This is a genomic window from Streptomyces sp. NPDC059851 (assembly GCF_042732005.1).
Taxonomy (GTDB): Bacteria; Actinomycetota; Actinomycetes; order Streptomycetales; family Streptomycetaceae; genus Streptomyces.
On sequence record NZ_JBHWJJ010000005.1, the window covers coordinates 56693 to 112372 of the forward strand.

The following is a 55680-nucleotide window of genomic DNA, read 5'->3' on the forward strand; positions in this document are numbered from 1 at the left end:
ACGGGAGGGGCGCCCACGGGGCGACGACACCGCGGTCGCGGCCTCGAACGGCTCCTCCTCGGGCGGCGGCGACGTGGAGGAGGCCCGGCCCCGGCCTCCGCCGGCCCCGGCGTCTTCGCCGGCCGAGGTGGCGGCGTGCTTTCCGACGGGGCGCTGGACGTCACCCGGCCGGCCGGTCCCGGTGGGCGGCCGCGTCGGCCTCCGCCGCCACCGACTTCGCCCACCGGTAGTCCGCCTTCCCGCTCGGCGACCGCTGGACCGCCGGGGCGACGACCAGCTGGCGCGGGATCTTGTAGCCTGCCAGCCTGGTCCGGCAGTGGCGCTGGATCTCGTCCAGCGTCGGCTCCGGCGCGCCCGCGCGCAGCTGGACCACCGCCGCGACGTGGCTGCCCCACTGCGCGTCCGGCACCCCGGCGACCAGGGCGTCGTACACGTCCGGGTGGGCCTTGAGCGCCTGTTCGACCTCCTCCGGGTACACCTTCTCGCCGCCCGTGTTGATGCACTGCGAGCCGCGCCCCAGGACGGTGACGATGCCCTCCTCGTCCACGGTGGCCATGTCCCCGAGGAGGACCCACCGCTCGCCGCCCTTCCGGAAGAAGGTCTCGGCGGTCTTCACCGGGTCGTTGTAGTAGCCGAGCGGTACGTGGCCGCGCTGCGCCAGCCGCCCGGGCACGCCCGGCGGCACCGGCTCGTGCGTCGCGGGGTCCACCACCTGGGTACGGTCGTTGACGACGAGCCGGAAGCCCTTCTCCGGGCCCGCGTCGTCGGCGGCCCGGCCGTTGGACCCGGACTCCGAGGAGCCGAAGTTGTTCAGCAGCAGCACGTTCGGGACGAGTCGGAGGAACTCGGCGCGGACCGAGTCCGACATGATCGCCCCGGACGAGGACACGCTGAACAGCGAGGACAGGTCGGTCCCCCGGAGCGGGCCCTTCAACGCGTCGATGAGCGGTCGCAGCATCGCGTCGCCCACCAGGGACACGCTCGACACCTTCTCCTTCTCGATCGTCCGCAGCACTTCCTCGGGGACGTACTTGCGGTGGATGACCACCCGCTGCCCGTAGTTGAAGGCGATGAACGAGGTCAGCGTCGACGTGCCGTGCATCAGTGGCGGAGCGGGGAAGAAGGTGAGCCCGGCGCCGCGCGCCGCGACCCGCTCCGCCAGCTCCTCCGGCCGCCCCACCGGCTCGCCCGACGGCTCCCCGCCGAACAGGCCCGCGAAGAACAGGTCCTCCGCCCGCCACATGACGCCCTTGGGCATGCCGGTGGTGCCGCCCGTGTAGATGACGAACAGGTCGTCGGGGGACCGGGGCGCGAAGCTCCGGGCCGGCGATCCGGCAGCCTCGGCGTCCGCGAACGCGACGGGGGTGACCACCGGCTCCGGCGCGCCGCCGGGCGCCTCCCCGACCCGGATCAGGTGGCGCAGCTTCGGGGTGCGGGGCAGGGCGGCGGCCACCCGGGCCGTGAACTCGCCCTCGAAGACGAGCGCGGCCAGGTCGGCGTCGTTGTAGAGGTAGACCAGTTCCTCCTCCACGTACCGGTAGTTGACGTTCACCGGTACCAGGCGGGCCTTCAGGCAGGCCAGCACCGTCTGGAGGTACTCGACCCCGTTGTAGAGGTGCAGGCCCACGTGCTCGCCGGCCTTCAACCCGCTGTCCTGGAGGTGGTGGGCGATGCGGTTGGCCGCCGCGTCCAGCTGCGCGTACGTGAGGCGGCGCTCGGCACCGGTCCCCGGGTGGTCCACGTACACCAGTGCCTCGCGGTCGGGGACCACGTCCACGACCGATTCGAACAGGTCGGCAAGGTTGTACTCCACCGCTCCTCCTCACCTCCGGAACTGCGTCGGCGGACGACCGGCCGGCCCGCCCGGCGGTCATTAGAGCGCCGCCCACACCAACTGGGAAGGGTGCAGGACAATAAAACTGACTGAGTGTCAGAAAACCCTTGAACTGCTCCCCACGCTCCTGCAACCTGTTCTAGGTCTTGAGAGGGAGGACGGCAATGAGCGGTACCGAACACCTCACCGTCGAACGGCACGGCGCCACGCTCGTGCTCACCATGAACCGACCCGAGGCGAAGAACGCGCTCTCGCTCCCCCTGCTCGTCGGCCTCCACGACGGCTGGCTGGAGGCCGACGCCGACGACACCGTCCGCTCCATCGTCCTGACCGGCGCCGGAGGGGACTTCTGCGCCGGGATGGACCTCAAAGCGCTCGCCGGACAGGGCATGACCGGGGACCGGTACCGCGACCGCCTCAAGGCCGACCCAGACCTGCACTGGAAGGCGATGCTGCGCCACCACCGCCCGCGCAAGCCCGTCATCGCCGCCGTCGAAGGGTACTGCGTGGCCGGCGGCACCGAGATCCTGCAGGGCACCGACATCCGGGTCGCGGGCGCCGGCGCCACCTTCGGCCTCTTCGAGGTCCGGCGGGGCCTGTTCCCGATCGGCGGCTCGACCGTACGGCTGCAGCGCCAGATCCCCCGCACCCACGCCCTGGAAATGCTGCTGACCGGCCGCCCGTACTCCGCCGAGGAGGCCGCGCGGATCGGGCTCGTCGGCCACGTCGTCCCCGCGGGGACGGCCCTGGACAGGGCCCTGCAGATCGCCGAGCAGATCAACGCCTGCGGACCCCTCGCCGTCGAGGCCGTCAAGGCCTCGGTGTACGAGACCGCCGAACTGGACGAGACCGCGGGACTGGCCTCCGAGCTGGCCCGTGGACGACCGGTCTTCGACACGGCCGACGCCAAGGAGGGCGCCCGGGCCTTCGCCGAGAAGCGCACCCCGGTCTACCGCCGCGCCTAGGCCGTCGCGGCCGGGCCGCCGTGGTCGCCCTGCTCGTCCACCAGCGGCCGTGCCGCCGCACCCCCCGCCCGAACCGGAGAACCGGGAGAGCCGCCATGACCGCCGCGTCCCCACCAGAGGTGCTGCGCGCGCCCCTCGTCGTCGAGTTCCCCTTCACCCGGTCCCTCGGACCCGTGCAGAGCGCCTTCCTCACCGGGCTGCGCGAGCGCACCGTCCTCGGAGTGAAGACCTCCGACGGCCGGGTGATGGTCCCGCCCGTCGAGTACGACCCCACCACCGCCGAGGAACTGCGCGAGCTCGTCGAAGTCGCCCCCACGGGCACCGTCACCACCTTCGCCTGGAACGACCGCCCCCGCCCGAACCAGCCCCTCGGCACCCCCTTCGCCTGGGTGCTGGTCCGCCTCGACGGCGCCGACACCGCCCTGCTGCACGCCCTCGACGCACCCGGCCCGGACGCCGTCCGCACCGGCATGCGGGTCCGCGTCCGCTGGGCCGCCGCACGCACCGGAGCCATCACCGACATCGCCTGCTTCGAGCCCTGCCAACCCGCGGACGACCCCGACCCCGGACCCGACCCTGACCCCCGGACCGGCGCCGTGACCGCCGCCCCGCACGACGGGGTCTTCGCCGAGCCCGTCACCGGCATCGTCGCCCCCGCCCGCCTCGACTACACCTACAGCCCCGGCCGCGCCCAGACCGCCTACCTGGGCGCCCTCGCCGAGCACCGCACCGTCGGCGAACGCTGCCCCTCCTGCCGCAAGGTGTACGTCCCGCCCCGCGGCGCCTGCCCCACCTGCGGGATCGCCACCACCGACCGCGTCGAGGTCGGCCCGCGCGGCACGGTCACCACCTTCTGCATCGTCAACATCAAAGCCAAGAACCTCGACATCGAGGTGCCGTACGTCTACGCGCACATCGCCCTCGACGGCGCCGACCTCGCCCTGCACGGCCGGATCGGCGGCATCCCCTACGACCAGGTCCGCATGGGCCTGCGCGTCGAGCCCGTGTGGACCGGAGGCGGCCGTTACCCCGACCACTACCGCCCCACCGGCGAGCCGGACGCGGACTACGGGGCCTACAAGGAGCTGCTTTGAAACCTCCCCTCCTCAAAGGAGGGGATTCCCAGCACCCGTCACTGACAACGAATGAGAGTGCAGGTCAGAGCAGATGCGCAACGGACTCCGCCACTTCACGACCCCGCCCCGAGGCCCCGTTCCTCCCCGGCCCGAAGGCCTGGGCTCCCTGGGAGGAGTCCGGTGACCGACGGGACCCGATACGCGCGCGAGGTCGCCGTCGTCGCCTTCGCGCAGAGCGACCACCGGCGCCGCACCGACGAGCTGAGCGAAGTCGAGATGGTCATGCCGGTCCTGCACGAGGTGCTCCGGCAGACCGGACTGCGCACCGGCGACATCGGGTTCACCTGCTCCGGATCCTCCGACTACCTAGCCGGCCGGGCCTTCTCGTTCACCATGGCCCTCGACGGCGTCGGCGCCTGGCCGCCGGTCTCCGAGTCCCACGTCGAGATGGACGGCGCCTGGGCCCTCTACGAGGCCTGGGTCACGATCCAGACCGGCGCGGCCGACACCGCGCTCGTCTACGCGTACGGCAAGTCCTCCCCGGGCCCGGTGCGCGACGTCCTGACCCGGCAGCTCGACCCCTACTACCTGGCCCCGCTGTGGCCCGACCCGGTGGCCCTGGCCGCCCTCCAGGCCCAGGCGCTGATCGACGCGGGCGAGACCGACGAACCCGCCCTCGCCGCCATCGGCGCCCGTAGCCGGGCCGCTGCCGCGGCCAATCCACACGCACAGCTGCGGGGACCCGTACCGCAGGGCGACTACCAGGTGCGGCCCCTGCGCACGGGCGACTGCCCGCCCATCGGCGACGGCGCGGCCGCGGTCGTGCTGGCCGCCGGCGACACCGCACGGCGGTTGTGCGCCCGCCCGGCCTGGATCACCGGCATCGACCACCGCATCGAGGCCCACGGCCCGGGCCTGCGCGAGCTCACCGAGTCCCCGTCCACCCGGACCGCGGCCCGGCACGCCGGCTTCTTCGACCACCCCGTGGACACCGCCGAACTGCACGCCCCCTTCTCCTCCCAGGAGGTCGTGCTGCGCAAGGCCCTCGGCATCGGCGACGACGGCACCGTCGCCGTCAACCCCTCGGGCGGCGCCCTCGCCGCCAACCCGCTCATGGCCGCCGGCCTGATCCGGATCGGCGAGGCCGCCGCCCGGATCCACCGGGGGGAGTCGCACCGGGCCGTCGCCCACGCCACTTCCGGCCCCTGCCTCCAGCAGAACCTGGTCGCCGTCCTGGAAGGGGACCGCACATGAGCAAGGAGCCCGTGGCCGTCGTCGGCATCGGCCAGACCAAGCACGTCGCCGCCCGCCGCGACGTGTCCCTCGCCGGCCTCGTCCGCGAGGCCGCGGTCCGCGCCCTCGCCGACGCCGAACTGGGCTGGGCGGACGTCGACGCCGTCGTCATCGGCAAGGCACCCGACTTCTTCGAGGGCGTGATGATGCCGGAGTTGTACCTCGCGGACGCCCTCGGCGCCACCGGCAAGCCCATGCTGCGCGTGCACACCGCCGGCTCGGTCGGCGGGTCCACCGCCCTGGTCGCCGCCAACCTGGTCGCCGCCCGCGTCCACCGCACCGTGCTCACCCTCGCCTTCGAGAAGCAGTCCGAATCCAACGCCATGTGGGGCCTGTCGCTGCCCGTCCCCTTCCAGCAACCGCTGCTGGCGGGCGCGGGCGGGTTCTTCGCCCCGCACGTCCGCGCGTACGTGCGGCGCACCGGCGCACCCGACACCGTCGGTTCGCTCGTCGCCTACAAGGACCGCCGCAACGCGCTGAAGAACCCGTACGCACACCTCCACGAGCACGACATCACCCTGGAGAAGGTCCGGGCGTCGCCCATGCTGTGGGACCCGATCCGGTACTCCGAGACCTGCCCGTCCTCGGACGGCGCCTGCGCCATGGTCCTCACCGACCGGGCGGGCGCGGCCCGTTCGCCGCAGCCGCCCGCCTGGCTGCACGGCGGCGCGATGCGCAGCGAGCCGACCCTCTTCGCCGGGAAGGACTTCGTGTCGCCGCAGGCGGGCAAGGACTGTGCGGCCGACGTGTACCGGCAGGCCGGCATCACCGATCCGCGCCGCGAGATCGACGCGGTGGAGATGTACGTGCCGTTCTCCTGGTACGAGCCCATGTGGCTGGAGAACCTGGGCTTCGCCCAGGAGGGCGAGGGCTGGAAGCTCACCGAGGCAGGGGTGACCGAACTCGACGGGGACCTCCCGGTGAACCCCTCCGGAGGCGTCCTGTCCACCAACCCGATCGGCGCCTCCGGCATGATCCGTTTCGCCGAGGCGGCCCTCCAGGTCCGCGGCCGGGCCGGGGAGCACCAGGTCCCAGGGGCCCGGCGGGCGCTGGGACACGCGTACGGCGGTGGGGCGCAGTTCTTCGCGATGTGGCTCGTGGGGTCCGCGGCCCCGGATTCGTGATCGTTCGCCGACCGGACCCGGGGCGGAACGCGCGCCGCGACGTACCGGGCGCATGTGACGCACGGTGGTCTGTGCGACACGCGCCGCGCTGGCTACCCTGGCCCCGGACGACGTACCGGGAGGAGCACGCACGTGGCAGACACCATCACTTCGCAGCCGTCCTCCGGCTGGGGCAAGCCCGACCTGGACCTCAGCCAGGCGGACTGGCAGTCCAGCAGCCGGGGAGCGGGCGACGTCCAGATCGCCTTCGTCGAGGGGTTCATCGCGATGCGCAACAGCGAGCGCCCCGAGAGCCCGTCGCTGATCTTCGCGCCGGACGAATGGCGCAGGTTCGTCCTGGGTGCCCGGGGCGGCGAATTCGACCTGACCTGACCTGGCGCCCGCCCCGCAATCCGCCGACGCCGCCGGACCGCGCAGCCGCAGCGCCGGCGGCTTCGGCGTACCGGGCGGCATGGGGGTGTGCGTTCGTCCCCGGGGGCACACCCGCGCACGGCCGCCTACGCTCCTGGCGGAACCCGGGACGCACGCCCGTCCGGAGGGCAGTGTCACCGCATGGACCACACCGAATGCCTGTCCCACTTCCGCAGCGAGACCCTGGCCTTCGAGAAGGCGATCGGACGTGCCGTCGCCGAAGCAGGCGAAGGTCCCCTGCCACTCGTGCCGTCCTGCCCCGGCTGGTCCCCCTCCGACCTCCTCGGTCATCTGGGCGCCGTCCACCGCTTCGTCGGCCGCATCCTGCGCGACCGCCTCGCCGAAGCCCCCGACCCCACCGACCCCTCCCTCTTCGACCTCCCCGAGGACCCGGCCGCCCGGGCCGCCTGGCCGCTCCCGGAGCAGGCGCCGAACCGCGGGCCGCTACCGCAGGAGGTGACGGACTGGTTCGGTCAGGGCGCGCGTCGGCTGGCCCACCTGTTCCACGAGCTGGGACCCGAGGTGCCCGTGTGGACCTGGTCCGCCGACCGCAGTCAGCACACCAGCGGCTTCTGGCTCCGCATGCAGACCATCGAGCTCGCCATCCACCGCTGGGACGCGGAGGGCGCCGCCGGCACCCCCGGCCCCGTCGACCCGGACGTGGCCGCCGACGCCGTCCCGCAGACCTTCGAGGTCATGGCCCCCTTCCGGCGGGCCGTCGGCGCCGCCCCGCCCGGCGTGGGGGAGCGCTACCGGTTCCGCCGTACGGACGGCCCCGGGTCCTGGACGGTGACGTTCTCCGGGGACCTCGTCCGCGTGGAGCGCGGCACCACCGGCACGGCCCCCGTCCAGGCCGCCGGAACCGCCTCCGACCTGATGCTCTTCCTCTGGCAGCGGATCCCGGCGGACGATTTGGAGGTCACCGGCGACAAGGAGCTCCTCGCGCGCTGGTTCACCCTCGTCCCGCCGCTGTGAGGGCCCGCCACTGCCGGCCCCGGGATCCGGAAACCGCGGCCGGACACGTACCATGGCGGCATGTCCTTCCTCCGCCGCAACCGCGCCGCCACACCCGCCGGCCCGGACTTCGACGTCCTGGCCATGGACCCGGGGGACTGGCCGGGCAATCTCGGGGCCGGGCTGCTGCCCGCGCCCGACGGCAGCTGCCAGGGCGTCTTTCTCCGCTACGACCTGTTCGGCGGACGCGGCCCCGCAATGATCATCGGCAACCTTCCGGAGGGGTCCCCGGCCCGGGACCTCGCCGAAGGCCAGGTCCCCTTCGAGGTGGCCCAGCTCCTCGACGCCCTCGAGAACGACGAGGACGTCCACGTCACCGGAACCGAGGACTGCCCCGTGATGCAGGGCGACAACCTCCTCATCGTCCGGAAGGTCAAGCTCTCCGAGAGCCGGATCAGCTGCGTGCAGTTCGACCGCAGCGACAACGTGCTGGTCACCATCGCCAGCTGGGACCGGCCGATCAGCGACGACCTGTACGCCCTGCTCAAGCCGCTCCCCGCCGAGCTCTTCCAGCAGGGCTGACGGCAGGGCCGGTACGGCGCAGGACCGGAAGGCGCCGCGGACCCGCGGCGCGCCGGCGGTGCCGGTCCCGTCGGCCCACCCCGACCCGCTACGCGTCCGCGATGTCGTTCGCCGCGATGTAGCCGAACGTCATCGCGGGGCCGATCGTCGATCCCGCGCCCGCGTAGCTGTGCCCCATCACCGCCGCGCTCGCATTGCCCGCCGCCCACAGGCCCCGGATCACGGAGCCGTCCGGCCGCAGCGCCCGGGCCCGTGCGTCCGTGACGATGCCGCCCTTCGTCCCGAGGTCGCCCGGGACGATCCGGAAGGCGTAGAAGGGCGGCGCCCACACCGGCGCCAGGCACGAGTTCGGGAACACGGCCGGGTCCGTGTAGTAGTGGTCGTACGCCGTGTCCCCGCGGTGGAAGTCGCTGTCGGAGCCGTTCCACGCCTGCGCGTTGAACCGGTTCAGCGTCGCCCGCAGCGCCCCCGCCGGCACCCCGATCTGCCCGGCGAGCCCGTCCCACGTCCAGGCCTTCCGGACCGCGCCCGCCCCGTACCAGGAGTCGGGGAAGGGAAGCGTCGGCAGGACGTCCTTGAACAAGTACCTCGTGCGGTAATTCTGATCCACGATCAGCCAGGCGGGGATGTGCGAGCCGGGCGCGCCCCGGTCCTTCTCGTACATCACGTGCACCACATCGCTGTACGGGGCCGCCTCGTTGACGAACCGGGTGCCCGCCGCGTTCACGATCAGCCCGCCCGGCAGGGTGCGCTCCGCGAGGCAGAAGTACGGCTCCCCCGGCAGCGGGATCGACGGCCCCCACCAGGCGTCCTCCATCAGTGCCAGGGCCGCGCCGGCCCGCTCGCCGGCCCGGATGCCGTCGCCGGTGTTCTCCTTGGCGCCCACCGACCACTGCGTGCCGATCGGCTGCTGCTGGTACTGCGCCCGCATCTGCGCGTTGTGCTCGAACCCGCCCGAGCCGATCACCACCCCCTTGCGGGCGCGCACCACGCCCCGTACGCCCTCCTTCTCGACCACGACACCCGTGACCGCCCCGCCCTCCTGCACCAGGTCGACCAGCGGGCTGCCCAGCCAGACCGGGACCCCCGCCCGCAGCAGGCCCGCCCGCAGCCCGGCTGCCAGGGCCTGGCCCATGGTCAGCGGCTTCTCCCCGCGCAGCGCCGCCGCCGTACCACGGGCCAGGCATTCGGCGGACACTGCCGTCCCCCTGGCGTTGACCGCGGCGAGGGTCAGCCACTTGTAGTCCTGGCTGAACACCACCATCCCGGCCGGGACCGGCATGTACGCCGGGTTCAGCCGGGCGAGTTCGGCGCCCAAGACGTTGCCGTCGAGCTGGTCGGGCTCGATGGAGCGCCCGTTCGCCAGCCCGCCCGGCAGGTTCGGGTAGTAGTCGCTGTACCCGTCCATGTACCGGAAGCGCAGCGGGCTGTTGGCCATCACGAAGTCCAGCATCCGCGGCCCCTGCGCGAGGAACGCCGCCTGCCGGTCCGCCGGCACCTCCGGCCCCACCACCGCGGCCAGGTACGCCGCCGCCTTCTGCGGGGTGTCGGGCACGCCGGCGCGCAGGATCACCGAGTTGTTCGGCAGCCAGATCCCGGCCCCTGACCGGGCCGCCGAGCCGCCGAAGGTGCGGGCCTTCTCGACCACGAGCACGCTCAGGCCCTGCCGGGCGGCCGTGAGCGCCGCGGTCATCCCGGCGGCTCCCGAGCCGACCACCACGACGTCGTACTCGCCGAGCGGCACCCCCTGGTCCGAGCCCTCGGCCCGTGCCGCGGTGGCCGGCAGCACGGCGGCCGCGACCCCGGCCCCGGCCCCGGCGAGGACCGACCGGCGGGAGGGCCGGGTCCGGGAACCCGGTACGGGGGAGGACGAGGCGCTCGCAGTCATGGGCAGGCTCCAGCGGGGGAAGGGACACGGGGCACGCGATCTGATGCAGTATCAGAAAGCTGTGCGCGGCAGCCCGGGAAGTCAAGCCGTGCGCGAGCCCGGACGCACGAAATCCCGTGGTACGCACACGGGACGTGTGCGCCACGGGATTTTCGTACGGAGTGCGGGACCGCCCGGGGTCAGCGGGTCCCGACCGCCGCGCGTACCGCCCTGCGGGCCATGCCGCAGTCGTCGTGCAGACGGCGCAGCAGCAGCCGCTGCTCCTCGCCGGAGGACAGGGCACCCGCCGGCAGTGGCTGGGCCGGCGTGACCGCCGCCATCGACCGCTGGACCACCGTCTCGGACATCCGGATCTCCCGGGTGAGCACCAGCATCAGGTTCACCAGGAACGCGTCCCGCGCCGCCGGTCCGGCCGCCTGCGCGAGCCGGCTGATCTGGCTGCGCGCCGCCGGGGCGTCGCCCAGGACGGTCCACAGCGTGGCCAGGTCGTACCCGGGCAGGTACCAGCCCGCGTGCTCCCAGTCGAGCAGCACCGGCCCGGCCGGGGACAGCAGCAGGTTCGACAGGAGCGCGTCACCGTGGTTGAACTGCCGCTGCACTCCCGCCAGTTTGAGGCCGTGCAGCAGCTTCTGCAGGTCACCCAGGTCCCGGTCGGTCAACAGCCCCAGCTCGTGGTACCGGGCGATCCGCTGCGGATAGTTCAGCGGGTCCTCGAACAACTCCGTCGGCGGCCGCCACTGGTTCACCCGGCACACCGCTCCCAGCGCAGCCCGTACGTCGGCCCGCGGCGGGGCCTCCACGGGGTGCCGCTGCAATGCCGCGACCCGGCCCGCCATCCGTTCGACCACCAGCGTGCAGTTCTCGGGGTCCGCAGCGATCAGCCGCGGCACCCGGACCGGCGGGCGGTGTCGGACGAACGCCCGGTACGCCGCTATTTCGTGCCGGTACCGCTCACGCCATTCCGGTGAGTGGTCCAGTAAAACCTTCGCCACGGCCGTCGCCCGACCCGTCGTCCCGACCAGCAGGACCGACCGGCCGCTGCGCCGCAGCACCTGCACCGGCGCGAACTCCGGGCAGATCCGCTGCACCGAGGCGAGCGCGGTGCGCAGCTGTGCACCCTGCGGCCCGGACAAGTCGATTCTTCCGCTGAGCGGCTGCGCCAAGGCCCCCGGCGTGCGCCGTGCCCGCAGGGCGCCCGGCACCGGTGCCGCGGGACGGCCGGGATCGATGTAGGGGCCGCCGCCCGCCTGCAGCGTGCGGTGGGGCCGTACCGGGGCGGACACGGAGGACGTTGCTGCGTACATGGCTTGCGGTTCCCTTCGTGCGCCGACGAGTTGCGTACGCCGCCCCGCCCATCCCGTACTTCACCCTGGGGAGTTCCGCCGGTGACCGGGTCGGGGAGGCGCATTCCTACCTGACACCCGACGACGGGTGGCGGACCACGAAGCGAGCCCTGGCGAAGCCTGGCGAATAGTCGTGGGGCACCTGACGGAGGGCTAGTGTCAAATCAGCCGAGAACCTGGGGGCTTGACGTGAGCAAAGGACCGAACACCCGACTGAGCGACCTGTTCGGCCTGGCCGGCTGGTCGAAGGGTGAGCTGGCGAGGATGGTCAACCGGCAGGCGGCGGCCATGGGCCACCACCAGTTGGCCACCGACACCTCGCGGGTACGGCGCTGGATCGACATGGGGGAGACCCCCCGCGAACCGGTACCCACCGTACTGGCGGCCCTGTTCACCGAGCGGCTCGGTCGTGTCGTGACCATCGAGGACCTCGGGTTCGTACGGCAGCGGCGCACCTCCAAACGGCAGGCGGACGGGGCGCAGGAGAACCCCGAAGGCATGCCCTGGGCGCCCGAACGCACAGCCGCGGTCCTCACCGAATTCACGGGAATGGACCTCATGCTCAACCGTCGCGGTCTGATGGGCGCGGGAGTGGCGCTCACCGCCGGCTCCGCCCTCACCAACGCCATGTACGAATGGCTGCACACCGACGTGCGCGCCGTCAAGGACCCACAGCGCCTCAGCGATTCCTTCCAAGCCGATCCGATCGCCTTCGACCGCTACGAGGCCGCCCCCATCGGCTCCGAGGAGATCGAAGCCCTGGAACGCTCCGTGGAGGTCTTCCGCGCCTGGGACGCCGCCAGAGGCGGAGGCCTGCAGCGCAAGGCGGTCGTCGGCCAGTTGAACGAGGTCGGGGGCATGCTGGCTTACCACCACCCGGACCACCTCCAGCGGCGGCTGTGGGGGGTGGCGGCCAACCTGGCGGTCCTGGCGGGTTGGATGTCCCACGACGTCGGCCTCGAACCCACCGCGCAGAAGTACTTCGTCATCGCCGCGCACGCGGCCCGCGAGGGCGGCGACCGGCCGCGCGCCGGGGAGGCGCTGTCCCGCGCCGCCCGGCAGATGGTCCACCTGGGCCGGCCCAACGAGGCCCTGGACCTGATGAAGCTGGCCAAGTCCGGCTCCGGCGAGCAGACCCTGCCGCGCACCCGCGCCATGCTGCACACCATCGAGGCGTGGGCGCAGGCCGCGCTGGGCAAGGGCCAGGCCATGCGCCGTACGCTCGGCGAGGCCGAGGACCTCTTCGTGTCGGACAAGGGTGACGTGCCCCCGCCCTCGTGGATGCAGCACTTCGACGAGGCCGACCTGCACGGCATGCAGGCCCTCGCCTACCGCACCCTCGCCGACCACGACCCCTCCGCGGCCCCGATCGCCCAGCGGCACGCCCGGGATGCGCTGCGGCTGCGGGCCAGCGGACACCAGCGTTCGCAGATCTTCGACTACATCTCGATGGCCTCCGCCTGCTTCATCGCCGACGACCCGGAACAGGCCGACCGCTATGCCCGGCTGGCCCTGGTCTCCATGAACGAGACCTCTTCGCACCGGACGTGGGACCGGCTGCGCGAGATGTACCGGCTCACCGCCCAGTACGCGGGGTACGGGCGGATCGAGGACCTGCGGGCCGAGATCAAGCTCGCACTGCCCAACAGCCCGGCGCAGCAGACCGCCTAGCCCCGTGAGGCGACCCACCGCATCCGCACCCGCATCCCCGTCCGCGCCGACGGCATTACCGGCATCCGCGTCTTCATCCGCGCACGCGCACCGGCGCGCGCACGCGTACGCGTCCGTATCCGCGTCCGCTGCGGCTTTCCCGGGCCCGTCCGCCGGCGCAGGCCCGCGAAGACGGGAAAGGCCGCGCCCTTCGGCGCGGCCGCGACGTCCCCGGGCGTCCACCGCCCGTCAGCCCGCGCGTCCGTCAGTCCGCGATCCGGGCCACGAGGACGCAGGCGTCATCCTCGCGGTCGACCTCTCCGAACTCCTCCACCACCATCCGCAGGCAGTCCTGCGCCGACCGCGCCGTCGCGACCCGCGGTGCCAGGGCCAGCAGCCGCTCGGTGCCGCCCGACCGGACCGTGCCGGCGCTGCGGGCGACGAGCCCGTCCGTGTGCAGGATCAGGACGTCGCCGGCCTCCAGCCGCTCCTCGGCCTGCCCGTACGCGGCCCCGGAGGTCGCGCCCAGGAGTACGCCCTCGGGTGCGATCAGGGCGCGGCCGGCGCCGCCGCGGAACAGGAGCGGGGCCGGGTGTCCGGACTGGGCCCAGGAGAGCGTCCGCCGGGCGGGGTCGTACCGGCAGCACACGGCTGACCCGAGCGCGGGCTGCACGGAGGCCTCCAGCAGCTGGTTGAGCCAGCCCATCAACGGGCCCGGCTCGATGCCCGCCATGGCCATCCCGCGCAGGGCGCCCAGCACCATCGCCATGCCGGACGTGGCCGTCACCCCGTGGCCGGTCAGGTCGCCCACGGTCAACAGCTGGCATCCGTCGGCCAGTTCGAGGGCGTCGTACCAGTCACCGCCGACCAGGGCGCTGCTCGCGGACGGCAGGTAGTGCGCGGCCACGTCGAGCGCGTCGGTACGGGTGTGCGGGAACCGCAGGGAGCCGCGCCACGGGGGCAGCACGGCTTCCTGCAGCTCGACCGCCAGCCGGTGCTCGGTCTGCGCGATCTCGCGCCGGCGCTGCAACGAGTCACGGGACTCGCGGACGGCGCGCTGGCTCCGACGCAGCTCGCTCACGTCCCGGAACACGGCCCACATGGAGGCGGTGCAGCCGTCGGAGTCGAGTACGGGCTCGCCCCGCATGTGCAGGGTGCGGACCCGGCCGTCGGCCCGGACGATGCGGAACTCGCCGTCGATGGGCTTGCCGTCGACCAGACAGGCCGTCAGCATCGCGGTCAGCAGCGGCTGGTCCTCGGAGAACAGGACGGAACCCAGTTCGTCGAGGGGGAGCGGACCCGCCTCGGGGGAGCGGCCGAGGAGCTGGAACAGCTCCTCGGACCAGGTGACCTCGTCGGTCAGCAGGTTCCACTCGGCGCTGCCGACTCGGGCCGGGGGGGTGGTCTCGACGTCAGCCTCCGGATCCGCTTCCGGGAACGCGTCGGGGTCAGGAACGGGCGGCAGGCCCTCCTTCAGCTGGTCCAGGTGCTCGCGCAGGTCGTCGAGGTGGTGGACGGCGAGGTCGCACAGCGCACGCTGCCAGCGGCCCTGGGCGTCGTCCTCGTCCACGAGGGTGTCGCGGCGCACGGCGTCCACGTCGCCGCGCAGCCGCCGGGTCTGCGAGATCAGGGCGTCCACCGACCCGGGCTCGGGCGGCTGCGCGGGACGGTCCGCGAAGAGGTGGGACGGCATGGGGACTCCGATACGGGCGCGACGCGGCCAGGTATGAAGGACGGGGCCTACGACGACTGTGGCACAGGCCGCAAGGACCCGTAAGGCGTTTGGCAACATCCGTAAAGGTCTTGCTTCTGGCATATGCCAAGGGCCTCGCGTTCCCGTCTCCTGCCCGTGCGAACGATTCCGGTCACCCTTCCGGTCGCGGTTCCGGTCGCGCTTCCGGTCGGCGACCGCGGACCGCCCCGTCCCCGGCCCCGCCCGCCTCCTCGGAGGGACCCCGGCCGTCACACGACGAGCGGGACCGGGTGGATCTCGTCGAACGGGTGGCCGCTGCGCTCGTGGATCCGCTGGACCGCCTCCGCCGAGGGCGCCTCGGACAGGCAGTACACCGTTCCCGAGCCCGGGTCGGCCCAGGCGCGCTCGAAGTGCACGCGCTCGTCCTTCTCGATCGCCAGGTCGGCGTTGTGGGCGGCCAGCAGCTGCTCCCGCGTGATGCCCTTCATGTCGTGGTGGACGTCCATGAACTTCGCCATCGCCATGCACCTCCGCTCGGTTGCTCTCCTTCCATCGTCCGCCCATGTCCGGAAACCGTCCTGCGGGGGCGGCGCCGATCGAGCGCACGGTCGACATCCGGCCCGCACGGGTGGCGTGACTCGCACGCGGCGGCCCTGCGGCGCCCCAGCGGGGCAACCCCCGAACGAAGGACCCCCTCCCGCGTGCTCTCCGTGCCGTTCCGCTTCCCAGGCCCCCGCACGGCCGCTACCCTACGTGCCGGTAACCAGCCGAAAGCGGTGGGAGGGGTCCGTGCGAACGGGCCGCAGCATGGGCAGCATGGGGGACAGCGACATGACCGGGCAGGGCCGCCGCTCCTTCCTCACCTACCTCGTCACGGCGCCCACCCTCGCCCTCGTCACCCGCGCCGGGCTCGACGTCCTGGCCCCGCAGCCCGCCCGCGCCGTGGTCCCGACCCTGCCCGCCCCGGCCGATCTGGTGGACCTCGGCGACCTGTTCATCCTGGCCGGCGCACCCACGGCCGCCCTGCTCGTGCTCACCGTCGAGGCCGACGGGACGATCCGCTTCCGGCTGCCCCGCGAGGAGGTGGGCCAGGGGCTGACCACGGCCGTCGCCATGCTCGTCGCGGAGGAGCTCGACGCGCCGTTGGCCTCCGTCCGCGTGGAACTCGACGACGCCCGGCCGGAGCTGCTGTTCAACCAGCTCACCGGCAGTTCCAACTCCATCCGCTCGCTCTACGGGCCGGTCCGCCGCACCGCCGCCACCGCCCGGGCCCGCCTCGTGGCCGCCGCGGCCCGCCGCTGGAACCTCCCCGCTTCCTCGCTGACCACCGCCAACGGCACCGTGCGCGCCCCCGACGGCCGCACCGCCGGCTACGGCAGCCTCTCCGCCGCCGCCGCCGACCCGGGCCTGGCCGTCCTCGGCGCGACCCCGAAGGAGACCGGGCAGCACACCCTCGTCGGCCGGCCCACCGGCCGGATCGACGCCCGCGCCATGGTCACCGGTGCCCAGCGCTACACCCTCGACCTCGACGTGCCCGGCGCCAAGCCCTGCGTGGTGCGGCGCCCGCCGACCCTCGGCGGCACCGTCCGCTCCGTCGCCAACCCCGCCACCGTCCGCGCGATGCCCGGCGTCCTCGACGTGGTCACCATCCCGACCGGGGTCGCCGTCGTCGCCGAGACCTTCGGCCAGGCCCTCGACGCCAAGGCCGCCCTCCAGGTCTCCTGGGGCCCCGGCCCCGCCGACCACCTCTCGGACGCCGACGTACGCGCCGAACTGCGCGCCGCCGTCCCGCCGCTGCTGGTGCCGCCGCTGCTCACCCCGTACGTGGACGCCGAGTTCGACTTCGCCTTCGTCAGCCACGCCCCGATGGAGACCAACTGCGCCGTCGCCGACGTGACGGACGACCGCGCCGAGATCTGGTCCGGGCTCAAGTCCCCGATCGTGGCCCGCCAGACCATCGCCGCCGAGCTCGGCCTGCCGGTGGACGACGTCACCGTCCACGTGGTCCAAGCCGGCGGCTCCTTCGGCCGCCGCCTCTTCTTCGACGCCGCCCTGGAGGCCGCCCGCGTATCGAAGGCCTGCCGCCGGCCCGTTCGACTCATGTGGACCCGTGTCGACGACACCCGGCACGGGCGGATGCGTCCCGCCACCCACCACCGCATCCGCGCCACGTACGCACTCGGCGAGATCCTCAGCTTCGAGCACCGGGTCGCCGCAGCCGAGACCGACTTCCGGCACGGCCTCGGCGAGGTCATCACCGCCACCGCCGCCAGCCTCCCGTCGGGCATCGGCAACGCCACCCTGGCGCAGACCCTCTTCCACACCACCGTGAAGTCCCCCTACCACTTCGGGCTCACCACCCAGGCCCTCACCGAGGTGCCCACCGGCATCCCGACCGGATCCTGGCGCTCGGTGTACTCCGCCAACACCCGCGGCGCAGAAGAGATCGTGGTCGACGAACTCGCGGCACGGACCGGACGGGACCCGTACCGGTTCCGCCGCACCTTCCTCAAGACCGGCGCCCAACGCGCCGTCCTCGACAGGGCGGCGACGGAAGGGCAGTGGGGCCGGCCCATGCCCGCGGGCTGCGCCCAGGGCATCGCCTTCCACGAGGAGTACAAGTCCCGTACGGCGTGCCTGGTCGAGGTCGACGCCCGCGACCCGGAACGCGTCCGCGTCACCAAGGCCGTCATAGCGGTCGACGTGGGCCTGCCCGTCAACCCGCGCGGCCTGGAGGCCCAGATGATCGGCGGGCTCACCGACGCCATTTCGACCACCCTCAGGGCCGGACTCCACCTGGACCGGGGACTCCCGTTGGAGGGCAGCTACAGCCAGTTCCACTGGGCCGTGCAGCGCGACACCCCGCGCGACGTACGGGTCCTCGTGATGCCGGCGACCGGGGACGAGCCCGGCGGCGCCGGAGAGCTCGGGGTGCCCGCCGCGGTGGGCGCCATCGCCAACGCCTGGGCCCGGGCCACCGGGAGGACGCCGCGCAGCTTCCCGCTCGACTTCGACGTCGACTTCACCCCCTACCCCCGCTGACCCGGCAGTTCAGGAGCCCCGCCGTGCCCTTGCACACCTTCACCGTCAACGGGCGGAGCGTCACCGTCGACGCGCCCGACGACCTGCCCCTGCTGTGGGTGCTGCGCGACATGCTCGGCGTCCGCGGCCCCAAGTACGGCTGCGGAGTGGACGTCTGCAAGGCCTGCACCAGCCACCTCGACGGACAGGACGTCCGCCCGTGCGTGGTGCCCGTCTCGGCCTGCGCAGGAAGATCGGTGACCACCATCGAAGGACTGGCGAACGGCGACGAGCTGCACCCCGTGCAGCAGGCCTGGTTCGAACAGGACGTCTCCCAGTGCGGGTTCTGCCAGCCCGGCCAGATCATGGCCGCGGTCGCCCTGCTCCGACGGACCCCCTCGCCCACGGACGAGGACATCGACGCCATCGCCAACATCTGCCGCTGCGGCACCTACTTCCGCATCCGGGAGGCCATCCGCAGCGCCGCGGCCCGGATGTGAGCGAGAAGGCCCCGGCGACACCCCCGTCGTTCCCGGGGCCGTCCGCTCGCGGCCAAATCTAGGCGGGCGGTGGCCGGTTCGCAGGGACCACTGCGCACAGTGACCGGGCGAGACCGGTATCACAGCGCACAGCGTGCGACGGATGGTTGAATGCGGCGGCGCGACCCGCACCGAACGGAGCCAGGAGCCCGGCATTGGCCACCCCGCCCGCCCCCACCCCACCGCCCGTGCCGGACCGGACGACCACGGCCGCCGAACCCGCCCGCCCCGGCGTGCGGTCCGAGGACGTCCTCAAGCTGCACCGGCTCGCCCACTCCGCGGGCTCGGCCGCCCTGCTCCAGTGGCTCGCCGCCCGGCTCGGCGGCTGGACCGGCGTACTGGACCCGAGGACGGCCGCCGCGCCCGCCGTGCCCGCGGCGTCCGGACCCGCCCCGGAACCGGCCCGCCGGGGCGCGGCGGAGCTGGCCGCCCGCGGTGTGCGGTCGGCCGTGCTGGACGGCGACGGCTCCGCCGTGCTCCTGTTCGCGCTGGACCGCGGCCGCGTCCTGGCCGCCGAGGTGGACCGGCCGTACGACCCGGCAGCACCCGCCCTGCTCGCCGACGCGGCCGTGCCGCTCGCCCTCGTCCTGCGCGCCGAGGAGGCCGAACGCCGCGCGGAACGGGCCGGTCTCGCCGAGTCCAGGGCCCGCGAAGCCGTCCTGCACCTGCTGATGGCCGGCCGGCTCTCCACCGCCCACCAGGTCGCCGAGACGCTGTCCCCGTCCCTGCCCGACCCGATGCGCATGTACGTCATCGAATCCCGCGCGGAGCAGCGGGCCGAGGTCACCCGCGTGTGCCTGGAGCTGACGGACGGCCGGGCGTGGATCGTGCGCTGCCCCGTGTACGTACGCCACCTGATCGCCTTCGTCCCCACCGGCCCGGCGGACGCCTCCGCCACCGACGACCCACTGGCCGAGGCCCTGGTCGCGGCGGTGCCGGACTGCGTGGTGGGGGTCAGCGGCCGACTGTCGCTGCGGGAGGCGCCGGCCGCGTACGCCCAGGCCTTCCACGCGTTGGCCGTCGCCCGGGGCCGCGCCGGGCGCCACGCCCGCTTCGGCCCCGCCCCCGAACCGGAACTGGCCGCCCACGGGGCCGGGTCCGGCTGGGCCGAGGCCCTCCTCGCGCCGCTGCACGCCTACGAGCCGCGGCGCCCCCAGGACCCGGGCGCGCAGGAGCTGCGGGCCACCGCCCACGCCTGGTTGAACTTCTCCTCGCACGCGACCCGGCTGCTGAAGATCCACCGCAACACCCTGGCGAGCCGGCTGCGCCTGGTCGAGTCCGTCCTCGGCATGGACCTCGCACGGCTCCCCGAGCAGGCGGCGCTCTCGCTGGCCCTGCGGCTCACCCCCGGCGCCGCCGGCCCGTCCCGGGCCCCGGCGCCGGCCCCACCCGGGACCCGGACCGGGGCAGGGGAAGGGGCCGCGGCCGGTCTGGACGCCGTACTGCGCCACCCGCACGTGGTGGCCTGGTCGCGCACCCAGCTGGCGCCGCTGACCGGCCCCGACGCCCCGCCGGGGGCGCTGGAGACCGTACGGGCCTGGCTGCGCAACGACGCCCACCTCGCCGCCACGGCGAGCTCCCTCGGCATCTCGGTGCCCGGCACCCGCAAGAGGCTCGCCCGGATCGAGGGCCTGCTCCAGCGCTCCCTGCTCCAGTCGCCGAGCGCGCGCTTCGACCTGTGGCTGGCCGACCGGGCCGCGGAACTGGCCGCGCTCCCGGGCCCGCCGTCCCGGCCCGCCCCCTGAACCGCCGCACTGCGCCGCGCCCCGGCCCGGGCGGCCGTCCCGGGCGGCCGGGGCCGTTCGGGCGACGCGTTCAGGCGGGGCGGGGGGCCGGACGGGCCGCGCCGGGCTTCGGGGCGGAGGCGGGGTCGCCCGCCGTGCGCTGGAGCACCGCGGCGTGGGCCAGGGCCAGTTCCACCACCTGAGCCGGATCGGACAGGGAGCGCCCGGTGAGGTGCTCCAGGCGGCGGAGCCGGTTGGAGACCGTGTTGCGGTGGCAGTACAACACCCGGCTGGCCTGTGTCGTCGAGCCCTGGCAGGCCAGCCAGGTGCCCAGCGTGGTCAGCAGGACGCGGCAGTCCTCCGCGGGCAGCGCGAGCACCGGCCCGAGCACCACCTGCCGCAGCCGGGCCGCCAGTTCGGCCTGCGAGGCCACGAGCGCCATCGGCAGCCGCTCGTCCAGCAGCGCCGTGCGCGGCCCGGCCGACGCGGGGGCGGTACGCAGCGCGAGCGCGGCGAGCCACCGCGCCCGGGCCAGATCCCCCGGGGCCTCGACGACCGGGCTGACCCCGGCCCGCACCCCGAGCGGGGCCAGCAGGTCCCGTACGGACTCCAGCGGATGGCGCCCCAGCTCCACCAGCCCGGTCTCCCCGTCGGCCCGGATCCGCCACAGCACCCGCGGCCCGGCCGCCGCAGGCTCGGCGCCGCGACCGCCGCAGCTGCCCGAGCCGATCACCACCACCGCGAACCGGCCCCGTTCGGGCAGCCCCAGTTGGGCCGCGGCTTCCGAGGCCGCCGGCCCGTCCGCCGGGCCCCCGCCGTCCAGCAGGGTGTCCAGCAGGGACGCCCGGCGCTCCCGGTCCCGGTCGCAACGCGCGGCCTCCGTGTGGCGGTACGCCTCGGCCACCGCGTCCGTCAGCTGGTCCACCACGTCCCACAGCACCGAGGCGAGTGGCAGCAGCCGGGGGAGCGCGGCCGGGTCGTGCGCGGTCACCGCCTCCGTCAGGGTGTGCCACAGCAGTCGGCCGCCCCGCCGGTAGGTGCGCAGCAGCGAGGCGAGCGGCAGGCCCTGTTCGGCGCGGAGCGTGCCGGTGGCCCGGGCGTCGCCGAGCTCCACCGGCAGCCCGCGCGCGCTGCGGACCAGCCCCTCGACGGACTGAGCGAGGTTGTGGTGGATCCGCTCGCGCAGTTCGGTCCGACCGAGCAGGGCCGCGTACGCGGGGTCCTCGGCCAGCGTCCGGTCGGCGAGCCGGTCCGCCGTCACGGCGATCCGGCGGGACAGTTCCTCTCGAATCTCCTCGATGATCCGCTCCATGGGGGGCAGAGTGACACGTGAGGGGCACTGGTGGGGAGGGCCGGGATCCGTCGTGTCCGCTAGCGTGTCCGAATCACTGCGAGTGGAGTGCCCACTCCGCAGCGTTCAGCACACCCACACACCCGCACACCGTCAGGAACCGCCCATGCGCCACAATCCCGAGCGCCGCACCGCGTTGCTCGACGCCGCCATCGAAGTCCTGGCGCGCGAGGGCTCGCGCGGCCTGACCCTGCGGGCGGTCGATGCCGAGGCGGGCGTGCCGACCGGGACCGCCTCGAACTACTTCGCCAACCGGGCCCAGCTGCTCGTGCAGATCCTGCACCGCACCCGGGAACGGATCGCACCCGATCCGGCGGAGCTGCCCGTACCGCTGGACACCAAGGTGCTGCTCATGCTGCTGCTGGAGCGGATGCGGCGCGAGCGCAGCGTGCACATCGCCATGCTGGAGCTGCGGTTGGAGGGCATCCGGCGCCCCGAGCTCCAGGCGGAGGTGGCCGCGTTCCAGGGAGCGGAGCTGGAGGCGAACATCGCCTGGCACCTGGAGGCGGGCCTGCCCGGAGACCGGCAGGGCGTGCTGCTGCTCTACCTCGCGATGCTGGGCCTGATCGTGGAGGACCTGACCGTGCCGACGATGCTGGAGGCCTACCCGGTGGCCGGCATTCTCGACTCGATGGTCGAGCGACTCCTCCCGGAATCCCCCGCACAGTGACTATTGTGCCGGTCGGGGGAGTGCCGGCACGATGCGCGGAGGAACGACCGTGGACATGACCGGGGACCATGGCGGCGCCATACGGTGGCTCGCCGACTGGGACGGCTGGTACGCCGGCCTCACCTTCGCCCGGGGCATCGGCCCCGAGGAGCTCGCCCGTCGCCTCGGCGCGCTGCCCGGCGTCCGGCCGGGGCCACTGGGCGCCGCCGACGCCTGGACCATGGTCGCCGAGACCGTGGACGGCGACGGCGTGGCCCGGGTCGGCCGGTGGGGCGGCTGGTCCTTCGCCGTCGAGCACGGCCTGCCGGCGGGCGCCGACCGGCTGGCCGAGGTATCCCGCTGCGGGGCGGAGGCCGTCCACCTCGACCCCCAGCCCGACCATCCGCCCAAGCTGTTCTCGTACGCCCGTGACGGCGAGCTGGTCTGCTGCTTCGGCCTCGGCGAGGAGGTCTGGCGCGGGGGCCACCGGCCCGACTACCTGCTCCCGGACCTCGTGGCCGCCGGCATCCTCACCGCTGACGGGGGCTTCCACGCCCAGCGCGAGGAGGAGCCCTGTGCCGAGCGGGACCGCCGCACCCTCGCGGTCCTGGAGCTCCGCTTCGGCCTGTCCCTACCGCGCCGCCTGATCGAGGACGCTCCGCTCCCCGCTTTCGTGACCTGTACGCAGTGACCGCGGCGGCGGGCGGCGGGCGGCGGCCGCCGGGCGGCGGGGCGCGGGGCGTGGGGTCACCCGGACGGGCCATGTCCGTTCGCGTCGGCCGCTCGAATCCGGAGCCGGCGGAACGGCCGTCCCGCCCCTACCGGCCGGCCGTGATCCGCAATCCTGATCAGAAGTCGACGGGTTCCGGCCAAGGTGTCGCGTTGTTCTGTGCATGTTCCCGCGGAAAATGCCAGATGGCCCTTCCGGGCTGCTGAACTTGAGTAGGTTCCCTCCTGTCGCGCCGTACGACGTGCACCTCGCACATCCGGTCGGGAGGGGAGCCCGCGTGCCCGGGATCGACGAATGCCTGCTCGAAGCCATGGCCCTGCCTGGCGCACGCGGGGCCGCGCTGGTCGACTGGAGCAGCGGACTGGCCCTCGGCACCGCCGGGGAGTCGCCCGTCGGCGACCACGAGACCACCGCCGCCGAGACGGCGGAGCTGGCCCGGGCGGCCGCCGAGTACGAGTCCTTCGCGCAGCCCGGCCCGGCGGCGGTGGCCCCGGTGGCCGCCGCCGTCGGCGCCGACGGCCCGCCCGTCGAGGACGTCATCGTCACCACCCGGAGCGGATACCACGTGCTCCGCTTCGTCGAGACCAGCTTCGACAGCAGCGTCTTCCTCCACCTCTGGCTCGACCGCACAGAGGGCAACTTAGCCCTCGCCCGCCACAGACTCAGGGCGCTCGCGGAGGAGCTGGTGCTCAGATGACCGCCTTCGCAACCGCCGCCGTCTCCCCGCTCCTCACCCGACTCGCCGCCGAGCGCGCCACCGGCGCCCTGCTCCGCGACCGCGGCACCCTCTTCCTGGAGGACGGCCGCGTCGTCCACGCCGAGAGCCCGGCCACCCCGGGCCTGGACGTCCTGCTCACCACCGGCGGGGGCCTCGCCCCCGAGCGCTGGCGGGAGGCCGTCGACCGGGCCGGGGCCCACGGCCAGGTCGCCCGCTTCCTCGTGGACAGCGGGGGCCTCGCCGGGGGCGAACTGGAGATCTGCCACCTCGCCGCGATCTTCGACGCCGCCTTCTTCGCGCTCTCCCCGGGCAGCGGGCCCTCCCGGTTCCGCCGCGGGGCCACCCACTGGATCGGCTCCGTCCGCTCCGTCCCGGCCGCCGCGGTCGAGCGCGAGACCCAGCGTCGGCGGGAGCTCCTCGACGCGGTCTGGCCCTACCCGCAGCTGGACACCGCCCCCGTGGTGCCCCGTGCGGCGGCCCCCGGCCAGACCGTCACCGCCCGCCAGCGGCTCCTGCTGGCCCACGCGGACGGCGTCCGGACCCCCGCGGACCTGGCCTGGGTCCTGGGCCGGCCCGCCTTCCACACCCTGCTCGACGTGCGGCGCCTCGCGGCCGCGGGACTCGTGGACACCCCGCACCCGCCGGCCCCGGTGCCCGTCGTGACGACCCTGCCCGACTGGATGACCCAGACCCAATCCCCGGACGTGGCGCTGCTCCGCCGGTTACGCGACGCACTGGAGGCAAGCCTGTGAGGCTCCCGCTGCGACCGGCACTGCGCGCCGAGCGCCTCGACCGCTCCGAGCGGAGGCAGCCCGAAAGGAGAGCCGACATGAGCACGGCGATGGTGCCCGCGGAGGCCGAAGCCGAAATACTCGCCGAGCTCCGCCGGCTCCGAGCCCGCGTCCCCCAGCTGAGCGGCGCGCTCGCCGGAAGCTCCGACGGGCTCGTCCTCGCCCAGGACAGCGCCGCCACCGAGGTCGAGGCCGTCGCCGCCCTGACGGCGGCCGCCCTCGGAGTGGCCCAGCGGCTCAGCGACAGCACCGGCCAGGGCGGATTCCGCGAGCTGCTCGTCCGTGGCGAGCACGGATACGTGGCCACGTACGCGGCCGGCGACGCCGCCGTCCTCACCCTGATCGCGGAGCCCCGCGTCAACGTGGGCCGGCTCCACCTGGAGGCCCGGCGCTCCAGCCTGCGCATAGCCGAGCTGATCGACCACACCCTCGGGCGCCGCGGACCCGCACGGCCGGCCCTGCCGCCGCCCCCGCCCCTGCCGCCGTCCGCCTGACAGCCGGAGCAACAGGAACCGCCGAACCGCGAACCGCACGCTCCTCGCGTGCACCACCCGTACACCCGTACACCCGTACACCCGTACACAAGGAAGGAAACGGATCATGGCCAGTGTGGAGACCGCACTCAAGGAAGCCACCACCGTCATCGACGGAGCCCTGGGCGCCGCCCTCGTCGACTACGACAGCGGCATGGCCCTCGGCACCATCGGCGGCGGCAAGGAGCTCGACCTCAGCGTCGCCGCGGCGGGCAACACCGACGTGGTGCGCGCCAAGGTCCGCACCATGGACATGCTCGGACTCAAGGAGGAGATCGAGGACATCCTGATCACCCTCGGCAGCCAGTACCACCTGATCAGGCTGCTGAAGGGACGCGGGAGCAAGGGCTTCTTCCTGTACCTCGCGCTCGACCGCGGTCGCGCCAACCTGGCCATGGCCCGGCACCAGCTCAAGAAGATCGAGAGTGAGCTCGAAGTCTGAGCGAACGTTCGGTCGAACACCGACGCCGAGGTGGCGGGCGGCTGAAATCTTTGCCGTCCGTCCCGGCAGAGGGCGGCATATGTCCAGGATGGGGCGACTTTATCATCCCGTAACCGAGTAGGATGCTCTCAACCTCTGATCATCCAAAGAGTTTGATTCGCTGGAGAACCCGTCACCCATGCCCCCGCGCCTGAGCATCGTCGTCCCCGTCTACAACGTCGAGCTCTATCTCGACGAGTGCCTGGAGTCCATCGCCGCCCAGACGTTCGCCGACTTCGAGTGCATCCTGGTCGACGACGGTTCCACGGACAACAGTGCCGCCATCGCCAAGGCCTTCGCCGCGCGGGACAAGCGGTTCCGGGTCGTCATGCAGGAGAACGCCGGCCTCGGCGCGGCCCGCAACGTGGGTGCCCGGCACCTCACGGAGGGCACCGAGTACCTGGCCTTCGTCGACAGCGACGACACCATGCCCGACTACGCGTACGAGCGCCTGATCGCCGCCCTCGACGAGACCGGCTCCGACTTCGCCGGCGGCAACGTCAAGCGCTTCCGCTCCGTCGGCATGCAGCAGTCCTGGGGCCACCGGGCCGCCTTCGCCAAGACCCAGCTGAAGACCCACATCTCCAAGTTCCCGGCGCTCGTCACCGACCGCACCGCCTGGAACAAGGTGTACCGGCGCAGCTTCTGGGACGAGCACGGCTTCCAGTACCCCGAGGGCATCCTCTACGAGGACGCCCCGGTCAGCATTCCGGCGCACTACTTCGCCTCCAGCGTCGACATCCTCAGCGAATGCGTCTACCACTGGCGCGTCCGCGAGACCGGCGAGCGCTCCATCACCCAGCGCTCCACCGACCCGGTCTCGGTCATCGACCGCGTCACCTCCGTCCGCCTGGTCCGCGAGGCCCTCAAGGCCAAGGAGGGCGCCAAGTACGTCCGCTACCTGCGTGACTACGACCACAACGTGCTGAGCGAGGAACTCCCGCTCATCTACAAGTACGTAGGCGAGGGCGGCCCCGAGTTCCGCGCCGCGTTCGTCGAGCACGTCGGCGGCCTCATCAAGGAGATCGGCCCCGAGCCCTGGCCGAACCTCACCGTCGCCGACCGTCTCAAGGCGTACCTGGCCGCCGAGGGCCGCGTCGAGGACTTCATCGCCCTCACGCACCACCAGCGCGACTACTCCTACAGCGTCCCGGCCAAGGGCCTGGCGCGTCCGCAGGCCGACTACCCGTTCCTGCACGGCCGCCCGCCGGTCCCGGCCAAGCTCCTCACCCTCGGTGCGCGCGAGCTGCGCGTCGTCAGCCGCCTGGAGCAGGCCGTCTGGAAGGAGGGCAAGCTGCTGCTGCGCGGCTACGCCATCCCGGGCCACCTCGGTGCCGAGAGCCGTCTCGCCTCCCGCAAGGTGCTGGTCTTCCGCGAGGGCGGCAAGCGCCGCCGCACCGTGGTCAACACCCGCACGGTCGCCTCCCCGATGGCCACCGTGAACACCCCGCACCTGGCCCTGCGGCACGCCGACTGGGCCGGCTTCACCGCCGTCGTCGACCCGACCGTCTTCCAGTCCGGCGGCACCTGGCGCGACGGCATATGGACCACCTCCGTCGCCGTCACCGGCGCCGGCGGCCTGCACCGGGCCCGCCTCAAGGGCGGCGAGTCCGACAGCGGCCAGAACCCGCCCGCCCACTGGGTGACCCCGGACGTCCGGATCGTGCCGAACGTCCAGGGCGCACTGACCGTCCAGGTCGAGGTCGTCCGGGCCCGTGCCCTCGACGTCCGCCCCGCCGGTGACGACGCCGTCGAGATCGCCGGCGAGCTCGCCGCCGAGCTCGGGGGCTCCGGCGCGGCCCTGCGCGCCGAGCACGTCTCCACCGGCACCGTCCTCACCCTCCCCCTGGAGACCGCCGCGGCCACCGGCTCCGGCCGGGTCCCGTTCACCGTGCGCGTGCCGCTGGCCGACCTGGCCGCCGTACCGGACGGTGAGGTCGCGCCCGGCGAGTGGGCCCCCGAGCCGTGGAGCCTGACCGTCACCGGCATCGACGGCAAGGGCCACCGCCTCGTGCACGACGAGCGCGGCGGCTTCTCCGGCCTGGTCCTCCCGCTGCCCGGCGGCGACACCGACCGCACCGTCTTCGCCAAGCGCGGCAACACCGGTCACCTGACCCTGTCCGTGCAGCCCTCGCCGCCGCTGGTCGACGAGGTCTCCGCCCAGGACGGCGCCTTCACCCTGCGCGGCCGCTTCACCGCGCCCGTCGACGAGCCGTACGAGCTGGTCTTCCACGACGCGAGCGGCACCGAGTTCAGCTACCCCGTCACCCGTGACGGCGACCGGTTCGAGGCCGTCTTCGAGCCCGTCCTGCCCGAGTCCTACGCCGGCCGCACCACCCTGCCCAAGGGCCGCTGGTGGCCGACGCTGCGCCCGGTCTCCCAGGCCGGCACCACCGCGGGCCTGCTCGGCGTCGACCGCGGCGCCCCGGTCCAGTTCGCGCCCGCCGCCCACCGGGCCGGCCCCGTCGGCCTCACCGTGCTGGGTCGCCGGATGCGGATCGAGGCCCGCTTCTACGACCGGATGGCGCTGGTCGCGGACCCGCTGGTCACCCCGCACGACCGCTCCCGGTACGCCCAGCGCGTCCTGCGCGACGAGACGTACCCGGCGCGCCGCGCCCTGCCCCTCAAGGACGTCGTCGTCTACGACACCTTCATGGGCAAGGGGGCCGGCGACGCGCCGCGCGCCATCCACGAGGAGCTGGTGCGCCGCGGCGAGAAGCTGGAGCACATCTGGCTGGTCCACGACGGCCGTGCTGAGGTCCCCCCGACCGCCCGCGCCGTGGAGTACGACAGCGTCGAGGCCTGGGATGCCCTGGCCCGCGCCCGCTACTACGTCGTCAACGACAGCGTGGCGCGCCGATTCCAGCGCCGCCCCGGCCAGGTCGTCGTCCAGACCTGGCACGGAACGCCGATCAAGGAGATCGGCCACGACTTCATCCACGACTACTACACCAGCCCGGAGGTCCTGGACGGCCTGGAGCACGACAGCGCCCAGTGGACGCTGCTCGCCTCCCCGAGCTCGTACGCCACCCCGATCCTCAAGCGCGCCCTCGGCTACAAGGGCGAGGTCATCGAGTCCGGCAGCCCGCGCACCGACGCGCTCGTCCGGCCCGACGCCGAGCGGATCGCCGAGGTCAAGCGGCGGCTCGGCCTGCCCGAAGGCAAAAAGGTCGTCCTGTACATGCCGACCTGGCGGGAGAACCGCGAGGGCTTCTCCGGCGGCTACAAGCTCGACCTGCAGATCGACCTGGACGCGGCCCGCCGGGAGCTCGGCGAAGACCACGTCCTGCTGGTCCGCGGCCACCACCACGTCACCGAACAGGTCCGCTACCAGGGCCCGGAGGGCTTCGTCTACGACGTGTCCCGCTGGCCGGACGCGACGGACCTGCTCCTCATCGCCGACGTGCTGGTCTCGGACTACTCCTCCGTGCTGTTCGACTTCGCGCTCACGGACCGGCCGATCCTGCTCTTCACGTACGACTTCCAGCACTACCGGAGCACGCTGCGCGGCCTCAACTTCGACCTGGAGGAGAAGGCGCCCGGCCCGATGCTGGCGGACTCGGGGAGCCTGATCGAGGCCGTGCGCAACGCCGACGCGCTGGGCGAGGAGTACAAGGAGGCGCGGGCCGCGTTCCGCGCGGAGTTCTGCGACCTGGACGACGGCCACGCCGCCGAGCGCGTCGTCGACCGGATGCTGGAGAAGGGCTCGGCCCCGGAGGCCTGAGCCGAAGGAGTGCATTCCAGGCGCTGACGACACCGCCCCGGGCCCACCGATGAATTTCGGGCCCGGGGCGGGTCTGTAGTGGGAGAAGAGCGGTGCTGCACGCACCGTCCGCACGCCCACCCCGCCCGGAGGCAGTCATGAGCAGCAACGGCTTCACCACGTGTCTGTGGTTCGACGGCGACGCGGAGGCCGCCGCCGACTACTACCTGTCCGTGTTCAAGGACGGCAAGCGCGGCCGGACCGGCCGCTACACCGAGGCGGGACCCGGCCCGGCCGGCGAAGTGATGATCGTGGAGTTCGAGATCAACGGCCAGAAGTTCGTCGGACTCAACGGCGGGCCGGAGTTCACCTTCTCGGAGGCGATCTCCTTCCAGATCCACTGCGCGGACGAGGCGGAGGCGGACTACTACTACGACGCGCTGACCACGGGAGGCGGCGAGGAATCCGCCTGCGGCTGGGTCAAGGACAGGTTCGGGGTGTCCTGGCAGGTCGTCCCGCCCGGCGCCGTCGACCTGGTGACCGATCCGGACCCGGCGCGGGCCGCCCGGGCCACCGCCGCGATGATGAAGATGAAGAAGCTCGACGTGCGCCGGGCCGCCGACGCCGCTTGACCGTCAGGCGGGCCGCTTGACCGTCCGGCGCCGCACCGCGCCGCGCCGTCCGGGCCGTCCGCCCGGGCTCAGCCCGCGATCCGGGCCAGCAGTGCCGGCAGGGCCGTACCGATCGGCTCGCGGATCACCTCGTCGGCGAGGGGATCGTACGGGGTCTCCTCCGCGTTCACGATGATCAGGCGCGCCCCTGCCCCGGCGGCCATCCCGGCCAGCGAGGCGGCGGGCTGCACCTGGAGGGTGGACCCGACGGCGATGAACACGTGGCAGCCCTTGGCGATGGCCACCGCCTGCGCCAGCACTTCCGGATCGAGGTGCTGGCCGAACATCACCGTCGCCGCCTTGAGGATCCCGCCGCAGCGCAGACAGGACGGGTCCGGCTCGCCCGCGGCTACCCGGTCCAGCGCCTCCTCCATCCCCGACCGGACGCCGCAGGCCGTGCAGACCACCTCCCGGGCGGTGCCGTGGAGCTCCAGCACCTTCCGTGCAGGCACCCCGGCCAGCTGGTGCAGCCCGTCCACGTTCTGGGTGATCACCCGCACCGGGGTGCCGCTGCGCTCCAGCTCGGCGACGGCCAGGTGCGCCGCGTTCGGCCCGGCCGCGAGAGCGCCGATCTCCGCCCGCATCCGCCATGAACGGCGCCGGACCTCCGGATCCGCCATGTAGTACTCGTACGTCACGAGCTTCTCGGCATCGGGCTCCCGGCGCCACAAACCCTGCGGCCCCCGATAGTCGGGAATACCGGAGTCCGTGGACATCCCGGCCCCACTGAACACTGCGACAAGAGGCTTACCCATGCCCCGACCCTACGGATCACCGGGACCGGACCGCGACCGCATTACCCGTAGGCGACGCCCCCCGACCCGGCAGGCCGACCGGCGGCGCAGCACCCTGCGGTGAATCCCACCGTCCACAGGAGTGAGATCCGGCGCCCGCCCCTGCCCGCGCCGCGGTCCGCCGGTTACACATCCGGCATGAAACTCATGCCGTACGGTGTCGGCGCCGCGCTGCTCAGCCTGCTCGTGCTGCCGGCCCCGTCCCCGCCCGCCGCCGCTGCCGACCCGGCCCCGGCGCACGCCCGCTACCGGCACACCGCCGCCGACATCAGCCGCTTCCTCACCGCGTTCTACGGAAACCACGGCCCCTCCGACCACGACCGGTCCCAGCGGGTCTCGCAGCACCTCAAGGACAGACAGGCACTGAGCCGGGGCCTCGACATACTGCTCTGCGCCCAGAAGGAACCCCGGGGCATCGCCGTCGGCCCGGTGACCGTCGCGCAGTCGGCCAACGTCGGCTGGGCCACCGTCACCACCCACTGGGACACCGGCAGCCCCGACACCTTCACGGCGTACGTACGCCTCGACTCCCATCCGATCACGCTCGACGACGTCATCTGCGCGGGCTGACCGCCGGCGCGGGGTCGGCCGCGCCACCCGTAGGCTGGCCGCATGCCGACCACCGTCCTGTACTGCTCCGATCCGCTGAACGAGCGCCGGGTCGACGCCCACTTCGCACCGGAGGCCCGGCAGCTCCGCGCCGACGGCGCCGCCGTCCACCTCATCGACCACGACGCGCTGACGGCCGGTGACGCCGAGCGCGCCGTGGCCCGCGTCCCGGCAGGGGCGGGCCCGCTCTGGTACCGCGGCTGGATGGTCCCCGCCGGCCGGTACGCGGAGCTCGACACGGCACTGCGCCGGCGCGGCGCGCAGCTGATCACCGACCCGTCCCGCTACCGGCGCGCCCACGAACTCCCGGGCTGGTACGCGACGTTCGCGGGACTCACCCCGGCCAGCCGCTGGCTCCCCGTCGACCCGGGTCGGGCCCCGGACCCGGCGCGGCTCGTGGCGCTGGCCGCCGGCCTGCCGGCCGGGGCCGCCGTGGTCAAGGACTACGTGAAGTCCCGCAAGCACGAGTGGGAGGAGGCCTGCCACATCCCCGACCTCGCCGACCCGGCCGCCCTGCACCGCGTGGTGGGCCGGTTCGTCGAACTCCAGGGCGAGTTCCTCGCCGGCGGCGTGGTGCTGCGCGCCTTCGAGCCGTTCCGCGTGCCCGGGCCGGGCACGGACGGGGCACCCGGTGAGCTCCGCGTGTGGTGGCGGGACGGCGCCCCGCGGCTGATCACCCCGCACCCCGACAGCCCGGCGGACGCCTTCGGCGCGCCGGGCGCGGGCCGGGACGGCGTGGCACCCGGCCTGCCGGACCTCGAACCGGTGCGCGCCGCCGTCGAGGCGCTGGACTGCCCCTTCGTCACGACCGACCTCGCGCTGCGCGAGGACGGCGTCTGGCGGGTCGTCGAAGTGGGTGACGCACAGGTGAGCGATGTCCACCGGGCCGTCGATCCGACCTCCTTCGCCGCCGTGTTGACGGCCGCCCGGCGCTCCTGACGGCGCCTGGCGCATCTGGTACAACACGGCACATGACGGGATTCGAGATCACCGGCGCGAGCGCCGCCGACATGGAACTGATGCGTACCTGGGCCGATGCGGAGGGCTGGAACCCGGGCGACTCCGACCGGTTCGCCTTCGCGGTCGCCGATCCGGGCGGCTTCCTCATCGGCCGCGTCGACGGCGAACCGGCGGCCTGCATCTCCGCCGTGCGGTACGGGGCCGGCTTCGGGTTCATCGGCTTCTACATCGCGAACCCGTCGTTCCGCGGCCGGGGGTACGGGATCCGGCTCTGGCACGCCGGGATGGACCGGCTCGCCGGGCGGCTCGTCGGCCTGGACGGGGTCGTCGAACAGCAGGACAACTACCGGAAGTCCGGGTTCCGCCCCGCCTGGAACAACGTCCGCCACGAGGGCCGGCCGCAGCCCGGGGACGCGTTCCGCGACGCGGGCCGGGGGGCCGGTGCCTTCGAGGTGGTCGACGCGGCCGGGCTGCCCTTCGGCCTGCTCGCCGCGTACGACCGCCGGTTCTTCCCGGAGGCCCGTGACTCCTTCCTGTCCGCCTGGACCGCGCTGCCGGGCCGGACCGCCCTCGCCGCCGTCCGCGACGGCCGGATCGAGGGCCTCGGCGTGGTCCGGCCGTGCAGCGGGGCCTCCCGGATCGGCCCGCTGTACGCGGCCAGCTCGCAGGTCGCCGCCGCCCTGCTGCACCGGCTCGCCGAGCACACCCCGGACGGGGTGGTCGCCGTGGACGTGCCGGACGCGAACCCGGCCGCGACGGAGCTGCTGGCCGGCCTCGGCCTGGTCCCCGTCTTCGAGGCCGCCCGCATGTACACGGGGCCGGCACCGGACATCGAACTGTCGGGGCTGTACGGGGTGACGAGTCTCGAACTCGGCTGACAGGACAGGGCAGTCGGCCCAGTGTGCGCGGGGCCGGGCCGCCGCTGTTCCGGGGGAACGCCATGTCGCTGTTGCTGCTGCTCGCCGCTCCGGGCCTCAGCGTGCTCGGCTGGATCAACGCCAGCGACGGGGTGATCAACCCGCGGGCCGTGCGCTTCGTCGCCCTGCTGGAGAAGGTCCACGGGGACTTCAGCGAGGCGGAACGACTGCTGCGCGCGCCGATCGAGCTGGCTGACGTGGAGGCCAGGGGGGAGCCGGGGCGGTTCGTCGACCAGCGGGACGGGCTGGAGGCCGCCGAGCCGTGGTTCAGGCTTGCCGGCCGGGCCGGGCACCGCTTCGCCGAGCGGATGCTCCGGCCCGGTCGCGGGTTCAACACGACGGCAGCAACCCGCTGTGACCCGGGCGGCGGTCGCACGGCGCCGCCCGGGGCGTCCGGTCAGAAGTCGAACAGGGTGCCGCTGCTGTGCCGCATGGCGCACGGGTTGGCGAAGGTGTACGAGTAGCTGATCCGGCGGCCCTGCCAGACCCCGTCGGCAGTGACCGTCATCGGGTTCCACTCCCTCGTGCAGTCGACGTTGGGCAGGGGTTCTGCGAGCGCGTCCAGCCGGTCGGCGTGCGCGCGCAGTTCGGCACACGCGGTGGCCGGGGACGGGTGGGTGCCGCGCGGCGCGGGCGAGCAGGACAGGGTGACCGCCCGCAGTGCCGTGCCGTACCCGGGGTCCTCCCCGGCGGTGACGGCGAGGACGAGGGCGGAGGGGGCGTACACGCTCTCGGTGCCGGTCGGCGCGGCGTCGGCGGTTCCGGGCCAAGCCAACGCGGTGAGCGCGGTGAGCGCCATGGCGGCGGAACCGAGGCCGAGACTCCGTGCGATGGACCGCATTGCGAACTCCTTGGGGTGGGCGCTTCGGATAGCGGACAGGAGTCTTGCCGACCCGGGCGCTGAACGCCCGTTCGCACCGTGATTTCACGTCACCGATCGTGAGCGAATGCATGCAGTCCGCAGCCGTGCGGCGCCGCTGACCTGTGCGGGAGCAGGCCCCCGAAACGGCCGAACACGCACGCTGAAACCTTTGCCCGAGGGGTCTGGCCGGCGGCTTTACGCGGTGTTCACAAACCTGCGCCGGCGCGCGGGGCGTACAGGTCGAGCAGCCGGGTCCGGGTCTGCTGCAGGCGCATCGCGAGGACCCGCCCGACCCAGTGCCCGATGGCGGAGCCGAAAGCCGGGTCGGCGTCCATGAGCATCCGCACGGAGGTCGCGTCGAACTCGTACGCGCGTACCGGGGTCATCGCCTCCGCGCTGAGCTGCCAGACGTACGGCGGGAACAGCCAGGACCAGCCGACCAACTCTCCGGGGCCGAGGTTCTCGACGGGGGCCGGCCGCAGCCGACCGGACACGGGGATCTGCAGGGTCACCGTGCCGGAGCGCACGATCCAGAACGACTCGGACGGGGTGCCCTCGTCGAAGATCCGCGCGCCCTCGGGAAAGTTGACCTCGCGCGCGTTGGACATCAGCCTGCCGCGGTGTTCGGTGGAGAGCACTGCGGCGATTCGGATGGGGGATGGTGTGCTCACGACGGCCTCCGATCAGGGCCCCCCGCTAACCCCAGTGTGGCCGACGCCCGAGCGGATGCGTCAGGTGGCGGCGCCACTGTTTGCCGTCATTCCTCGGCACCGGCCTCCAGGCAGGCCAGCTCCATCGCGTCGAGGACCGCCTCGTGGCTGCGCCGGCTCAGCTCGGCCACGTTCTCGATCTGCGCCGTGGCCCAGGACGCCAGCGTCATCACCAGCACGCGCAGCCCGTCCGTGCCGTACTCGGCGAGGACGTCATCGGCCACGGCCATCGCGTCCTCGGGGACCCGCTCCGGGGGCTCCAGCCCGGCCAGGCCCCGCAGCATGACCAGGGTCCGCCGGGAGATCTCCGGGGTCATCCTCGCCAGCCGCAGGTCTTCTTCCTCGTCCATCGGCTCCGCCGCCCTCCCTCGTCCTGGCCCTCGCCCTGTCCCTCAGGGGCACGGTAGAGGGCCCGGGCCGCGCGTGGGCGGGTTTCGGACGCGCAGCTCCGCGGAAAGTGGCCGCCGCGCGGGTTCCCCGACTGCTGACCGGCCGGTAGCTTGTCCGCCGCAGTCGCCCGGACCGGGTGGCCCGACCCGGCAGGAGCCCGATGAAGAGCCTTGTGCGCCCCCTGCTCAGCGCCCTCCTGGTGCTGGCGTCGGCCCTGCCGGCGGTGGCCGCCCCGACAGCGGCGGCCGCCGCTCCGGCGTCCCCGGCCTCGGAGCCGGACCGGGCCACGGCGCTCGACCGGGCCGCGGCGCTCGACCGGGCCGCGGAGGAGAGCCGGGCCGCGCAGGGGGCCCGGGCAGCGGACCCCGGCGCGGCGCAGGCCCCGGCCGAGAGCTGGACGCCGCCGCTGTCCACCCGGGGCCGCTGGATCGTCGACGCGCACGGCAACCGCTTCCGCCTGCGCTCCGGCAACTGGGACGGCGCCCAAGGCTCCTGGACGGGCTCCGGCGACCGCAACGACCCCGACCAGCACCACGCCGGCCAGAACGCGCACGGCATTCCGCTGGGCCTGGACCGGGTGCCCCTGCCCACCCTGCTCGCGGACTTCCGTGCCCTCGGCCTCAACAGCATCCGGCTACCGTTCTCCAACGAGATGCTCCGCACGACCGGACCCGTCCCCGACGCGGCCGTCGCCGCCAACCCGGACCTGCGCGGGCGGACCCCGCTCCAGGTGTTCGACGCCGTCGTCGACGCGCTCACCGACGCCGGCTTCGCGGTCATCCTCAACAACCACACCGTCACCACCCGCTGGTGCTGCGGCCTCGACGGCAACGAGCGCTGGAACAGCGGCCGCACCACCGCCCAGTGGGCCGACGACTGGGTGTTCCTGGCCCGCCGCTACCGCGACAACCCGCGCGTGGTCGGCGCCGACCTCTACAACGAGGTCCGCCGCGACACCTTCGACGACCCCAACTGGGGCCTCGGCGACACCCACGACTGGCACGCCGCCGCCCAGGAGGCCGGCGACCGGATCCTCACCGAGGCCAACCCGAACCTGCTCATCGTGGTCGAGGGCATCAACTGGACCGGCATCCCCGTGAACGGCTTCCCGCACGGCCGCCCCACCCTCACCCCCGTCCGCACCCTCTCCCACACCCTCGTCGTCTCCCACAAGCTCGTCTACTCGGCCCACTTCTACGGCTACACCGGCCCCCGGCACAGCGGCGCCACCGGCCTGGGCGAGACCAGTGACCCGCGCTACCAGGACCTGAGTTCCGCAGAGTTGGAGCAGGCCGTGTACGAGCAGGCCCTCTACGTCTCCGCCGAGACCGGCACGCACTTCACCGCGCCCGTCTGGATCAGCGAGTTCGGCACCGGTGCCGACGAGACGGGCGAGCGCCCCCGCGCCTGGTTCCCCCGTCTCACCGGACTGCTGGCAGCCGCCGACGCGGACTTCGCGTACTGGCCGCTGGTCGGCTGGAGCACCACCGCCCAGGGCACCCCGGGCGGCGACACCTGGGCGATCCTCCGCTATGACGCCGCGGGCCGCCGCTCCGGCGTGCTCGACGCGGCCGACTGGCGCACCGGGCCGTGGAACGCCCTCGCCACTGCCGCCGGACGCACCGGAACCGTGCCCCCCGCTCCGGGCTGGCACCAGCTGACCACCGACCACCGCGACCACAACGCCTCCCTGCTGACCCGGGCCGGCGGCGACTGGGACAGCGGCGCCCGCAAGGCGGTCTGCCCCGACGGCTCCCGCCTGGCCGGCCTGTCCCACACCGGCGGCCGCGGCCTGTGCACCGACTCGGACCTACGCGCCCCGGCCGGCACGTCGCACACCGTGGTCCGCGACGAGTTCCATGTCCCGGCGGGCGGGGACTGGGCGACCGGCTACACCAAGTTCCAGTGCCCCGCCGGGCAGTTCCTGATCGGCTACAGCCTGCGCGGCCAGCGGGTGTCGGCGGCGCTGTGCGCACCGGCCCGCACCGCACTCCCGGCCGGCGGGGGCCGCACGCTGTGGTTCGACCGCGGCGACGACCGCCCGGCGGCCGGCCCCGGCGGCGATTACGCGTACGGCCACTACAAGGGCCAGTGCCGACCCTCGGAGTACGCGGCGGGCATCGCCTTCACCACCCGCCTCGCCTCCCGCCCGTCCCCGGCGGCCCTGCTCTGCCGTCCCCTGCCCACCCCCTGACCCGGCCGGCCCAGCCGTCGCGGCCGAGCAATTTGGCATCCAATACGCCAAGTGCGGTGAACGGACCGGCGAATCGGCCTAGGGTGCGCCCGTACGCACGGCCGGGGCGGGGCGGCACCCGGTTCCGGCCGCCACCGCACCGCGCACACCGATCGGGTGCACACCGAACTGGGGGCCTCATGCGCAGAACCAGAGGGCTGGCGGGCGCGCTCGCCCTGTCCCTGGCCGGGACCGCCGCGGGGGTCGGTCTCGGCCTCCTCCCGCAGGCGGCGGCCGTCACCCCACCCGTGGCCTTCACCGCCGACGCGCTGCCGACCTGGCAGCCCGACGGCGTCGTCTGGGCGCTCGCCGAAGCCGGCGGGACCGTCTTCGCCGGCGGCACCTTCTCCGCCGTACGGCCGCCCGCGGGCGGAGCGGGCGCCGAGCAGTCCGCCGTGAACTTCGTCGCGCTCGACGCGGCGACCGGCGCCCCGACCTCCTGCAAGCTGTCCTTCACCATCGGCTCGGGCACCGCCACCGTCCGCGCCCTCGCCGTCTCGCCGGACAAGAGGACCCTGTACGCGGGCGGCTACTTCGGGGCGGTCAACGGCACGCCCGTGTCCAGCCTCGCCGCCGTCGACGTGTCCACCTGCACGGTCAAGCCGTCCTTCCGCCCCGCCTTCGCGGCGACCGTACGGGCCCTGGCCGTCACCGGCGACACGGTGTACGCCGGCGGCGACTTCCTGACCGTCGCCGGACAGCCGCGCGAGCGGTTCGCCGCCGTCGCCGCGTCCGACGGCGCGTTGAAGCCCTTCAGGGCCGACGCGGACGAGCCGGGCCGGGCCGTCGAGGTCACCCCGGACGGCCGGAACGTCGTCCTCGGCGGCGACTTCTTCACCGTCAACGGCGCGAACAGCCACGCCCTGGCCGTCGTCGACGCCGCGAGCGGCGCACTCACGAAGGCGTACCCGAACTTCATCGAGACCAACTCCGTCGTCAAGGACATCGCGGCCGACGCGACCGGCTTCTACACCGCCAACGAGGGCACCGGCGGCGGCGTCTTCGACGGCCGGATCGCGCTGAACCTGTCCGACTACGGCCAGCGCTGGCGCGACACCTGCCTCGGCGCCACCCAGGCCGTGCTCCCGTACCAGAGCGTGCTCTACAGCGCCTCGCACGCCCACGACTGCTCCGGCGTCGGCGAGTTCCCCGACGGGCAGCGCCACCACCTGCTCGCCCAGCCGACCACCGGCACCGGCAAGCTGGGTTGGGCCCCCGACACCAACGACGGCATCGGCGAGGGCATCGGCCCGCGCGTGATGGCGGTCGGTTCCGGGGGCGGCGTCCCGTACCTGTGGGTCGGCGGCGAGTTCACCACGGTCAACGGGGCCGCACAGCAGAGCCTGACCCGATTCGCCTCGACCGGGGACACCGGCGCGCCGACCACCCCCCTCGCGAGCGCGGCGAGCTTCCGGCCCGGCGAGGTGCAGGTGCGCTGGCGCACCAGCCTCGACCTGGACGACAGCACCCTCACCTACCGGATCCACCGCAACGGCGCGGCCACCCCGATCGCCACCGTCACCGCCGACTCGCTCTTCTTCACACGTCCGCAGGCGTCCTGGACCGACACCACGGTCACGCCCGGCCAGACGTACGCGTACCGGGTCAGCGCCACCGACGCGGCCGGCAACACCAGCGCCCTGTCGGCGACCGCGACCGTGACGGTGCCGCACTCGGCCGACGCGTACGCGGACCGCGTCCGTTCGGACGGCGCCCAGCTGTACTGGCGCTACGACGACACCGTCCTGCCGTACGCCGCCGATTCCTCGGCCGGCGGCAACCAGAACGGCGTGCACCTGGGCGCCCCGTCCCTGCGCCGGACCCCGGCGGCGGTCTCGGGCGCGAGCACGGCCATCGGCTTCAACGGCACCGACACCCGCGTCTACGGGGACCGGCGCCAGACCATCGGCAGCAGCTATTCGGTGGAGACCTGGTTCAAGACCGGCACCACCAGGGGCGGCAAGCTCGTCGGCTTCGGCAACAACCAGGCCCGCGGCAGCTACCAGTACGACAAGCACGTCTACATGACCAATGACGGGCGCCTCGTCTACGGCGTCTACACCGGCGCCACCCGCACCATCACCACCACCGGCACCTACAACGACGACAAGTGGCACCACGTCGTCGCCACCCAGGGCCCCGGCGGCATGACCCTGTACGTCGACGGGGTGCAGCGGGGCACGCTCGCCGTCACCGCGCACGAGAACTACTCCGGGTACTGGCACGCCGGCGGCGACAGCCTCGGCGGCTGGCCCAACCGTCCCACCAGCGAGTTCTGGGCCGGCCAGCTCGACGAGACCGCCGTCTACGGCAGCGTGCTCAGCCCGGCGCAGGTCCAGAACCACTACGCCCTGGCCTCCGCCCCCGCCGACACCGTCGTCCGGGTCACCGCCGCCGAGGACACGTACGCGAACGCCGGCGCCCCGGACACCAATTACGGCACCTCCGGATCGCTCGCCGTGCGCGGCACCCCGCTCTACCAGAGCCACCTGCGGTTCGACCTGCCCGCCGCGCCCGCGGGCACGGCCTTGAAGTCGGCCGTGCTCTCCGTGAAGACCAGCACCATGAGTGGAGCGGGGACGGCCGACACCGTGTCGGTCGTGCCCGTCACCGGCGCGTGGACCGAGACCGGGACCACGTACAACAGCCGGCCCGCGCTCGGCGGCCCCGCCATCGGCAGCTACCCGGGCGTCCCCGACGGCTCCGCGGTGCACACCACCGCGCTGTCCACGGCGGCCGTCGGGGCCGCACTGGGCACCGGCTACGACCTCGCCCTGACCGGCTCCGGCACGGACGCGCTGTGGCTGTGGTCCTCCGAGGCCCCGGCCAACGAGGGGACGCCGCAGCTCACGCTGACCTTCGGCGCACCGTAACGGCGCACGCCGCCGCAGGAGTACGTCCTCACAGGGTGTAGGTGAGGACGTACTCCACCGAGGTGTCGCCGTGGCGGTACTCGAACGAACCGGAGCCCGCCAGCCCGGCGAGCTCGCCCGTCGCCGAGCCCGGCACCACCTCGAAGCCACAGCGGGTGCCGCCGGCGTCGAACGAGCCGTGCTCCTTCAGGACGAAGGACCCCTCGCGGCCGTCGAGGGCACCCGACAGCAGCTCCAGGCCCGTGTACGAGCCGACGTTCTCCCCGGTGTACGTGATCGTGTAGGAGCAGGTCGTCGCCTCCGCCTCGATCCCCCCGGTGAAGGAGTTCACCACCGTGGAGCGGGCGATCCGCGGAACGGAGTCGGCCGGCCCGACCGGCTGCTCCTCCCAGTCGGCGAACGTGAAACGGCCCGTGGTGCGGACGGACATGGGGTACCTCCCGTGCTCGGAGCCCGGCGGGTCCAGTTCCCGCCCGGCGCACGCCCAGCCTGTCGGGAATACCTGACACCCCCTGTCAGGTATCCCGAACGCACTGCGGAGAATGGTCCCGTGCGCGCCGACCGCCTCCTGTCCCTGCTCCTGCTGCTGCAGAACCGCGGCCGGATGACCGCCTCCGAACTCGCCGCCGAACTGGAGGTCTCGGTCCGCACCGTCTACCGGGACATCGAGGCCCTCGGTGCCTCCGGCGTCCCGGTCCACACCGACCGCGGCCCCGCCGGCGGGTACCGGCTGATGGACGGCTACCGCACGCGCCTCACCGGCCTCACCGACACCCAGGCGGACTCCCTGTTCCTCGCCGGTACGCCAGGCCCCGCGCAGGACCTCGGCCTCGGCGCCGACCTGGCCGCCGCCCGGCTCAAACTCCAGGCCGCCCTGCCCGTCGCGCTCGCCGACCGGGCCCGGCGCCTCGAAGGCCGCTTCCACCTCGACGCCACGGCCTGGTTCCGGGACGCCGACCCCGTCCCGCACCTGGCACGGATCGCCCGGGCCGTCTGGGACCAACGCGTCCTGGTCGTCGGCTACCGCCGCTGGAACGGCGAGGAGCGCACCGGACGCGTCCTGCACCCGCTCGGGCTCGTCCTCAAGGGCGGCATCTGGTACCTGGTGGCCGCCGACACCACCGCCACGACCGGCGCCGGGCCCGGGCCCGGATCCGGTGTCGGGTCCGGTGACTGCCCCGTGCGCACCTACCGCGTGTCGCGGTTCCAGGACGTGGACACCGCCCCCGAAGGCTTCGAACGTCCTCCCGGCTTCGACCTCGTCGCGCACTGGGAGCAGTCGGCCCGCCGCCTGGACGACGCCCTCCGCCACCAGACCGCGCGCGTACGGCTCTCCCCGCGCGGCCGGCGCCTGCTGCCGATGCAATTCGGGGCGGCCGGCACCCGCGCCCTCGCCGGCGCGGAGCCCCTCGACCCCGCCGACCCCGACGGCTGGGTCACCGTCCACCTGTCCGTGGAGTCGCAGTCCGTGGCCGTCGGCGACCTGCTGAGGCTCGGTACCGAGGCCGAGGTCCTCGGCCCGCCCGAGCTGCGCCGCGCCCTCGCCGACACCGTCGCGGCACTCGCCGACCGGTACCGCTGCGCCCGCGCCGACCCGACGTCCACACCTGACGGGTGAGCGACGGTCAGCGCGGGGGCTCGACCTCCAGGAAGCGACGCCTGCGCGGGCCGCGGTAGAGGAGGCAGACCCAGCCCAGCGGCTCCAGGGCGGCTGCGCAGGCCCCCAGCCGTTCCTGCTCCTCCAAGGCCGCGCCGCCACCCGGCGGGCCGACCCAGGTCACCTCGACGCGGCCGCCCGGTGGCGGGCCGGCCGCCACCCGGTACCCGGTCCGCGACCGCCGACCCTCCGCGTCCACCGCGGACGGCGGAAGGCCGGCCGCTTCCAGGGCGAGGGCCACCGCCCGCGGCATCTGCCGCAGTTCCCACGGGGCCGGAACCGCAGCCCCCGCCCCGCCGTTGACCGTGCGGCGGATCTGCAGCAGACCCTCGTACGCCGTCCTTACCTGGGCCGCCCGCCCGGCGGTGGCCGTCAGGGCGGCCGGCCCGTCACCGGTCGCCGGCTCGAACCCCTGCCCGGGAGAGGCCATCGTCCACCGCCCTTCCACCGCCGTGCACGGGGAGCACGCCGTAGGTGAGTGCGCCACATGAGCACGCCACATGAGTACGTCACATGAGTACGTCACATGAGTACGTCACGGCCAACCACCTGAGTATCCGCCCCGATTCCCGGGCGGCTCCCCGCTGGTCGAATGGGGCCATGACTTCCGACGCCCCGCGCGGCGCGCACTGCCCGCACGTCCCCGCCCGCCCGCGCCTCCAGCAGGTGACCGTGGCCGGTTCGGCCCTCGCCGTGGCGCTGCTCCCGCTCGTGGTCGGCGTCCTCGTGGCCAAGGGCATGGCCGCCGACCCGCACGCCCCGGTCAACGCCCTCATCACCAGCGGGGGCCAGCGGGCCGGCCTGCCCCGCGGCGAGTGGCGGCGGCGCGGCCACACCACGATGCGCCGCCTGCGCACCGCACGCCGCAACACCGTCCGGCGGTGCGCGGCGGTCCGCGCCCGCCGTACCCCCGCCTCCTGAGCCGGCCGGGCGGCCGTCGGTCAGTGCCCGTGCTGCCGCATGCACAGGTCCACGATGGACGGCGGCACCGCGCCCTCCTCCGCCGCCGCGCACAGCTCCTCCGCGCCCGAGGCCGGCACCGGCTCCGGCTCCGGTGCTGGCACGGGGGAGTGGTGTTGCCGCAGCGTGCGGCGCGGCAGCGGGCCCGGTGGGTGCGCCCGCCGGGGAGCAGCCGGCTTCACGGGCCGTACGGCGGGCGCCCGGCCCGAGACCGTGGGCGCAGCGGAGGACTCCCCCGGACCCGGCGACCGCTCCGGCTCCGACTCCTGCCGCCGCTGCTGCATCCGGGACTGCGGCGGCGGGGCCGCAGGCGCGACCGTGGCTGGCGTCGGCCGGGGCGGCCCGTCCGTCGCGGACGGCCCGCCCGGTGCCACCTGGACCCCGGCCGACGGTACGGACGTACGCGCCGGGAGCGGACCGCGCGGCGCGGGCGGAGCCGGAGCCGGATGCGAGGCCACGGACGCACAGCCGGCGCCCGCGAGCAGCGCGAGGAGGGACAGGGGCAGGGCCCGGCGTAGCTGCATCCGACCACGATGCCGCACCGCCCGGCCGCGACGGCTGCCCGGCTCACGCGTCCGGGTGACGGACAGCGGATCCCCGGCCGGCCGCCGGATCGATCACCCGACGCGGCGTCCTGGGGCCCGGCGGGGCGGACGGATGGGACAGTTCGGACAGGAGGCTTGACCGCAGCCGTCCCGGGCGGCAAGAGTGCGCCGGTCAGGTACACGGAGGACCACCGCACGAGTCGCACATCGGAGACAGCCCAGATGCCCATACCGGTTCGCTTCCCGCGTGTCCCGGCGACGGCCCGCGCCGCCACCCGCCCGGTTCCGGCCACCGTGGCTCCGGCTCCGGCCCGGCGGCGCAACGCCTGACCGGCGCAGGGCTCCGGGTTCCGGCGGGCGGCAGCGCCCCGCAGGTCCCAGCCCGCCGGGAGACCACCGTGTCCTACCACCCCGAAGCCAGCGGCCCCGCCCAGCCGGACCCTGCGTTCGTTCCCGCCCAGCCGGACCCTGCGTTCGTTCCCGCCCACCCGGACCCTGCGGGCGGCCCGTCCCAAGCGGCCCCGCCCGACTGGTCCGGGGCCGGGCCGTGGCCCGAGTTCGGGGCGTCCGTGGCCCCCTTCGACACCCCCGGTTCCGCATACGGGGACCCCGGAGCCGCGGCCGCCCCGGCACCGTCGAACGGGCGGTCCGGCCGGCGGCGAGGCCCCCACGGAAACCCGGACGGCCGCCCGCAGGACCGCGGCAGCCGGCTCCCCTGGGTGGTGGGCGGCCTGCTCCTCCTCGGCGCGGCCGGCGCACTCGTGCTGTGGCCGGGTGGCTCCGACCCCGAGGCCGAGCAGTCCGTACGGCGGCCCGACCTGTCCATCCCGGTGCTCCCGGGCAGCAACCACGGCGCCGGCGACACCTCGCCCACCCCGTCCGGACAGGGCGCCACCACCCCCTCGACCTCGCCCGGCCCGTCCGCGAGCCCCTCCGACAAGCCGTCGGCGTCGCCCAGCGCATCGGGCCCCACGCTGCCCGGGCCGGGCGGGACGCTGCGCATGGGCGACCGCGGGCCCGAGGTGACCGCCCTCCAGCAGCGCCTGTACGAGCAGGGGTTCACGTACGTGAACGTCTCCGGCGTGTACGACGGCCAGACCAAGCGAGGTGTCGCCCAACTCCAGCGCGACCGGGACGTCCAGGGCGACCCCACGGGGGTCTACGGACCGGCCACCCGGGCTTCGCTCGGAGGCTGACGCACCACCGGCGGCGGGGCAGGCTAACACCGCTAAATCCGTTGGACCAGGGGAAATGGCCCGATGGAGAGTGGGGCGTTCGCATCCATCCGAGGAGCCGCCCATGTCCACTTTGCGGGTCACCGCCGAAGAGCTGACCGTCCACGAGCACCCCAACGCCGATGCCTTGGAGCTGGCCCAGGTGGGCCTCTACCGCGCCGTCGTCGCCAAGGGCTCCTACCGTACCGGCGACTTCGCGCTCTACGTCCCCGAACAGGCCGTCCTGCCCGCCTCCTTGATCGAGGAGCTGGGCCTGACCGGCCGGCTCGCCGGTTCCAGGGCGGACCGGGTCAAGGCGGTCCGACTGCGCGGCGAGCTCTCGCAGGGCCTGGTGTGCCGGCCGCGGGCGCTGGCCGGCGTGGACCTGGCGCGGGCCGCCGAGGAAGGCACCGACTTCGCGGAGCTGCTCGGCATCACCAAATGGGCCCCGCCGATCCCCACCACCATGAGCGGGGACGTGGAGGCCGCCCCCGACCTCCTGCCCTGGGTGGACGTGGAGAACCTGCAGCGCTACCCGCACATCTTCGAGCCCGGCGAACCGGTCGTCCTCACCGAGAAACTGCACGGCACGGCCTGCCTGATGACGTACCTCGCCGACGAGGGGCGCGTCCTGGTCTCCTCCAAGGGCTTCGGGTCCAAGGGCCTGGCCTTGAAGGAGGACGAGCGCAACCTGTACTGGCGGGCCGTACGCGGTCACGGCCTGCCCGAGGTCGCGGCCGAGCTGGCCGTCCGGCTCGGCGCGACCCGGGTCGGCGTCTTCGGCGAGGTGTACGGCGTGGGCGTCCAGGACCTGGCCTACGGGACGGACGCGCGCACCGCCGATGCGCCCCCCGGGTACGCCGCCTTCGACGTGTCGGCCGAGATCGACGGGCAGGTGCGCTGGCTGGATCCGGCGGAGCTCTTCGCGGACGGCGAGCTGCCCCTCGTGCCGCGGCTGTACGAGGGCCCGTACGACCTGGACACGGTGCTGGAGCGGGCGAGCGGCCGCGAGACGGTGTCGGGGCGGGAGGCCCACCTCCGGGAGGGCGTCGTCATCCGCCCGGCCGTCGAGAGGTACAGCCCGGTCGTCGGCGGCCGAGCCATCGCCAAGGCGGTCAGCCCGGCGTACCTGACGCGCAAGGGCGGCACCGAGTACGAGTGACGGGGGCGGCGGGGCGTGGCCTGCCGGGGCGGGAGCGGCCTTTCGTGGTGGGATGTGGAACTGAAGGTTCCACACGGAGAGGTCGGATGCATGTCCGAGGACACCATGAGGGCGATGGCGTACGACAGGTACGGAGGGACGGAGGTGCTCTCCGAGACCCGGCTGCCGCTGCCCAAAACCGCTCCCGGCGAGGTCCTCGTCAAGGTCAGGTGCGCGGGGGTCAATCCCGTCGACTGGAAGATCATGGGCGGTGGACTCGACGGCCTGATGGACGTCCTGTTCCCGGTGGTGCCCGGCTGGGACGTGTCCGGCACGGTCGAGAAGACCGGGATCGACGTCCCCGAGTTCGCGGTCGGCGACGAGGTGATGGCGTACGCCCGCAAGGACCACGTGCACGGCGGGACGTTCGCCGAGTACGTCAGCGTTCCCGTAAGGGCCCTCGCCGCCAAACCGGCCTCGCTCGGCTGGGAGGAGGCCGCGGGCCTGCCGCTGGCGGGGCTGACCGCGTACCAGCTGCTCACGCGGCTCGGCACGGGGGAGGGCGACACCGTCCTCATCCACGGCGCGGCCGGCGGGGTCGGGTCCTTCGGCGTGCAGATCGCCCGGGCGCTGGGGGCCCGCGTCATCGGCACCGCGTCCCCGCGCAACCACGACCGGCTGCGCGAGCTCGGCTGTGAGCCCGTCGAGTACGGGGAGGGCCTCGTGGACCGCATCCGGGGGCTCGCCCCCGACGGCGTCACGGTGGGCGCGGACTTCGTCGGCGGGGTACTGGACGTCACCACGGCGGTCCTGGCGCAGGACGGCCGCCACGCGTCCATCGCCGACCACACGGTGCTGGGCGCGGGCGGCCAGTGGATGTGGGTACGGCCCATCGGCAGCGACCTCGCCGAGCTGGGCCGGCTCGCGGACGAAGGCCGCCTGAAGGTGACGGTGGCCGAGACGTTCCCCCTCTCGGAACTGGCGGCGGCCTTCGCACTGAACCAGCAGGGCCACACGGCCGGCAAGATCATCATCACCCTCTGACCCCTCCCCCGCAGTGCCGGGTCCGGGAGCGACCTCAGGCGAGGGTGGGGACGGAGCCGCAGGGGCCGTGGTCGACTTCTACTCCCGGGAGGGCGGCGCACCACGGGGCCGTCAGGGCGTTGAGGCGGGCTGCGTCCGGGGGATGGGTGCCGAGACCGATGGCGTAGTGGGCCGAAACGGGCGAGGCCTTGAAGGGGCGCGGCCAAGCGTGCGCGTCCCCGACCCCCGCCTCTGCGAGCGCCCCGAGCAGAGCCCGCATCCGGCCCCGTGCCCGGCCCAGGGATTCCTCGAACTCCTGCGGACCGTCACCCCGTACGCTCACCACGGCCCAGGCGGCGTGCCGGCGGTGCAGCGGCGGCGGTGCGAGGAGTTCCGCCTGCGCCTGCCCGGTTCCGGCGTCGGACTCCAGGAGCTCCCACGCCTGGTACAGCTCCTGGCCGAGGAGGTCGCGCAGGCCCGCACCCACCTGGGCCGTGCAGCTGCGGACCGGCGAGGACGGGGTGAGGACCGTCACCGGGTCCCCGGACTGCGGGGCGGCGGGAGCGGAGGTCAGGGCGACGGGGGCGTTCCAGTCCCAGGCGGCCCACGTCCCGAAGAACTCGCGGAGCAGGGCCGCGGGCGACAGGTCGGTGGCTCCGCGGACCGTCCGTGCCGCCAGCACCGCCCACGCCATCCCCGGCAGCCCGCCGAACGGCGCCGAATCCAGGCCGCGGATCCGTGCCCAGGCCTTCACCCGCCGAGCCAGGTCCGCGAAGGCCGCCTGCCGGGGCCCCTCGGAGCCCACGAAGCCGCGTACCGCATCGGCATCGCTGACCGCGCTCAGCGCGGTCGCCGCCGCCTCGCCGAGCTCCGCCCGGCACTGCACCGCCCGTGCCGGATCCACCGCCCCCGTGGGGACGACCACCAGGTCCACGTCCAGACCGTCGACGTGCAGCCGTAGCCCGGGCACCCGGGCGCCCGTCACCTGCCGGATCCGCCCGGCGGCCCGGGGCAGTGCTGCCACGACGCGGTCCCGTACCTCCGCGAGGTCGACCCCGCCGGGCAGTGCCGCGACCAGGTCCAGGTCCGCTCCCGGCAGGGCGCAGCCCATGCGGCGGGATCCGGCGACGTGGACCACCCCGGCGGGCAGGGCCTGCGCGATCCGGGCGGTGACGTCCTGCGCGCGCTGCTGGTCCCGGTCGGCGTGAGCCGACTTCGACACCGGCTCCGGCCCCGGCTCCGACTGCTGCGGCAGCCACCGCACCGTGCCCGTCCCGAGCTCCACCGTCGCCCGGACCCGCATCGGCTCGTCCCCGCGCCGCGAGAGCACCGCCAGCTCCCCGACCCGCGCCGGGAACTCTGCCCCGGCGCCGCCCAGCCGCGCCGTGAACTCGGCCAGCGCCTGCTGCGGATCGGTACTGAGCCCCAGCGTCAGGTGCGGCGTGTACCCTTCGCCGCGCCCCCGGCAGCCGGGGAACCGTGCGGCAAGTTCCCGCCGCAGTTCCTGCCAGGGCGCCTCGCCGGCGGCGGCCGGGTCCAGCCAGAGCACGGCGTCCTCCCGGCGCCCGAAGCTGTGCACGCCCGCCAGCCGCACCGCGAACGGGGCCGTCGCCGCGGCCGCCCCGGCGAGCAGCGGCAGAGCCTCCTCGAAGGAGGACTCGGGAACGAAGCCGAACAGCAGGTTCACGTGCGCCGGCCAGCGGCCGGCCGCCGGGTCGTGTTCCCGGCGCAGCCCCTCGACCCCGGCATGGTGCGGGGGCAGCCACGCGACCGCCGTGTGCGCGGTCGCCGGCACGTGTAGCACGGCACTTCGCGCGTCCGTGCGGGTCGCGGCCGTGGTCTCGGCTCCGCCGTTCTCCGCCGCGAAGTCCAGGACGGCCTCGACCCCGTAGTGGTCGGAGACGAACAGGCCGTCCGGGTCGGGCGAACCACCCCGGAGGGCCGCCCGGCGCACCTCCGCGCCCGCCGACCGCAGCAGGACGCGGTCCAACCGGCCGGGACGACCCGACAGCGAGCTCACGGCGGCCAGCGGATTGGCGGCCGGGTCGAAGGTCGGCGTGGCGTCCTGCGCCCCGTGCACCTCGCTCCACGCGTCCCGCATGCCCAGGACGGCCGCGGGCCCGTCCGGCCCGCCGCGGCCGTCGTTGAAGTCGCCGAGCAGCGCCACGTCGGCGTTGACGCCGTTGAACCCCTCCTGGATGCGGGCCAGTTCGTCGCCCCGCCGCCCGGCCCCGTTCTCACTGTGATCGCTGGTCAGGTGGACGCCGGCCACGACGAGCGGCCCGCCGGCCGTGCGCACCGTCACCGCTGCGACGGCCTTGTACGGGCCCAGCAGGTGCAGCCCGGCCTCGGCCACCGGCAGCCGGCTGAGCAGGACCAGCCCGCTCGTGGAGACGTCCTTGCCGGCAGGGTCGGTGCCGATCGTGTACCCGGCCCGTACCCACGGCTGCGCCAGCAGCATGCCGAGCAGCTCGGGCTCGACCTCCTGCAGCGCGATGACGTCGGCGTCGGCCGCCTCCAGCTCGGCGAGCAGCAGCGGCCTGCGCCGGGCGGTGGCGATGCGCGGGGCGTCGTACCGGTTCCACAGCGTGTTCCACGTCAGCAGCCGCACCCGCCCCGGCGCCGGCTCCGCCGCCGCCCCCGGCGGGGGACACTCGGCGGGCCGCCAGGCGCCGGTGGCCGGGTCCCAGACGTGCGGGGTGCGGGCGGTGAAGAAGGGGGCCCGCAGCAGGCGCGGGGCGCGGACCCGCCCGGCCCGGCTGGCGTCGATGACGTCCAGGCCGCTGGCCCGGTCCCAGACGAGCTCGCCGTCCGCCTCGACGAACAGCACCCGGTGCCAGGGGATGTCACCACCGGGCACGAAGGCGGGCAGCGGGATCCGCTTCGGCGGCGCCCCGCGCTGGTGCAGCCCGAGCACGAACCGCGCCGGGTCGAACCGGGGGTCCCATCGGACCTGGTGGTAGAGCTGCTCACTGGTACGCATCAGAAGTCCCCGTCCGTCGCGCCGAGGGCACCCGCGGTGTCCTCGACGGTGCCGCCCGCGCCGATGTAGCGGATGCGGTGGGCCTGCCCGTCCCCCGGGTACGGCGGGCTGAACCGGTGCAGCTGGGAGGCCAGCACCTGCGGCGGCACCGGGTGGGGGCGCACGGCGTTGCGCCGCAGTAGCTCGGTCTCCTCCACCAGCACCACCGCATGGGTGACCAGCGCGTCGCGGCGGGCGGCGACCGCGCCGGCCAGCCCCCGCTGCTGCGCGGTGAGCGAGGTGGCGTCCCAGACGACGGTGCCGCCGGCGGCCAGCGCCGAGTCCAGCCGGTCCAGGCCCTCGCGCAGCACGTCCGCGTTGGCGCGCTGGTCGGCCCGGGAACCCCGGGCGGCACGCAGATCGTCCAGGCCGATGTACGCGGCCACGCCCGGCAGGCTCCGTGCGTACGTGCTCTTCCCGCTTCCCGACGGCCCGCACAGCTGCACCAGCCGCGGGAAACCGCCGTTCCGCCAGCGCCAGGTCGCGGCCACCGCCTCCTCGGCGGTGGAGAGCCCGCCCCGCGCGCACGCCTCGCGGGCCTCGGCCCAGCAGCGGTCCGCCGCGTCCGCGTCCAGGTCCGCCAGGGCCGTCCGCAGCCCGTCGCGCAGCGGGCCGAGCGGGTCGCGGCCGAACAGCCCCTCCTCCTGCGCGTACAGCGCCGACCACTCCACGCATTCCCGGGCCTCGGCGTCCGCCGGCCCCCCGGCCCCCGCACCGGCCCCCGGCCGCGTCCCGACGGCCGCGGCGAGGGCGTGCAGCACCCCGAGGTCGGCCGCGGAGGCCATCCGGACCAGCCCGGCCCGGCGCAGCTCGTCCGGGAACGGCTGCCGCAGCCGCGGATACAGCCCCACCAGGTCGGCGACCCGGCGCGCCAGCGGCATGCCGAGCGGCCCCGCCGCCAGCCCCGCCGCGACCCGGGACCGCGGGGCGCGGTGCAGTACGGCCGCGAGCACGCCGGCCAGCCGGGCGTCCCCGGTGCGGCCCAGCGCGTCGAGCCGCCCCGTCACCTCGGCGACGACCGCATCGACGGCATTGCTACCGGGAGCCGGGGCCGGGGCCGGAGCCGGGGCCGAACCCGGAGCCGTGTCCCGTCCCGGCCCGTGCTCCCGCGCGGGCCCGAGCCCGGCCCCCAGGCCCACGGCGGCGGTCAGCCCGGCCACATCGGGCTCGGCACCCGACCGCACCGCCCACAGGGCGGCCTGCGGGCCGAGGCCGTTCGCCACCACGGGGGCGTACATCCAGTGAGCGTCGGTCTGCACATGACCGCCGCGGACCCACTTGGCCACGCACCGCCCGAAGTCCGCGCGGGCGAAGCCGTCCGCGGTCCGCACGACGTAGCCCTCCTGCCGGGCGGTGTCGACGCGCAGCCTGCGCAGCGCGCGTTCGTCGAAGACGCCCCGCCACAGCACGCGTGGGGTCGGTACCCCGAGACCGTGCAGGAAGCGCACGGTGCCGTCCCAGTCCAGGCACTGCTCGCCGTCCCACACCGAGAACCCGTAGAACCAGCTGTCGAGGTCCTCGTACGGGATCGAGTGCCGGGCGTACAGGTTCTCCCCGCACACGCGCCGGCCGGCGGGTATGCCTGCGCCGATCCGGCTCTGGAGGCCCTTGACCCAGGCGCGCGACGGGTGGTGGCCGGAGTCGAGGGAGCGGGCGTGGAGGCCGTCCGCGTACAGGGTGGTGTTCTCCCCGTCGAGCTTCTCCGTCACGACGACCTCGCGCCCGGCGAGGCCCGCGAGTCCGGCGGTCCGCACGTCGTCCGCCGTCGTCCCCGGCGACCACGGCAGGTGCGGGGTGCGGGGGTAGTGCGTGCGCATGAACGGCTCCTGCTCTACGACGTGGTGCCAGGTCACTGTAGGTTTCCGGCCCGGCCCCCTCCACCCAATATCCACCCGGCCCGCCCCGCCATGCCCCGGCTCCGAGGAGACCGCCGGGAGCACGGAGCCGGCACCGGTGGGTGTGGCGGGGCTGCCGGGTCAGGCCGGCTGACCGTCGAGGAGGGTGAGGATGTCCGCCGTGGCGCGGACGTCGCCGAAGCTGCGGTAGACCGTCGCCAGGGTGGCGTTGTGGGCGGTGTCGCTGCGCGTCGCGCACCCGTCGGCCGCCAGGACGACGCGGTAGCCGAGCGTCGCCGCGTCCCGCACGGTGGCCTCCACGCACACGTTGGTCACGAGGCCGCACACGATCACCGTGTCCACACCGCGCTCGTCGAGGACCTCGGGCAGGGGGCAACGTCCCGGGAAGAACGCGGAGGCGGCGGTCTTCTCCACCACCGCATCCTCCGGGGCCGGCACCAGCTCGGGCCACAGCCGGTCCGCAACGGTGCCCGTGCCCCCGGCGAGCCGGTAGCGTTCGGCGACCTCGGGCCCGTAGAAGTCCACCGCCCACCGAGTGGGCTGCGCCGCGACGGCCGGTAGCACCCAGGCAACGGTCCCGCCGGCCGAACGCGTTCCGTCCGCGAGGGCCTGCACCTGCGGCACGATGCCCAACCCGAACCCGTTCCCCGCCACGAAGAAGCGCACCATGTCGACCACGACCAGCGCCGTCCGCTTCCCGGACAACTCGGTGTACGCGTGGCGGTGGCCCCGGCGGCGCTCGTGCCGCGCGTACTCGTCCGCCTCGATCCGCCAGGCGTGCCGCCGCCGTTCCATCCCGTCCAACCCGTCCATCCCGTCCAACCCGTCCATCCCGTCCATCCCGGCCCTCACGTCGATCCCCTGCGCGTCCCTCAGAAGTCGGCTGCTCAACGGCACATGGCAACGATCTCGGGGGCGACCGTGCCCTTGGCCGCCTCGCACAGGGGCCCCATGTCGTAGCCGCGGCCCGGGGCGGCCCCGGGATACGGCTGGGCGGGCGGCCGTTTGCGCGGTTTGGCCGGGGAGCGGGGCGTGGAGGACGACGTCGACCCGGACTTGGAGGCGGACCTGGGCTTGGACTGCGCGGCGGGGCGGTTCCCGGTCCGGGGCGGCGGGCCGGCGGGAGGTTCGGGTTCCGCCGCGGAGGGAGGAGTCGGGGCACCCGGTGCGGGTGGCGGTGTCGTCACCGGGAGTGGCGCCAACGGGCGGGCCGCACTGGCGGGTTGACGGATCGCCGCCCCGGCGGCGGGATCAGGTGCGGGAGGGACCGGGCGCGCGGACGGCCGGATGGTCACGCACCCGGCAGTCAGCATCACAGCGGCAAGGATCAACGGCAGGGGCGGAGTTGCTCGGCGCGGCTGCATCCGCCCAGCTTGCCGCAAGGGCGGATCGACGATCCACGAGCCGTCACGCGTACGGGTGATGCACGCCCGCGGCTCACGCCGGCGTGCGGCCCCGCGAGGCGAGCCGCAGCGCGTGCTCCAGCGGGCCCCGGCGCAGCGGGCTGTCCGCCCAGACCCGCTGCCAGCCCCAGGCCGCGGCGACCGACACGCCGGCGAACACGGCCAGTGCGGTCCAGGACCCGGCGCCGTGCGCCGGGCCGGCCAGGACCAGCGCGTGGAGGACGTACGCGCTCAGCGCCATCGCCCCGAGCGCGGCCAGGGGCCCCAGCAGCAGGACGCCCGCCCGGCGCTGCGCGGCCAGGACGAAGAGACCGATCAGCGCGCAGCCCACGCCCGCGTTGCCGATCGTCTCCAGCGGGGTCTGGCTGTACGGGTCCGCCACCAGCAGCCACTCCCAGGACGTGCTGGGGATGGCCCCGAACTGCCCGCCCAGCACCGCGCCCACCGGATCGGCGGCGGCCGCCGCCTCCGGGTGGCGCTCCGCTATCACCGACAGCAGCCGCTCCCGGCCGCCCAGCGGGTGGGCCCACAGCCAGGCGGTGCCGTACCCGGCGACCGCGGCGGCCGTGCCCCACACCGCCATCCGTACGGCGGAGCGGCGCTCCCGCAGGTCGCACAGCCGGCCGAGGGCCAGCCCGACCAGGACGTACGGGAGGTAGGTCGCCAGCGGGTACGCGCCGGTCAGCAGCAGTTCCAGCAGGGTCCGGCCGAGCCCGTCCCAGCTGGTCAGGGCGGAGAGCTCGGGAACCGCGCCACGCCCGGAAGCCGCGTACCCGAACACGGGCCCGAGCAGGTACGACAGCAGCGGCCCCGCCACCACGGACGCGCCGGCGACGGCGGTCAGCACCGGGGTGGTGAGCCGGGTGAACGGCTCGGCGGCCAGGAAGTACAGGGCGAAGAAGGTGAGGATGACCAGGATCCCCGGCCACAGTGCGGCCAGGAACAGCCCGAGCACGCCCAGTACCGCGCAGCGGGTCAGGAGCGGGCGGTGACGCTGCGCCCAGGTGCCGGAGCCCTCCGCCGGGGTGCCGCCGCCGCTGCGCTGGGCGAGGGCCAGGGAGAACCCTGCGAGGAGGGTGAACAGCGCGGGTGCGCGTCCGTCCGCCGCGACGATCAGCCAGCCGGCGCCCTCGGGCTGTGGGCCCGGGCCGACGTGCACGGCGAACATGCCGAGGACTGCGAGTCCGCGGACGGCGTCCACCCCGGTCAGGCGGCCCGGTCCCGCCTTGCCGCGCGGACGGGAAGCGCCGGCCACTCGCATGCCTGTGCTTGCCTCTCCTCTGTCCCGGCCGTGGCCGGTGTTTTCACGTGGTCGGACCGGCGGGTTTCATCCCGACAGTCCGCGCCGCGAACATACCAGGGTCGGCGTAACAAGGTAATAAGTCGGTATGGCCGGTAGTGAGCGGCCATAGGGGGGCGGTCCGCCCGCACCATCGGGCCGCGGGCGGGCCGCCGCCGGGCCGCCACCCGGCCGCGGCCGGGGAAATCCCGGGTGCGCGGCCCCCGGTCCCGCAGCATGGGAGCATGAACGACACCGTGTTCACCTACACCCTCTACATCCTGGCCGACCCCGCACGGGTCTGGGAGGCCCTGACCGACCCCGCCTTCACCCGCCGGTACTGGGGCCTGAGCTTCGAGACGGACTGGGCGGTCGGCTCGCAGATGACGTGGGTGGAGCGCGGGGCCCGGACCAGCGATCCCGAGCAGGTGGTCCTCGACTGCGTGCCGGACCGCAGGCTCGCGTACACCTGGCACACCTTCACGGAGGAGTGGGCGGCCGCGGTCGGGGTCGGCGAGGAGTTGCGGGCCGAGCTGGCCGGACAGCCGCGCACGAAGGTGACGTACGAGATCGAGCCGATCGGGGACGCGCTCACCCGGCTGACGATCCGCCACGAGGGCTTCGAGCCCGGCGGCACGCTGATCGGCATGTGCGGCGAGGCCTGGCCGGTCCTCGCGTCCAGCCTCAAGACCCTGCTGGAGACGGGGGCCCCGCTGCCGGAGGAGGGCGGCCCCGCGTCCGGCTCCGGCCCGGACGCGGGATCGCCTGCGGTGTGACCCGGGCCACGAGGGCGGGCCGGGCGGCACCCTGCGCACGGGCTCCCACCGGCGGTCGTGTGGAATGGCCTGCATGGGGACACAAGAGGACCTGATACGCCCGGCCGGAGCGGAGACGCCCCCCGAGCACTGGCGCTACACCCGCCACCTCGAAGCCCTGGCCGCTGCCGCGACCCGTGCCGCGCCGGCCAGTGCCCCGGACGCGGGGCACGCCGGGCCCCCGGCGGGCGCCTCCGCCGAGGCCGCGGGAGGTGCCGGCGCCGATGCCGTGGGCGGTACCGGTGCCCTCGCAGTCGCAGTCGCAGTCGCAGTCGCAGTCGCCGAGGCAGACGCCGTGGCCGCCGTCCTGCGCGACCCCGACCCGGTGATGGCCGAGAGCGCGGTGGTCACCCACCTGGACCGCCGCGCCGCGCAGCTCCTCGACGACGCCGCCTTCCCCGGCTGGGCCGACGCCATGGCCGTGGCCCTCGGTGACCGTGCTTTCCCCGCCCACAGGCTCCGCGAGTGGACCTTGCTCAGGGCGGTCCGCCGTGGCGAGCCGTGGTCGACGGCGGAGCTCACCGCCGCCTCCGACTGGTGCCAGCGCACCGCGGTCCGGCTGCTGACCTCGTACGAGGCGCTCACCCTGCTCGCGGCCTCGGCCCGCACCCGGCGCGTCCGCAACGCCGCCGCCCAGCGCCTGCGCCGCAGCACCCTCCCGGCCTGACCGACCCGGAGCCCCTGCCGGAGGCC

49 protein-coding genes are annotated in these 55680 nt (G+C 74.3%); 32 read left to right on the forward strand and 17 right to left on the reverse strand.

All coding sequences use genetic code 11. The annotated features are described in order from the left end of the window. Window positions 1-160: 160 nt before the first annotated feature. Window positions 161-1813 (reverse strand): acyl-CoA synthetase, encoded by a 1653-nt coding sequence (locus ACFV7Q_RS02565; RefSeq protein ID WP_385422771.1) that lies wholly within the window; start codon window positions 1811-1813, stop codon window positions 161-163. A gap of 185 nt (window positions 1814-1998) precedes the next feature. Here ACFV7Q_RS02565 and ACFV7Q_RS02570 point away from each other — a divergent pair, with 185 nt between their 5' ends. The 7 genes from ACFV7Q_RS02570 to ACFV7Q_RS02600 all read left to right on the forward strand — a co-directional run bounded on the left by ACFV7Q_RS02570 (window position 1999) and on the right by ACFV7Q_RS02600 (window position 8239). Then, entirely contained in the window at window positions 1999-2799 is an 801-nt protein-coding gene (locus ACFV7Q_RS02570; RefSeq protein WP_385422773.1) for a crotonase/enoyl-CoA hydratase family protein, read from the forward strand. Between the two features lie 95 nt (window positions 2800-2894). Beyond that, window positions 2895-3893, forward strand: a complete 999-nt coding sequence (locus ACFV7Q_RS02575; protein ID WP_385422775.1) for a Zn-ribbon domain-containing OB-fold protein — start codon at window positions 2895-2897, stop codon at window positions 3891-3893. A gap of 162 nt (window positions 3894-4055) precedes the next feature. Continuing rightward, window positions 4056-5129 carry a thiolase domain-containing protein gene (locus tag ACFV7Q_RS02580; protein WP_385422776.1) on the forward strand — a complete coding sequence of 358 codons (1074 nt, stop codon included), beginning with the start codon at window positions 4056-4058 and terminating at the stop codon, window positions 5127-5129. Beyond that, window positions 5126-6292, forward strand: coding sequence for a thiolase domain-containing protein (locus tag ACFV7Q_RS02585; protein WP_385422778.1), 1167 nt, complete (start codon window positions 5126-5128; stop codon window positions 6290-6292). Before ACFV7Q_RS02580 ends, ACFV7Q_RS02585 begins: the two co-directional genes overlap by 4 nt. A 132-nt stretch (window positions 6293-6424) precedes the next feature. Then, a complete protein-coding gene (locus ACFV7Q_RS02590; RefSeq protein WP_385422780.1) occupies window positions 6425-6664 on the forward strand; it encodes a DUF397 domain-containing protein in 240 nt (79 codons plus the stop codon). A gap of 180 nt (window positions 6665-6844) precedes the next feature. Next, window positions 6845-7678, forward strand: coding sequence for a maleylpyruvate isomerase family mycothiol-dependent enzyme (locus tag ACFV7Q_RS02595; protein ID WP_385422782.1), 834 nt, complete (start codon window positions 6845-6847; stop codon window positions 7676-7678). A 60-nt stretch (window positions 7679-7738) separates the two neighbouring features. Next, window positions 7739-8239: a hypothetical protein gene (locus ACFV7Q_RS02600; RefSeq protein ID WP_361090295.1), complete on the forward strand. Its 501-nt coding sequence runs from the start codon at window positions 7739-7741 to the stop codon at window positions 8237-8239. A gap of 88 nt (window positions 8240-8327) precedes the next feature. Here the strand turns inward: ACFV7Q_RS02600 and kstD are convergent, their stop codons facing one another. Together kstD and ACFV7Q_RS02610 are read right to left on the reverse strand one after the other, a co-directional pair. Further along, entirely contained in the window at window positions 8328-10127 is a 1800-nt protein-coding gene (gene kstD / locus ACFV7Q_RS02605) for a 3-oxosteroid 1-dehydrogenase (RefSeq protein WP_385422784.1), read from the reverse strand. A gap of 179 nt (window positions 10128-10306) precedes the next feature. Then, complete coding sequence (locus ACFV7Q_RS02610; protein WP_385422786.1) at window positions 10307-11431, reverse strand: aminoglycoside phosphotransferase family protein; 1125 nt, start codon at window positions 11429-11431, stop codon at window positions 10307-10309. Window positions 11432-11659: 228 nt separating this feature from the next. On the opposite strand from ACFV7Q_RS02610, the gene ACFV7Q_RS02615 reads away from it, so the two are divergent. Then, window positions 11660-13141, forward strand: coding sequence for a hypothetical protein (locus ACFV7Q_RS02615; RefSeq protein WP_385422788.1), 1482 nt, complete (start codon window positions 11660-11662; stop codon window positions 13139-13141). Between the two features lie 244 nt (window positions 13142-13385). On the opposite strand, the gene ACFV7Q_RS02620 is transcribed toward ACFV7Q_RS02615, so the two are convergent. Together ACFV7Q_RS02620 and ACFV7Q_RS02625 are read right to left on the reverse strand one after the other, a co-directional pair. After that, a complete protein-coding gene (locus ACFV7Q_RS02620; protein ID WP_385422790.1) occupies window positions 13386-14813 on the reverse strand; it encodes a PP2C family protein-serine/threonine phosphatase in 1428 nt (475 codons plus the stop codon). 269 nt (window positions 14814-15082) lie between these two features. Continuing rightward, on the reverse strand, window positions 15083-15331 hold the full coding sequence (locus ACFV7Q_RS02625) for an SCO4226 family nickel-binding protein (protein WP_385422792.1): 249 nt from the start codon (window positions 15329-15331) through the stop codon (window positions 15083-15085). Window positions 15332-15629: 298 nt separating this feature from the next. Here ACFV7Q_RS02625 and ACFV7Q_RS02630 point away from each other — a divergent pair, with 298 nt between their 5' ends. The 3 genes from ACFV7Q_RS02630 to ACFV7Q_RS02640 all read left to right on the forward strand — a co-directional run bounded on the left by ACFV7Q_RS02630 (window position 15630) and on the right by ACFV7Q_RS02640 (window position 20118). After that, a complete protein-coding gene (locus tag ACFV7Q_RS02630) occupies window positions 15630-17855 on the forward strand; it encodes a molybdopterin cofactor-binding domain-containing protein (protein ID WP_385422794.1) in 2226 nt (741 codons plus the stop codon). Window positions 17856-17878: 23 nt separating this feature from the next. Beyond that, window positions 17879-18334 (forward strand): (2Fe-2S)-binding protein, encoded by a 456-nt coding sequence (locus ACFV7Q_RS02635; protein WP_385422796.1) that lies wholly within the window; start codon window positions 17879-17881, stop codon window positions 18332-18334. 194 nt (window positions 18335-18528) lie between these two features. After that, complete coding sequence (locus ACFV7Q_RS02640; RefSeq protein WP_385422798.1) at window positions 18529-20118, forward strand: helix-turn-helix domain-containing protein; 1590 nt, start codon at window positions 18529-18531, stop codon at window positions 20116-20118. Between the two features lie 70 nt (window positions 20119-20188). Here ACFV7Q_RS02640 and ACFV7Q_RS02645 read toward each other — a convergent pair whose 3' ends face one another. Then, complete coding sequence (locus ACFV7Q_RS02645) at window positions 20189-21409, reverse strand: PucR family transcriptional regulator (protein WP_385422800.1); 1221 nt, start codon at window positions 21407-21409, stop codon at window positions 20189-20191. A 145-nt stretch (window positions 21410-21554) separates the two neighbouring features. Between ACFV7Q_RS02645 and ACFV7Q_RS02650 the strand changes: the two genes are divergently transcribed. The 8 genes from ACFV7Q_RS02650 (at window position 21555) to ACFV7Q_RS02685 (ending at window position 29685) form a co-directional block, all read left to right on the forward strand. After that, on the forward strand, window positions 21555-22118 hold the full coding sequence (locus ACFV7Q_RS02650; RefSeq protein WP_385422802.1) for a TetR/AcrR family transcriptional regulator: 564 nt from the start codon (window positions 21555-21557) through the stop codon (window positions 22116-22118). A 55-nt stretch (window positions 22119-22173) separates the two neighbouring features. Beyond that, on the forward strand, window positions 22174-22788 hold the full coding sequence (locus ACFV7Q_RS02655; RefSeq protein ID WP_385422804.1) for a DUF6461 domain-containing protein: 615 nt from the start codon (window positions 22174-22176) through the stop codon (window positions 22786-22788). 316 nt (window positions 22789-23104) lie between these two features. After that, a complete protein-coding gene (locus tag ACFV7Q_RS02660; RefSeq protein ID WP_385422806.1) occupies window positions 23105-23524 on the forward strand; it encodes a hypothetical protein in 420 nt (139 codons plus the stop codon). Then, on the forward strand, window positions 23521-24297 hold the full coding sequence (locus ACFV7Q_RS02665) for a transcriptional regulator (protein WP_385422808.1): 777 nt from the start codon (window positions 23521-23523) through the stop codon (window positions 24295-24297). The genes ACFV7Q_RS02660 and ACFV7Q_RS02665 overlap by 4 nt, the downstream gene beginning before the upstream one ends. A 77-nt stretch (window positions 24298-24374) precedes the next feature. After that, complete coding sequence (locus ACFV7Q_RS02670) at window positions 24375-24830, forward strand: roadblock/LC7 domain-containing protein (protein ID WP_385422810.1); 456 nt, start codon at window positions 24375-24377, stop codon at window positions 24828-24830. 106 nt (window positions 24831-24936) lie between these two features. Continuing rightward, window positions 24937-25311 carry a hypothetical protein gene (locus tag ACFV7Q_RS02675; RefSeq protein WP_385422812.1) on the forward strand — a complete coding sequence of 125 codons (375 nt, stop codon included), beginning with the start codon at window positions 24937-24939 and terminating at the stop codon, window positions 25309-25311. Window positions 25312-25489: 178 nt separating this feature from the next. Continuing rightward, window positions 25490-29074, forward strand: a complete 3585-nt coding sequence (locus tag ACFV7Q_RS02680) for a CDP-glycerol glycerophosphotransferase family protein (RefSeq protein ID WP_385422814.1) — start codon at window positions 25490-25492, stop codon at window positions 29072-29074. A 137-nt stretch (window positions 29075-29211) separates the two neighbouring features. Then, window positions 29212-29685 carry a VOC family protein gene (locus ACFV7Q_RS02685; RefSeq protein WP_385422816.1) on the forward strand — a complete coding sequence of 158 codons (474 nt, stop codon included), beginning with the start codon at window positions 29212-29214 and terminating at the stop codon, window positions 29683-29685. Between the two features lie 68 nt (window positions 29686-29753). Here ACFV7Q_RS02685 and ACFV7Q_RS02690 read toward each other — a convergent pair whose 3' ends face one another. Then, window positions 29754-30479, reverse strand: coding sequence for an NAD-dependent deacetylase (locus ACFV7Q_RS02690; RefSeq protein ID WP_385422818.1), 726 nt, complete (start codon window positions 30477-30479; stop codon window positions 29754-29756). Between the two features lie 177 nt (window positions 30480-30656). Between ACFV7Q_RS02690 and ACFV7Q_RS02695 the strand changes: the two genes are divergently transcribed. From ACFV7Q_RS02695 to ACFV7Q_RS02710, 4 genes are all read left to right on the forward strand, one after another. Then, the gene (locus tag ACFV7Q_RS02695) at window positions 30657-31088 is read left to right on the forward strand and encodes a hypothetical protein (protein WP_385422820.1); all 432 of its coding nucleotides are present in this window, start codon (window positions 30657-30659) and stop codon (window positions 31086-31088) included. A 42-nt stretch (window positions 31089-31130) separates the two neighbouring features. Further along, the gene (locus tag ACFV7Q_RS02700; RefSeq protein ID WP_385422822.1) at window positions 31131-32066 is read left to right on the forward strand and encodes an ATP-grasp domain-containing protein; all 936 of its coding nucleotides are present in this window, start codon (window positions 31131-31133) and stop codon (window positions 32064-32066) included. Window positions 32067-32098: 32 nt separating this feature from the next. Beyond that, window positions 32099-32965, forward strand: a complete 867-nt coding sequence (locus ACFV7Q_RS02705) for a GNAT family N-acetyltransferase (RefSeq protein ID WP_385422824.1) — start codon at window positions 32099-32101, stop codon at window positions 32963-32965. Between the two features lie 62 nt (window positions 32966-33027). Further along, a complete protein-coding gene (locus ACFV7Q_RS02710; protein WP_385422826.1) occupies window positions 33028-33468 on the forward strand; it encodes a hypothetical protein in 441 nt (146 codons plus the stop codon). Here ACFV7Q_RS02710 and ACFV7Q_RS02715 read toward each other — a convergent pair. From ACFV7Q_RS02715 to ACFV7Q_RS02725, 3 genes are all read right to left on the reverse strand, one after another. Further along, window positions 33402-33845: an SSI family serine proteinase inhibitor gene (locus ACFV7Q_RS02715; protein ID WP_385422828.1), complete on the reverse strand. Its 444-nt coding sequence runs from the start codon at window positions 33843-33845 to the stop codon at window positions 33402-33404. The genes ACFV7Q_RS02710 and ACFV7Q_RS02715 overlap by 67 nt on opposite strands. Window positions 33846-34072: 227 nt before the next feature. Beyond that, window positions 34073-34537 (reverse strand): Crp/Fnr family transcriptional regulator, encoded by a 465-nt coding sequence (locus ACFV7Q_RS02720; RefSeq protein WP_385422830.1) that lies wholly within the window; start codon window positions 34535-34537, stop codon window positions 34073-34075. 86 nt (window positions 34538-34623) lie between these two features. Further along, window positions 34624-34926, reverse strand: a complete 303-nt coding sequence (locus tag ACFV7Q_RS02725; protein WP_385422832.1) for a hypothetical protein — start codon at window positions 34924-34926, stop codon at window positions 34624-34626. A gap of 200 nt (window positions 34927-35126) precedes the next feature. Here ACFV7Q_RS02725 and ACFV7Q_RS02730 point away from each other — a divergent pair, with 200 nt between their 5' ends. Together ACFV7Q_RS02730 and ACFV7Q_RS02735 are read left to right on the forward strand one after the other, a co-directional pair. Further along, entirely contained in the window at window positions 35127-37160 is a 2034-nt protein-coding gene (locus tag ACFV7Q_RS02730) for a glycoside hydrolase family 5 protein (protein WP_385422834.1), read from the forward strand. Window positions 37161-37339: 179 nt separating this feature from the next. Beyond that, a complete protein-coding gene (locus tag ACFV7Q_RS02735) occupies window positions 37340-40072 on the forward strand; it encodes a DNRLRE domain-containing protein (RefSeq protein ID WP_385422836.1) in 2733 nt (910 codons plus the stop codon). Window positions 40073-40100: 28 nt separating this feature from the next. Here the strand turns inward: ACFV7Q_RS02735 and ACFV7Q_RS02740 are convergent, their stop codons facing one another. Beyond that, on the reverse strand, window positions 40101-40502 hold the full coding sequence (locus ACFV7Q_RS02740; RefSeq protein WP_385422838.1) for a DUF3224 domain-containing protein: 402 nt from the start codon (window positions 40500-40502) through the stop codon (window positions 40101-40103). Between the two features lie 120 nt (window positions 40503-40622). On the opposite strand from ACFV7Q_RS02740, the gene ACFV7Q_RS02745 reads away from it, so the two are divergent. Further along, window positions 40623-41690, forward strand: a complete 1068-nt coding sequence (locus ACFV7Q_RS02745; RefSeq protein ID WP_385422840.1) for a helix-turn-helix transcriptional regulator — start codon at window positions 40623-40625, stop codon at window positions 41688-41690. Between the two features lie 7 nt (window positions 41691-41697). Here the strand turns inward: ACFV7Q_RS02745 and ACFV7Q_RS02750 are convergent, their stop codons facing one another. Next, window positions 41698-42159 carry a hypothetical protein gene (locus tag ACFV7Q_RS02750; RefSeq protein ID WP_385422842.1) on the reverse strand — a complete coding sequence of 154 codons (462 nt, stop codon included), beginning with the start codon at window positions 42157-42159 and terminating at the stop codon, window positions 41698-41700. A gap of 170 nt (window positions 42160-42329) precedes the next feature. On the opposite strand from ACFV7Q_RS02750, the gene ACFV7Q_RS02755 reads away from it, so the two are divergent. After that, window positions 42330-42650, forward strand: a complete 321-nt coding sequence (locus ACFV7Q_RS02755; RefSeq protein ID WP_385422844.1) for a hypothetical protein — start codon at window positions 42330-42332, stop codon at window positions 42648-42650. Between the two features lie 20 nt (window positions 42651-42670). Here the strand turns inward: ACFV7Q_RS02755 and ACFV7Q_RS02760 are convergent, their stop codons facing one another. Then, complete coding sequence (locus tag ACFV7Q_RS02760) at window positions 42671-42793, reverse strand: hypothetical protein (RefSeq protein ID WP_385422846.1); 123 nt, start codon at window positions 42791-42793, stop codon at window positions 42671-42673. Window positions 42794-43632: 839 nt separating this feature from the next. On the opposite strand from ACFV7Q_RS02760, the gene ACFV7Q_RS02765 reads away from it, so the two are divergent. The 3 genes from ACFV7Q_RS02765 to ACFV7Q_RS02775 all read left to right on the forward strand — a co-directional run bounded on the left by ACFV7Q_RS02765 (window position 43633) and on the right by ACFV7Q_RS02775 (window position 46633). Next, window positions 43633-44430 (forward strand): peptidoglycan-binding protein, encoded by a 798-nt coding sequence (locus tag ACFV7Q_RS02765; RefSeq protein ID WP_385422848.1) that lies wholly within the window; start codon window positions 43633-43635, stop codon window positions 44428-44430. 103 nt (window positions 44431-44533) lie between these two features. After that, complete coding sequence (locus ACFV7Q_RS02770; RefSeq protein ID WP_385422850.1) at window positions 44534-45610, forward strand: RNA ligase (ATP); 1077 nt, start codon at window positions 44534-44536, stop codon at window positions 45608-45610. A 105-nt stretch (window positions 45611-45715) separates the two neighbouring features. Then, window positions 45716-46633 carry an NADP-dependent oxidoreductase gene (locus tag ACFV7Q_RS02775; RefSeq protein WP_385422881.1) on the forward strand — a complete coding sequence of 306 codons (918 nt, stop codon included), beginning with the start codon at window positions 45716-45718 and terminating at the stop codon, window positions 46631-46633. 34 nt (window positions 46634-46667) lie between these two features. Here ACFV7Q_RS02775 and ACFV7Q_RS02780 read toward each other — a convergent pair whose 3' ends face one another. From ACFV7Q_RS02780 to ACFV7Q_RS02795, 4 genes are all read right to left on the reverse strand, one after another. After that, a complete protein-coding gene (locus ACFV7Q_RS02780; protein WP_385422852.1) occupies window positions 46668-49595 on the reverse strand; it encodes a poly(A) polymerase in 2928 nt (975 codons plus the stop codon). Beyond that, window positions 49595-51451, reverse strand: a complete 1857-nt coding sequence (locus tag ACFV7Q_RS02785) for an RNA ligase family protein (protein WP_385422854.1) — start codon at window positions 51449-51451, stop codon at window positions 49595-49597. Before ACFV7Q_RS02785 ends, ACFV7Q_RS02780 begins: the two co-directional genes overlap by 1 nt. A 159-nt stretch (window positions 51452-51610) precedes the next feature. Continuing rightward, complete coding sequence (locus tag ACFV7Q_RS02790; protein ID WP_385422856.1) at window positions 51611-52381, reverse strand: cysteine hydrolase family protein; 771 nt, start codon at window positions 52379-52381, stop codon at window positions 51611-51613. 546 nt (window positions 52382-52927) lie between these two features. After that, entirely contained in the window at window positions 52928-54154 is a 1227-nt protein-coding gene (locus ACFV7Q_RS02795; RefSeq protein ID WP_385422858.1) for a DUF418 domain-containing protein, read from the reverse strand. 263 nt (window positions 54155-54417) lie between these two features. Here ACFV7Q_RS02795 and ACFV7Q_RS02800 point away from each other — a divergent pair, with 263 nt between their 5' ends. Together ACFV7Q_RS02800 and ACFV7Q_RS02805 are read left to right on the forward strand one after the other, a co-directional pair. Continuing rightward, window positions 54418-54948, forward strand: coding sequence for an SRPBCC family protein (locus ACFV7Q_RS02800; protein ID WP_385422860.1), 531 nt, complete (start codon window positions 54418-54420; stop codon window positions 54946-54948). Window positions 54949-55021: 73 nt separating this feature from the next. Continuing rightward, window positions 55022-55654 carry a hypothetical protein gene (locus ACFV7Q_RS02805; RefSeq protein WP_385422862.1) on the forward strand — a complete coding sequence of 211 codons (633 nt, stop codon included), beginning with the start codon at window positions 55022-55024 and terminating at the stop codon, window positions 55652-55654. The last annotated feature ends 26 nt before the right edge of the window (window positions 55655-55680 follow it).

Excerpts from the sequence above, each read along its gene's own strand:
- ACFV7Q_RS02645 (WP_385422800.1), bottom strand. The coding sequence starts at position 21,409 with ATGGAGCGGATCATCGAGGAGATTCGAGAGGAACTGTCCCGCCGGATC.
- ACFV7Q_RS02625 (WP_385422792.1), bottom strand. The coding sequence starts at position 15,331 with ATGGCGAAGTTCATGGACGTCCACCACGACATGAAGGGCATCACGCGG.
- ACFV7Q_RS02585 (WP_385422778.1), top strand. The coding sequence starts at position 5,126 with ATGAGCAAGGAGCCCGTGGCCGTCGTCGGCATCGGCCAGACCAAGCAC.
- ACFV7Q_RS02780 (WP_385422852.1), bottom strand. The coding sequence starts at position 49,595 with ATGCGTACCAGTGAGCAGCTCTACCACCAGGTCCGATGGGACCCCCGG.
- ACFV7Q_RS02620 (WP_385422790.1), bottom strand. The coding sequence starts at position 14,813 with ATGCCGTCCCACCTCTTCGCGGACCGTCCCGCGCAGCCGCCCGAGCCC.
- ACFV7Q_RS02795 (WP_385422858.1), bottom strand. The coding sequence starts at position 54,154 with ATGCGAGTGGCCGGCGCTTCCCGTCCGCGCGGCAAGGCGGGACCGGGC.
- ACFV7Q_RS02715 (WP_385422828.1), bottom strand. The coding sequence starts at position 33,845 with ATGCGGTCCATCGCACGGAGTCTCGGCCTCGGTTCCGCCGCCATGGCG.
- ACFV7Q_RS02705 (WP_385422824.1), top strand. The coding sequence starts at position 32,099 with ATGACGGGATTCGAGATCACCGGCGCGAGCGCCGCCGACATGGAACTG.
- ACFV7Q_RS02675 (WP_385422812.1), top strand. The coding sequence starts at position 24,937 with ATGGCCAGTGTGGAGACCGCACTCAAGGAAGCCACCACCGTCATCGAC.
- ACFV7Q_RS02610 (WP_385422786.1), bottom strand. The coding sequence starts at position 11,431 with ATGTACGCAGCAACGTCCTCCGTGTCCGCCCCGGTACGGCCCCACCGC.
- ACFV7Q_RS02575 (WP_385422775.1), top strand. The coding sequence starts at position 2,895 with ATGACCGCCGCGTCCCCACCAGAGGTGCTGCGCGCGCCCCTCGTCGTC.
- ACFV7Q_RS02740 (WP_385422838.1), bottom strand. The coding sequence starts at position 40,502 with ATGTCCGTCCGCACCACGGGCCGTTTCACGTTCGCCGACTGGGAGGAG.
- ACFV7Q_RS02730 (WP_385422834.1), top strand. The coding sequence starts at position 35,127 with ATGAAGAGCCTTGTGCGCCCCCTGCTCAGCGCCCTCCTGGTGCTGGCG.
- ACFV7Q_RS02665 (WP_385422808.1), top strand. The coding sequence starts at position 23,521 with ATGACCGCCTTCGCAACCGCCGCCGTCTCCCCGCTCCTCACCCGACTC.
- ACFV7Q_RS02630 (WP_385422794.1), top strand. The coding sequence starts at position 15,630 with ATGGGGGACAGCGACATGACCGGGCAGGGCCGCCGCTCCTTCCTCACC.
- ACFV7Q_RS02595 (WP_385422782.1), top strand. The coding sequence starts at position 6,845 with ATGGACCACACCGAATGCCTGTCCCACTTCCGCAGCGAGACCCTGGCC.
- ACFV7Q_RS02770 (WP_385422850.1), top strand. The coding sequence starts at position 44,534 with ATGTCCACTTTGCGGGTCACCGCCGAAGAGCTGACCGTCCACGAGCAC.
- kstD (WP_385422784.1), bottom strand. The coding sequence starts at position 10,127 with ATGACTGCGAGCGCCTCGTCCTCCCCCGTACCGGGTTCCCGGACCCGG.
- ACFV7Q_RS02785 (WP_385422854.1), bottom strand. The coding sequence starts at position 51,451 with ATGCGCACGCACTACCCCCGCACCCCGCACCTGCCGTGGTCGCCGGGG.
- ACFV7Q_RS02750 (WP_385422842.1), bottom strand. The coding sequence starts at position 42,159 with ATGGCCTCTCCCGGGCAGGGGTTCGAGCCGGCGACCGGTGACGGGCCG.
- ACFV7Q_RS02710 (WP_385422826.1), top strand. The coding sequence starts at position 33,028 with ATGTCGCTGTTGCTGCTGCTCGCCGCTCCGGGCCTCAGCGTGCTCGGC.
- ACFV7Q_RS02650 (WP_385422802.1), top strand. The coding sequence starts at position 21,555 with ATGCGCCACAATCCCGAGCGCCGCACCGCGTTGCTCGACGCCGCCATC.
- ACFV7Q_RS02690 (WP_385422818.1), bottom strand. The coding sequence starts at position 30,479 with ATGGGTAAGCCTCTTGTCGCAGTGTTCAGTGGGGCCGGGATGTCCACG.
- ACFV7Q_RS02755 (WP_385422844.1), top strand. The coding sequence starts at position 42,330 with ATGACTTCCGACGCCCCGCGCGGCGCGCACTGCCCGCACGTCCCCGCC.
- ACFV7Q_RS02695 (WP_385422820.1), top strand. The coding sequence starts at position 30,657 with ATGAAACTCATGCCGTACGGTGTCGGCGCCGCGCTGCTCAGCCTGCTC.
- ACFV7Q_RS02805 (WP_385422862.1), top strand. The coding sequence starts at position 55,022 with ATGGGGACACAAGAGGACCTGATACGCCCGGCCGGAGCGGAGACGCCC.
- ACFV7Q_RS02700 (WP_385422822.1), top strand. The coding sequence starts at position 31,131 with ATGCCGACCACCGTCCTGTACTGCTCCGATCCGCTGAACGAGCGCCGG.
- ACFV7Q_RS02655 (WP_385422804.1), top strand. The coding sequence starts at position 22,174 with ATGACCGGGGACCATGGCGGCGCCATACGGTGGCTCGCCGACTGGGAC.
- ACFV7Q_RS02570 (WP_385422773.1), top strand. The coding sequence starts at position 1,999 with ATGAGCGGTACCGAACACCTCACCGTCGAACGGCACGGCGCCACGCTC.
- ACFV7Q_RS02725 (WP_385422832.1), bottom strand. The coding sequence starts at position 34,926 with ATGGACGAGGAAGAAGACCTGCGGCTGGCGAGGATGACCCCGGAGATC.
- ACFV7Q_RS02670 (WP_385422810.1), top strand. The coding sequence starts at position 24,375 with ATGAGCACGGCGATGGTGCCCGCGGAGGCCGAAGCCGAAATACTCGCC.
- ACFV7Q_RS02680 (WP_385422814.1), top strand. The coding sequence starts at position 25,490 with ATGCCCCCGCGCCTGAGCATCGTCGTCCCCGTCTACAACGTCGAGCTC.
- ACFV7Q_RS02735 (WP_385422836.1), top strand. The coding sequence starts at position 37,340 with ATGCGCAGAACCAGAGGGCTGGCGGGCGCGCTCGCCCTGTCCCTGGCC.
- ACFV7Q_RS02775 (WP_385422881.1), top strand. The coding sequence starts at position 45,716 with ATGAGGGCGATGGCGTACGACAGGTACGGAGGGACGGAGGTGCTCTCC.
- ACFV7Q_RS02800 (WP_385422860.1), top strand. The coding sequence starts at position 54,418 with ATGAACGACACCGTGTTCACCTACACCCTCTACATCCTGGCCGACCCC.
- ACFV7Q_RS02600 (WP_361090295.1), top strand. The coding sequence starts at position 7,739 with ATGTCCTTCCTCCGCCGCAACCGCGCCGCCACACCCGCCGGCCCGGAC.
- ACFV7Q_RS02685 (WP_385422816.1), top strand. The coding sequence starts at position 29,212 with ATGAGCAGCAACGGCTTCACCACGTGTCTGTGGTTCGACGGCGACGCG.